At 65.5% G+C, this 57,671-nt stretch carries 44 protein-coding genes, 1 tRNA gene and 1 pseudogene (1 of these 46 only partly in view); 24 read left to right on the top strand and 22 right to left on the bottom strand.

What is annotated here, in order from left to right:
* From L21SP4_RS11665 to L21SP4_RS11650, 5 genes and pseudogenes are all read right to left on the bottom strand, one after another.
* Positions 1-819, bottom strand: the 5' portion of a protein-coding gene (locus L21SP4_RS11665; RefSeq protein WP_052882816.1) for an FAD-dependent oxidoreductase. 882 nt of this gene lie to the left of the window's left edge; 819 of the gene's 1,701 nt are visible here — the first part of the coding sequence; it begins with the start codon at positions 817-819; its stop codon lies off the left edge, out of view.
* 25 nt (positions 820-844) lie between these two features.
* Positions 845-1,144, bottom strand: coding sequence for an ArsR/SmtB family transcription factor (locus L21SP4_RS11660; RefSeq protein WP_052882815.1), 300 nt, complete (start codon positions 1,142-1,144; stop codon positions 845-847).
* Between the two features lie 804 nt (positions 1,145-1,948).
* Positions 1,949-2,674, bottom strand: a pseudogene (locus tag L21SP4_RS11655) (IS30 family transposase); the annotation flags it as partial.
* Complete coding sequence (locus tag L21SP4_RS13570; RefSeq protein WP_074041489.1) at positions 2,641-2,916, bottom strand: helix-turn-helix domain-containing protein; 276 nt, start codon at positions 2,914-2,916, stop codon at positions 2,641-2,643. The gene L21SP4_RS13570 and the pseudogene L21SP4_RS11655, both read right to left, overlap by 34 nt.
* Positions 2,917-3,008: 92 nt before the next feature.
* Positions 3,009-3,096: transfer RNA gene (locus L21SP4_RS11650), tRNA-Ser, on the bottom strand.
* A gap of 210 nt (positions 3,097-3,306) precedes the next feature.
* Between L21SP4_RS11650 and L21SP4_RS11645 the strand changes: the two genes are divergently transcribed.
* From L21SP4_RS11645 to L21SP4_RS11635, 3 genes are all read left to right on the top strand, one after another.
* Positions 3,307-4,554 (top strand): hypothetical protein, encoded by a 1,248-nt coding sequence (locus tag L21SP4_RS11645; protein ID WP_052882813.1) that lies wholly within the window; start codon positions 3,307-3,309, stop codon positions 4,552-4,554.
* 151 nt (positions 4,555-4,705) lie between these two features.
* Positions 4,706-6,298, top strand: a complete 1,593-nt coding sequence (locus L21SP4_RS11640; RefSeq protein ID WP_074041594.1) for an arylsulfatase — start codon at positions 4,706-4,708, stop codon at positions 6,296-6,298.
* 7 nt (positions 6,299-6,305) lie between these two features.
* Complete coding sequence (locus tag L21SP4_RS11635) at positions 6,306-8,213, top strand: sulfatase family protein (RefSeq protein ID WP_052882811.1); 1,908 nt, start codon at positions 6,306-6,308, stop codon at positions 8,211-8,213.
* Between the two features lie 356 nt (positions 8,214-8,569).
* Here L21SP4_RS11635 and L21SP4_RS12780 read toward each other — a convergent pair whose 3' ends face one another.
* Positions 8,570-9,421 carry a helix-turn-helix domain-containing protein gene (locus L21SP4_RS12780; protein WP_160300825.1) on the bottom strand — a complete coding sequence of 284 codons (852 nt, stop codon included), beginning with the start codon at positions 9,419-9,421 and terminating at the stop codon, positions 8,570-8,572.
* Positions 9,422-9,528: 107 nt separating this feature from the next.
* Between L21SP4_RS12780 and L21SP4_RS11625 the strand changes: the two genes are divergently transcribed.
* The 3 genes from L21SP4_RS11625 to L21SP4_RS11615 all read left to right on the top strand — a co-directional run bounded on the left by L21SP4_RS11625 (position 9,529) and on the right by L21SP4_RS11615 (position 15,008).
* Positions 9,529-11,517, top strand: a complete 1,989-nt coding sequence (locus tag L21SP4_RS11625; protein ID WP_052882810.1) for a beta-L-arabinofuranosidase domain-containing protein — start codon at positions 9,529-9,531, stop codon at positions 11,515-11,517.
* A 549-nt stretch (positions 11,518-12,066) separates the two neighbouring features.
* Entirely contained in the window at positions 12,067-14,259 is a 2,193-nt protein-coding gene (locus L21SP4_RS11620) for a glycosyl hydrolase family 65 domain-containing protein (RefSeq protein ID WP_160300824.1), read from the top strand.
* Positions 14,256-15,008 carry a hypothetical protein gene (locus L21SP4_RS11615; RefSeq protein WP_144413858.1) on the top strand — a complete coding sequence of 251 codons (753 nt, stop codon included), beginning with the start codon at positions 14,256-14,258 and terminating at the stop codon, positions 15,006-15,008. The genes L21SP4_RS11620 and L21SP4_RS11615 overlap by 4 nt, the downstream gene beginning before the upstream one ends.
* On the opposite strand, the gene mutY is transcribed toward L21SP4_RS11615, so the two are convergent.
* Positions 14,986-16,116 carry an A/G-specific adenine glycosylase gene (gene mutY, locus L21SP4_RS11610; protein ID WP_052882807.1) on the bottom strand — a complete coding sequence of 377 codons (1,131 nt, stop codon included), beginning with the start codon at positions 16,114-16,116 and terminating at the stop codon, positions 14,986-14,988. The two genes, L21SP4_RS11615 and mutY, sit on opposite strands and share 23 nt — an antisense overlap.
* A gap of 416 nt (positions 16,117-16,532) precedes the next feature.
* Between mutY and L21SP4_RS11600 the strand changes: the two genes are divergently transcribed.
* The 3 genes from L21SP4_RS11600 to L21SP4_RS11590 are packed head-to-tail and all read left to right on the top strand — an operon-like array spanning position 16,533 to position 18,286.
* Positions 16,533-17,033: a ferritin gene (locus L21SP4_RS11600; protein ID WP_052882805.1), complete on the top strand. Its 501-nt coding sequence runs from the start codon at positions 16,533-16,535 to the stop codon at positions 17,031-17,033.
* Between the two features lie 52 nt (positions 17,034-17,085).
* Complete coding sequence (locus L21SP4_RS11595) at positions 17,086-17,892, top strand: hypothetical protein (protein WP_052882804.1); 807 nt, start codon at positions 17,086-17,088, stop codon at positions 17,890-17,892.
* Positions 17,879-18,286 (top strand): hypothetical protein, encoded by a 408-nt coding sequence (locus tag L21SP4_RS11590; RefSeq protein WP_144413857.1) that lies wholly within the window; start codon positions 17,879-17,881, stop codon positions 18,284-18,286. Before L21SP4_RS11595 ends, L21SP4_RS11590 begins: the two co-directional genes overlap by 14 nt.
* A gap of 11 nt (positions 18,287-18,297) precedes the next feature.
* Here L21SP4_RS11590 and L21SP4_RS11585 read toward each other — a convergent pair whose 3' ends face one another.
* Positions 18,298-19,677, bottom strand: a complete 1,380-nt coding sequence (locus L21SP4_RS11585; RefSeq protein ID WP_052882802.1) for a tetratricopeptide repeat protein — start codon at positions 19,675-19,677, stop codon at positions 18,298-18,300.
* Positions 19,678-19,837: 160 nt separating this feature from the next.
* On the opposite strand from L21SP4_RS11585, the gene L21SP4_RS11580 reads away from it, so the two are divergent.
* Together L21SP4_RS11580 and L21SP4_RS11575 are read left to right on the top strand one after the other, a co-directional pair.
* Positions 19,838-20,821 (top strand): N-acetylmuramoyl-L-alanine amidase family protein, encoded by a 984-nt coding sequence (locus tag L21SP4_RS11580; RefSeq protein ID WP_052882801.1) that lies wholly within the window; start codon positions 19,838-19,840, stop codon positions 20,819-20,821.
* A 1-nt stretch (position 20,822) separates the two neighbouring features.
* A complete protein-coding gene (locus tag L21SP4_RS11575; RefSeq protein WP_074041593.1) occupies positions 20,823-22,388 on the top strand; it encodes an N-acyl-D-amino-acid deacylase family protein in 1,566 nt (521 codons plus the stop codon).
* 147 nt (positions 22,389-22,535) lie between these two features.
* Here the strand turns inward: L21SP4_RS11575 and L21SP4_RS11570 are convergent, their stop codons facing one another.
* The 8 genes from L21SP4_RS11570 to L21SP4_RS11535 all read right to left on the bottom strand — a co-directional run bounded on the left by L21SP4_RS11570 (position 22,536) and on the right by L21SP4_RS11535 (position 35,154).
* Entirely contained in the window at positions 22,536-22,928 is a 393-nt protein-coding gene (locus L21SP4_RS11570) for a hypothetical protein (protein WP_052882799.1), read from the bottom strand.
* Between the two features lie 67 nt (positions 22,929-22,995).
* Entirely contained in the window at positions 22,996-24,390 is a 1,395-nt protein-coding gene (rseP, locus tag L21SP4_RS11565; RefSeq protein WP_052882798.1) for an RIP metalloprotease RseP, read from the bottom strand.
* 28 nt (positions 24,391-24,418) lie between these two features.
* Entirely contained in the window at positions 24,419-25,264 is an 846-nt protein-coding gene (locus L21SP4_RS11560) for a phosphatidate cytidylyltransferase (RefSeq protein WP_052882797.1), read from the bottom strand.
* A gap of 13 nt (positions 25,265-25,277) precedes the next feature.
* A complete protein-coding gene (gene uppS / locus L21SP4_RS11555) occupies positions 25,278-26,000 on the bottom strand; it encodes a polyprenyl diphosphate synthase (RefSeq protein WP_052882796.1) in 723 nt (240 codons plus the stop codon).
* A gap of 168 nt (positions 26,001-26,168) precedes the next feature.
* A complete protein-coding gene (locus L21SP4_RS11550; protein WP_052882795.1) occupies positions 26,169-27,455 on the bottom strand; it encodes an adenylosuccinate synthase in 1,287 nt (428 codons plus the stop codon).
* A 139-nt stretch (positions 27,456-27,594) separates the two neighbouring features.
* The gene (locus L21SP4_RS11545) at positions 27,595-29,025 is read right to left on the bottom strand and encodes a DUF4139 domain-containing protein (RefSeq protein ID WP_052882794.1); all 1,431 of its coding nucleotides are present in this window, start codon (positions 29,023-29,025) and stop codon (positions 27,595-27,597) included.
* A 22-nt stretch (positions 29,026-29,047) separates the two neighbouring features.
* Positions 29,048-32,266, bottom strand: coding sequence for a UvrD-helicase domain-containing protein (locus L21SP4_RS11540; RefSeq protein ID WP_052882793.1), 3,219 nt, complete (start codon positions 32,264-32,266; stop codon positions 29,048-29,050).
* Complete coding sequence (locus L21SP4_RS11535) at positions 32,263-35,154, bottom strand: PD-(D/E)XK nuclease family protein (protein ID WP_082116735.1); 2,892 nt, start codon at positions 35,152-35,154, stop codon at positions 32,263-32,265. The genes L21SP4_RS11540 and L21SP4_RS11535 overlap by 4 nt, the downstream gene beginning before the upstream one ends.
* A 142-nt stretch (positions 35,155-35,296) precedes the next feature.
* Between L21SP4_RS11535 and L21SP4_RS11530 the strand changes: the two genes are divergently transcribed.
* The 3 genes from L21SP4_RS11530 to L21SP4_RS11520 are packed head-to-tail and all read left to right on the top strand — an operon-like array spanning position 35,297 to position 38,959.
* Positions 35,297-36,250, top strand: coding sequence for an ABC transporter ATP-binding protein (locus L21SP4_RS11530; protein WP_201774637.1), 954 nt, complete (start codon positions 35,297-35,299; stop codon positions 36,248-36,250).
* A complete protein-coding gene (locus L21SP4_RS11525; protein WP_052882790.1) occupies positions 36,247-37,593 on the top strand; it encodes a hypothetical protein in 1,347 nt (448 codons plus the stop codon). The genes L21SP4_RS11530 and L21SP4_RS11525 overlap by 4 nt, the downstream gene beginning before the upstream one ends.
* Before the next feature lie 7 nt (positions 37,594-37,600).
* A complete protein-coding gene (locus L21SP4_RS11520; protein ID WP_144413856.1) occupies positions 37,601-38,959 on the top strand; it encodes a hypothetical protein in 1,359 nt (452 codons plus the stop codon).
* A 360-nt stretch (positions 38,960-39,319) separates the two neighbouring features.
* Here L21SP4_RS11520 and L21SP4_RS11515 read toward each other — a convergent pair whose 3' ends face one another.
* A complete protein-coding gene (locus tag L21SP4_RS11515) occupies positions 39,320-40,378 on the bottom strand; it encodes an IS30 family transposase (RefSeq protein WP_052880849.1) in 1,059 nt (352 codons plus the stop codon).
* 231 nt (positions 40,379-40,609) lie between these two features.
* On the opposite strand from L21SP4_RS11515, the gene rpoD reads away from it, so the two are divergent.
* Positions 40,610-42,550: an RNA polymerase sigma factor RpoD gene (gene rpoD, locus L21SP4_RS13420; RefSeq protein ID WP_052882788.1), complete on the top strand. Its 1,941-nt coding sequence runs from the start codon at positions 40,610-40,612 to the stop codon at positions 42,548-42,550.
* 135 nt (positions 42,551-42,685) lie between these two features.
* The gene (locus L21SP4_RS11505; protein ID WP_052882787.1) at positions 42,686-44,011 is read left to right on the top strand and encodes a hypothetical protein; all 1,326 of its coding nucleotides are present in this window, start codon (positions 42,686-42,688) and stop codon (positions 44,009-44,011) included.
* Between the two features lie 121 nt (positions 44,012-44,132).
* Here the strand turns inward: L21SP4_RS11505 and L21SP4_RS11500 are convergent, their stop codons facing one another.
* Genes L21SP4_RS11500 through L21SP4_RS11490 form a run of 3 tightly spaced genes read right to left on the bottom strand, consistent with a single transcriptional unit; the run spans position 44,133 to position 46,347 of the window.
* Positions 44,133-44,660 (bottom strand): DUF456 family protein, encoded by a 528-nt coding sequence (locus tag L21SP4_RS11500; RefSeq protein ID WP_052882786.1) that lies wholly within the window; start codon positions 44,658-44,660, stop codon positions 44,133-44,135.
* A 28-nt stretch (positions 44,661-44,688) separates the two neighbouring features.
* Positions 44,689-45,651: an NAD-dependent epimerase/dehydratase family protein gene (locus tag L21SP4_RS11495; protein WP_052882785.1), complete on the bottom strand. Its 963-nt coding sequence runs from the start codon at positions 45,649-45,651 to the stop codon at positions 44,689-44,691.
* A 42-nt stretch (positions 45,652-45,693) separates the two neighbouring features.
* Positions 45,694-46,347: a class II aldolase/adducin family protein gene (locus L21SP4_RS11490; RefSeq protein ID WP_052882784.1), complete on the bottom strand. Its 654-nt coding sequence runs from the start codon at positions 46,345-46,347 to the stop codon at positions 45,694-45,696.
* 50 nt (positions 46,348-46,397) lie between these two features.
* Here L21SP4_RS11490 and mtnA point away from each other — a divergent pair, with 50 nt between their 5' ends.
* Both mtnA and der read left to right on the top strand, forming a co-directional pair.
* Positions 46,398-47,498, top strand: coding sequence for an S-methyl-5-thioribose-1-phosphate isomerase (gene mtnA / locus L21SP4_RS11485; protein WP_082116734.1), 1,101 nt, complete (start codon positions 46,398-46,400; stop codon positions 47,496-47,498).
* A complete protein-coding gene (gene der, locus L21SP4_RS11480; protein WP_052882783.1) occupies positions 47,491-48,870 on the top strand; it encodes a ribosome biogenesis GTPase Der in 1,380 nt (459 codons plus the stop codon). The genes mtnA and der overlap by 8 nt, the downstream gene beginning before the upstream one ends.
* A gap of 12 nt (positions 48,871-48,882) precedes the next feature.
* On the opposite strand, the gene coaD is transcribed toward der, so the two are convergent.
* Both coaD and rsmD read right to left on the bottom strand, forming a co-directional pair.
* Positions 48,883-49,371: a pantetheine-phosphate adenylyltransferase gene (gene coaD / locus L21SP4_RS11475; RefSeq protein WP_052882782.1), complete on the bottom strand. Its 489-nt coding sequence runs from the start codon at positions 49,369-49,371 to the stop codon at positions 48,883-48,885.
* Positions 49,368-49,925, bottom strand: a complete 558-nt coding sequence (rsmD, locus tag L21SP4_RS11470; RefSeq protein WP_052882781.1) for a 16S rRNA (guanine(966)-N(2))-methyltransferase RsmD — start codon at positions 49,923-49,925, stop codon at positions 49,368-49,370. Before rsmD ends, coaD begins: the two co-directional genes overlap by 4 nt.
* Before the next feature lie 162 nt (positions 49,926-50,087).
* On the opposite strand from rsmD, the gene uvrA reads away from it, so the two are divergent.
* Genes uvrA through L21SP4_RS11440 form a run of 6 tightly spaced genes read left to right on the top strand, consistent with a single transcriptional unit; the run spans position 50,088 to position 57,559 of the window.
* Positions 50,088-52,928 (top strand): excinuclease ABC subunit UvrA, encoded by a 2,841-nt coding sequence (gene uvrA / locus L21SP4_RS11465; protein ID WP_052882780.1) that lies wholly within the window; start codon positions 50,088-50,090, stop codon positions 52,926-52,928.
* Positions 52,925-55,417: a tetratricopeptide repeat protein gene (locus L21SP4_RS11460; protein ID WP_052882779.1), complete on the top strand. Its 2,493-nt coding sequence runs from the start codon at positions 52,925-52,927 to the stop codon at positions 55,415-55,417. Before uvrA ends, L21SP4_RS11460 begins: the two co-directional genes overlap by 4 nt.
* 38 nt (positions 55,418-55,455) lie before the next feature.
* Positions 55,456-56,094 carry a MotA/TolQ/ExbB proton channel family protein gene (locus tag L21SP4_RS11455; RefSeq protein ID WP_052882778.1) on the top strand — a complete coding sequence of 213 codons (639 nt, stop codon included), beginning with the start codon at positions 55,456-55,458 and terminating at the stop codon, positions 56,092-56,094.
* A gap of 30 nt (positions 56,095-56,124) precedes the next feature.
* Positions 56,125-56,577, top strand: coding sequence for an ExbD/TolR family protein (locus L21SP4_RS11450; protein ID WP_052882777.1), 453 nt, complete (start codon positions 56,125-56,127; stop codon positions 56,575-56,577).
* Positions 56,574-57,332, top strand: coding sequence for a hypothetical protein (locus L21SP4_RS11445; protein WP_144413855.1), 759 nt, complete (start codon positions 56,574-56,576; stop codon positions 57,330-57,332). The genes L21SP4_RS11450 and L21SP4_RS11445 overlap by 4 nt, the downstream gene beginning before the upstream one ends.
* Positions 57,329-57,559 carry a hypothetical protein gene (locus tag L21SP4_RS11440; protein WP_052882775.1) on the top strand — a complete coding sequence of 77 codons (231 nt, stop codon included), beginning with the start codon at positions 57,329-57,331 and terminating at the stop codon, positions 57,557-57,559. The genes L21SP4_RS11445 and L21SP4_RS11440 overlap by 4 nt, the downstream gene beginning before the upstream one ends.
* Positions 57,560-57,671: the final 112 nt, after the last annotated feature.

Below are 57,671 nucleotides of genomic sequence, written 5' to 3'. Positions count from 1 at the left end.
CTCCCCGATATCGAGCCCTGCGGCCCGTGCGAGATCCACATTCGGACGCACCCCGGCGGCGACCACGGCCAGCTCGCACGGTAGTTCCGTCCCGTTGGCGAGCTTCACTCCGGTAAGCGTGCCGTTCTCTCCGAGAAAAGCGGAGACCGGGTTTTCGGTGATCACGTGCGCGCCCTTCGCCTTCATGTGATTCTCGAGCAGTTTCGCCAACTCCCAGTCGAGGAACATCAGGATCTGCGGAAGCATTTCGACGACCGTGATATGGATGCCGGCGAGTTCCAGGGCCTCACAGGTTTCGACACCGATCAGCCCCCCTCCGACGACGACGGCGTTGCGGATCGTGCCTTCATCCCGAACGCGGCGCAAATAATCGGCGTCCTCCATGGACTGCAGCGTCGTGATGCCTTTGAGCTCGGTGCCCGGAACCGGGGGCATGACGGGGCGTGCGCCCGTCGCCAGCACCAGCTTGTCGTAGGGCACCTCGCTGTCCGTGCCCTGTTCCAGATCGCGGCACAACACGACCTTGCGTTCGCGGTCGATTTCCAGGGCCTCGGTCCGCGTCCTCGCCTCGATCCCTTTCGTGTTCATAAAGAACCGGGGGTCGCGCACCACCCCCGTCGGCGTACACAAAAACTGATTGCGATCGTCGAATACCCCGCCCACATAGTAGGGATAGCCGCACGAGGCCATCGAGAGATCCGGCGACTTCTGGATGATGGTTACCTCGGCGCGGGGGTCCATCCGTCGCGCGCGCGCCGCCGCCTTGGGTCCGGCCGCGGATCCCCCGATCACGAGAATGCGTTTCGGTCGATCACTCATCGTCTTCTCTCCTCTCCACGGGGCCTTACCCCCGATTCAGCTCATCCAGGTGACGGTTGAGACATTCGAACAATTTGAGAATCTTCGGATCCCGCAACGAACAGTGCTTCGTGTTTCCTTCCCGGCGCACCTCGATCAGACGATGCGTGCGGAGAATGGAAATCTGCTGCGACATCACCGGCTGACTGCAACCCAGTCTCGTGTACAACTCGGTCACCGTCGCCTCACCGCGGCCAAGCTGCTCGATCACCCCCAGGCGCACCGGATGAGCCAACGCCCGCAACAACTCCGCCGCCCGCTCCCGATCTCCCTGCTCCATCTCCATGAACCCAGCCTCCTCTTGCCCCGGCCTTGCACATTCATACATCGCTATATTGCAATCTCTTTATAAGATGAACCCATGGAGGGTCGGCTTCCACGCCGACCGCAAAGAGGACGGGGCGGAACCCGTCCCTCCAGAGAGGGGGTGATCTCCCCATGGAGGGTCGGCTTCCACGCCGACCGCAAAGAGGACGGGGTGGAACCCGTCCCTCCAACGCCGACCGCAAAGAGGACGGGGCGGAACCCGTCCCTCCAGAGAGGGGGTGATCTCCCCATGGAGGGTCGGCTTCCACGCCGACCGCAAAGAGGACGGGGCGGAACCCGTCCCTCCAACGCCGACCACAAAGAGGACGGGGTGGAACCCGTCCCTCCAGAGAGGGGGTGATCTCCCCATGGAGGGTCGGCTTCCACGCCGACCGCAAAGAGGACGGGGTGGAACCCGTCCCTCCAGAGAGGGGGTGATCTCCCCATGGAGGGTCGGCTTCCACGCCGACCGCAAAAGAGGACGGGGTGGAACCCGTCCCTCCAACGCCGACCGCAAAAGAGGACGGGGTGGAACCCGTCCCTCCAACGCCGACCGCAAAAGAGGACGGGGTGGAACCCGTCCCTCCAGGGCGGCGTCATTCACGGATCCCCCCGACAGCCAGTAGCCAACGCAACAGTAGGGGCTGGTCAGCGCACAAGGCGTCTTCGTGTTGCTGGTTGAGTGGGAGGTTGCCGTGTTGGGAGCCTGAAGGCAAGCGGAAGCGTTGGGTGGGGGCAGAGAACCGCGCCCCACGGCGGAAGAGTTTTGATCAAGCCCCGCTCTTCACGGGGCGGAAGCAAGGAAGGCGGCCATCTTCTCCCTTGGCGTCATCCATCCCAGACACTTTCGAGGACGGTCGTTGAGGAATGTGTCGATGCGCTTCAGTGCCGCTGTACCGATTCCCCGGAAAGAGACCTTCTTGGGGTGCAGCCTGCGAATCAGGCCGTTGGTGTTCTCATTGGTTCCTCGTTCCCAGGAGTGATAGGGATGTGCGAAGAAGATGTCCATGCCGGTCTTCGTCGCCATGCGTTCATGCCTGGCGAACTCTTTACCGTTGTCGAGCGTTAAAGTCAGTCGCGACGCTTCCGAGGTCGTGTTGAACATCCTGCATATCGTTCTGGTGACCTCACGCGCTTCCTTCGACATCGTCCGATCCACCAGCGTAAAACGCGTACGGCGTTCGACCAGGGTAACGAGATAGCCGCTCTTGCTCGCCCCTTGGATCAGGTCGCCTTCCCAGTGGCCCACTGTGGATCGCGTCTCCACTTCAGGCGGTCTCGTGTCGATCATTCGCTGGTTCGGAATCCGCCCACGGACTCGACCATCTTCGCGAGGACAACGGCGTCGGCGCTTACGGTGCGCACGCGGAAGGTGGCGCCACAGATCCCCGCCCGCCTTCGCATCCGCGTAGACGTGCTTGTAGATCGTCTCCTTACACACCCACGGACGCCCTTCAAGGCGAGCGCGCCCACCGATCATCTCAGGCGTCCAGCCCTCCCGCAAACGGGCCTCAGCTCCTCGGTGAACCGTCGCACTCCGGGCCGTCTGGACCGCTCCTGGGCCATCCTGTGCGCCTGACGCGGCTGGTAGCCGTTGCCCCCCGTGTTCCTGGCGATCTCTCGACTGATCGTGCTCGCCGCTCGCCCCAACCGTCGAGCAATCTCTCGCTGCCCGTACCCGTCTTGACGCCACATGCGGATCAGATTACGTTCTGTCCTGGTCACGCGTTCGTAAGCCACTGCGTCCTCCATGTATTGCTAGTACACGAAGAACGTAACTTACCGCGTGACCTTCTTCATCCCTCAAGTGTTGCGCTGGCTACTCGCGCGCGCGTATAAATTGTTGGCGGAGAGGGAGGGATTCGAACCCCCGGGACCTTGCGGCCCGCCGGTTTTCAAGACCGGTGCATTCGACCACTCTGCCACCTCTCCGCAGTGATCACCGGCCGTGAGTGCAATCGCAGCATAACTTCCATACGTTCACGGGCTCAAGCAGATCCGCCCGGGAACCGATCCCCTGTCGGGCATGATTCGAAGATCGGGCGGCTTCCGTCGTTTTTCTCCAGAAGGTTGTCCGAAAACCAGAGGAAAGCGCCCCTGCTGCCCCGTTAGGGTGCGGGCGGAAAACGAGAGGGAGGTCTCATGTCCGACAAGCACGATATTCAGGCGTTGCGCGAGACGGTGAAGCGTTATCTCGAGGTCGCGTACGACCCGATCCAGGAGGAACGCCGCAGGTTGTGGAGCGCGCATCATGCGTTTAAACCGACGCCGCCGCCGATCTTTGTGATGGTCGGTATGTTCAACGCCTTCTGCAAAGAGATGTTCGGCGATGCGCAGATGAAATGCGCAGACCCGCTTTTCCGCGAACATGAGCGCTGGCTTAAGATGCGGCTGTTCGTGTCCGAAATCGGCGATGACCAGATCATCGAGCCGTGGCTCACACAGGGCGCGGCTATCGAGACCTACGGCGGGCGGCCCTGGGGACTGGCGCAGGATTTCGAGCCCAGCGCCATGGAGGGCGGGGCGATGAAGATGCATTCCTCGCTCGACGATTGGTCGCTGATGAATCAGATGCATTTCCCGCATCACTGCGTCGACGAAAATCTCACCCGCGCCGCAGTCGAAAAGATAGGCGACGCGGTGGGCGACCTGATCCCGATCGATGTCAACCGCGGCCCTCTGTGCCAGGGAACCCGGATGGATATCTCCACGGACCTCGCGCAGCTCCGGGGGCTCGAGACGATCATGACGGACATGTACGAGTACCCGGACGAACTGCACAAACTACTGGCCTATATGCGCGACGGCATCCTCGCCAACCACCGCGAGGCCGAGGACGCCGGCCACTGGACGCTCACCTCGCAGATCAATCAGACGGAACTCTACAGCGACGACCTCGAACGGCCGAAGCCCAACTCCGGTCCGCGCCGCCGCAGAGATCTCTGGGCCTGCTGCATGGCGCAGGAACTCACCCTCGTCTCCCCGGAGTTTCACGACATATTCATGCTGCAATACCAGATTCCGATCATGAAGGAGTTCGGTGCGATCTCCTACGGATGCTGCGAGAACCTCACGGAAAAAATCGATATCCTCCGACAAATCCCCAACCTGCGCATTATCGCCGTCACGCCCTCCGCCGACCCGAAACGATGCGCGGAACAGATCGGGTCGGACTACATCATCTCCTATCGCCCCAACCCCACCGACATGATCTGCGGCGAGTTCAACGAGGATCGCATCCGCCGGATTCTGCGCCGCGACCTGGCCGCTATGCGCGGCGGCCACGTCCAGATCAACCTCAAGGATATCGAAACCGTCGAACGCGATCCCGACCGCCTCCGCCGCTGGACCCGGATCGCGCGCGAGGTGATCGACGAGGTGTGGGAGTGAGTGGGAATTCGGAGTCAGGGAGGACAAGGTGGCGGACGTGGAGATATTATTTGAGCTTCAGGATTAACCCGGGATATGCTCTATATCTTATAGGAGCTTTTTTAGCCCCTTGAGTCTTTTTGAAAGCGAACCCGAAGCGATGGAGCACACCATGAAAAGACGAGCCTTCATAGGTGCCGCGAGCGCTTGCAGCCTGGCGACCCTGACCGGTGCGGCGGGACAGAAACGTACGCGCCCCAACATTTTGTTGATCATGGGCGACGACATCGGGTTCTCGGACATCGGCTGCTACGGAAGCGAGATCGATACTCCGAACCTCGATGCGATGGCGCGCAGCGGACTTCGCTTCCGCCAGTTCTACAATATGGCCAAATGCGCCCCGACGCGCTCGGTGCTGCTCACGGGGCTCTACGGCGGCTATAAAAACTGCGCGCCCTTCAGCCGACTGCTGCAGGCGAACGGCTACGCGACCGCCATGTTCGGCAAGAACCACCTCGTGCCCACCATCCCGGATTACAGGGAGTTCGGCGCCAGGAATTTCGAACGCTCGCTTACGTTCTGGGGGTGCACGGACTTCTTTTTCCGCGACGACGAGGGCAGTCCGTTCGAACTCGACGGCCAGAAGGTCCCGATCGCCGACCTCAAGCGGAGCCGCGATCCGTTCTTCAAGACCGACGTGATGACCGATTACGCGCTCGAGTTCCTCGACAGGACCGCGGAAGAGAACAAGCCGTTCTTCCTCTACATGCCTTACCACACGGCCCATTTCCCGCTCCAGGCGCGGCCGGAGGATATCGCGAAGTACCGCGACGTCTATCGGGAGGGCTGGGACAAGCTGCGCGAAAAGAGGTTTGCGAAGATGAAGCGCGAGGGCGTCGTCCCCGAAGACTGCCGGCTGAGTCCGCCCGAGGACCTCCTCCACCGCGGCAAGGGCCAATTCAACTCGAAAGACGACTGGCCGGAGCGGCGCAAAAACGTGTGGCGCTACCGTGAATGGGACTCCCTCTCCGCCTCCGAGCAGGAGCGGATGTCGCTCGAGATGGCCGTTTACGCGGGGATGATCGACCGGATGGACCAAGACATCGGCCGGCTCCTGAAGAAGCTCCGGGAGCAGGGCCGCCTGGAAAACACGCTGGTGCTCTACCTGTCCGATAACGGGGCCTGCGCGCAGGACTACAACATCCATTATACCAAGCCGCCGGGGCATCCCGAATCCTACCGCAGTCCCTCCGTGCCCTGGTCGAACCTCTCGAACACGCCGTTCCGCCAGTACAAGTGGTTCGGCCTGGGCGGGGGCTGCAACACGCAGTTCATTGTCATGGGCCCCGGCGTCGAGGGCCGCAACCGCATCACTGATCAGATCGGCCACGTGGTGGATCTCGCGCCGACCTTTCTCGAGCTTACCGGCACAAACTATCCGGAGACCTTTCAAGGCCGCCCCGCCGAACCGCTGCACGGGCGCTCGCTCCTGCCGGCTTTTCAGGGCGGCCGCCGCCCGGACGACGACGCCTTTATTTCCGGGATGCCCAGTTTCCGCATGATGCGCCGGGGCGAATGGAAGATCACCAAAATCAACAACAGCGAATGGCAGCTCTACAATCTCGAGAAGGACTACATCGAGATGGAGGATGTCGCCGCCGAACACCCCGAGGTGCGCCGGCGGATGGCGCAGCAGTTCGAGGCGCTGGAGGAAGAGTACGACCTGTTCCACATCTGGCGGTGGCGGAACGAGCAGAACAAGTAGCCGCTTCATGAAACGAAGAACCTTTCTCGGCGCGGCGGGGGCCGCCTGTGTCGCGCCCCGGGCACAAGCCGCGGATCGGCACCCGAATATCCTCTTCCTGCTGACCGATGATCAGCGCGCCGATGCCGTCGGCTACGCGGGTAACCGGACCGTCCGCACGCCGGCGCTCGATACCCTCGCGGAGACGGGCACGGTCTTCGAAAATGCCTTCGTCACCACCTCGATCTGTGTCAGCAGCCGAGCCTCGATCCTCACCGGCCGGTACATGCGCACCCACGGCATCCGCGATTTCGTGACGCCGGTCGATGCGGAATGGATGCGCGATACCTATCCTCAGCGGATGCGCGAGGCGGGCTATTACACGGGGATGATCGGAAAGTTCGGAATCGGCGCCATCCATCAGGCGCAGATGGAAGAGGCGGGGCGGTCCTTCGACTATTTCAAGCCGTTCCTCGAGCAGGGCGAATACTTCCCCGAAGGACCCGGCGGGCCGCACGTCACGGACCTCCTCACCGGCCAGGCGCTCGAGTGTATCCGCCTCAGCCGCGCCGCGGGCCGCCCGTTCTGCCTCTCGATCAGCTACAAGGCCCCGCACGGACCCTGGCATGAATTCGATCCGGAGTACGCCATGCTCTACCGCGGCGAGCGCATGCCGGTCCCGCCCACCTTCACCCAGGAGGCCTTCGACGGGCTCCCCGTAAGCGTGCGCCGCTCCCGCGCCGCGAAAGACAGCGCCATGACCGCGCGCGAATTCCGCTGGGGCGCGAGGATGGACCGGGAACACCACCACCGCATCGTCCGTCAGTACTACCGGCTGATCACGGGCGTGGACGAGTCACTCGCACGCCTGCGCCGCGAGCTCGAACGCCTCGGCATCGCCGACAATACGATCATCGTCTTCACCAGCGACAACGGTCACTTCATCCACGACTACGGACTCTACGGCAAGTGGTTCATCTACGAGCCCTCCATTCGCGTACCGCTCGTCGTCTACGATCCGCGTACGCCGGTCGATTTACGCGGCCGCCGCCGCGGGGAGATCGCCCTCAATATCGATCTCGCGCCGACCCTGCTGGCCCTGGCGGGAATCGAGGTTCCGGATACGATGCAGGGTCGCAGCCTGACCCCGCTGCTGCGCGGTGCGGACTGCGGCTGGCGCAAGGACTTCTTCTACGAGGCCACCTACGGCCAGTACGCGGGCGACATCCCGAAGACGATCGGGGTGCGCGACCTGCGCTGGACCTACGGGCGGCTGATCAGCGAGCCGGCTAAGCCCGAACTGCTCTTCGACCGCCGCCGCGACCCTCATCAGCTTCATAATCTCGCCGGAGACCCCGCGCACCACGAAACGCTCGAGCGGCTGAGGGCGCGCTGCGAGGAGTACCGTCATGCGCTTCCGGACGTGAACCCGGACTATGACGAGTACCCGGAGCTGGAGGTGGTCGATCTACACCGCGGCGAACAGCACCACAAACCCGTCGATTTCCACGGGGTTCGTTCACTGGGCCAGACCTTCCGCGCCGAGACGGGGCGGATGCACGCGGCGGAGTTCCGTGTGCCGACCTGGGGCAGGCTCGGCGCCCCGTGCGACCTGATCGTTGAGCTTCATCAGCACGGGAGGCGTCTCGCCTCGCAGCGGTTTTCCGGGGCGGAGATGTACAACCAGTACAGAGTGCGCGCCGTTTTCGACACACCCGTCGCCGCGGGAGAGACCCTGTACCTCCGGGTCCGCGCCGAACCCGGGCCGCCGTCGGCGCACCTCGCGTGGTGGGCCTACAACCGCGACACCTTTCCCGGCGGCGCGGCCTATGTGGACGATCGGCCGCAGACCTATGACATGGAATTACGCGTGGTCTTCCGCCGCCTGAGTTCCACATGGGGACACCCGCGGGAATATCGTACTCGAATTCCTTGAATCGGGGGATGGAGTCGCGCCCTACCCAAGAGGCGCTAGCCGAACCCGTGCGTGAGGGTGGGGACGGACCTCCGGGCCGTCCGCAAGAGCGGCGCGCTTAGCCTGTCCGCCGAAGGCATAAAGGGCCGAAGGCGGAGAGATCGCGCCCTACCCGGGAGATGCAGGCCGAACCCATGCGTGAAGGTAGGGACGGGCCTCCGGGCCGTCCGCAAGACCGGTGCGCTCGAAGAGCACGCCCTGCCCGGGAGACGCAGGTCGAACCCATGCGTGAAGGTAGGGATTCTGTTTTACAGCAGAAGGCCGTGAATTACGCGTGGTCTTCCGCCGCTGATCCGGCCGGCCCAGCGCCGCGGGATTCAAACGGCCCCGTGGTTCGCGCGATACCCGGAGGGTGACGCCCCCCGCCAGGTTTTGAATTGTTCGCTGAATTTAAACGGATTGGCATAACCGATTTCCCCGGCAATGCGTGCAACCGTCCAGTTCGTTTCACGGAGCAGCATCTCCGCCTTCTCCATACGCGCACGCAGCAGATAGCGGCGCGGGGTTTCGCCGGCGTACGCCCTGAAACATTCGATGAAATGGCGGTGCGAAGAATGAAACCCGCGAACCATCGCGGCCACCGTCGGCGCGTTCGCCGGATCTCGCCGAATCCGCTCGCACAATCCGGAAAGCCTGTCCAGACGGTCATTGCGCCCGCCCGCCTCGTGCCGTTCGAGATCGAGCCCGTATAGCGTGAGCAGGGCCTTCATCCAGTGCGCGCTCTCCCGCGAATACCCGGCGTAGAAGAGGTTCCGCACCGTGCGGATCGCCCCGTGCCAGAAAGGCGGATCGTCGGTTCTGCGATAAACCGGAAAGCGGGTTTCAGGCAAACGGACATAACGCCCCCGCTCATCGCAAACCTCGAACTGCAGCGCATGACGCTCCAGTGACTCACCCTCATCCACCTCAAATCGCAGGAAATCTTCCGCTCGAATCAACACCATCTCTCCGCCAGCGACCGGATAGGTGCGCCCGCCCGTCCACACCCGTCCTTGCCCCCGGTGAAAATATGTCAATTCATGGTGTTGTCTTCGGCCGGTCAGAGGAATCCCGGTGTAGTCCCGGGTACACACGAGATCATCGCGAAAAGACTTGGTGACAAGCGCATCCCAGCGCAACGCCTCGCACGCTTTCTCTTCGAGCACCGGAAGGCTTTGAACTCTTTTCATGCGCACAGGGTAAAATAAGGATAGCCATAGGTCAACTCGCGCGATGGACGCTGCCGGGAGATGAAGCCCATGATGCCACCGCATAAACACAACAGGGAGACGATCCGATGAATACGAGACGATGGGTGGCGGCGGGCCTGCTGGCGGTGCTGTGGAGCGGGCCGGTTACGGCGTTCGAAGGGGAGCTTCATCCGCTGCCGTACGGCGATATCGAGCCGGCGGGGTGGGTCGCGGCGCAGCTCGAGCGCGATGTGAAGGAGGGGTTGTTCGCGCGCTTTCACAATTCGTGGATGGTGAAAAACGAAGCCTTCACGCTGCGCGGCGACAATCCGGACAAGAAGGACGACTATCCGCACATCTGGGATGGTGCGGCGGAGGGCTACTGGGGATACGCGCTGCTGATCAACGCCGCCATGGTGGATGACCCGGCTGCGCGCCAGCGGGCGGAGGCCTTCATCGATAAGATCCTGGCGTCGCAGGACGAGGACGGCTACATCGGGATCTGGCCGCCCGAGACACGATACACGCCGAGAACGATCGACCGCGATGTACACCGCGGATTTCTGTTCCTGGGCATGCTCGCCTGGGCCCAGACGTTCGACCGGCCGGACATTCTGGAGGCCGTCGAACGCGCGGTTCAGTGTGACATGAAACACTTCAACCGCGAGACGCCCAATCTGTGGATGAAGCACTTCCAGGTGATGAGTTATCCGCAGTTTCTCGATCGTCTGGCCGGGCTGACCGGGAAGCGCGAATACGCCGACTACGCGGCGTTCGTGATCGAAAACTTCAACCGGTCCCCCGGCGGCGCGGCGATCTTTCGAGACTGCGTTCCGGACAATCTGCTCGATCCGGACCGGAGGTTCGTCGGACACGCCTGCAACACCACGGGCACCCTGTGCCTGCCCTATTTGTTGTGGTCGGTCACCGGCGAGTCGCGCATTCGCGAGGCCGGGGAGGTAGCCTTCCGCAAACTGGAGCGCCAGCTCAGCCCGAGCGGATCGCTGATCGGTGACGAAGATGCGGGAGGGCGGCTCCCGTTCCCGGACATTGCCATCGAGTACTGCACGACCACCTACCTGGCGGAGAACGCGCTCTGGGCGGCGGAGAAGAGCGGAGATCTCCAGCTCGCGGACTTGGCGGAGCGCGCCGCCTTCAACGCCGGCATGGGCGCGCGCCTGCCCGACGGGGCGGCCCACGCCTACCTCAAGCGCGACAACCAGTACCGCCTTCCAGGCAGTGAGTTTCATCGTTTCCTGTACAGCCCGGCACATGAGCCGTTCTGCTGTACCACGCGCATGTTACACCTGTTCCCGATGTACGTGAGTGAACAGTTCAAGCGCCTTGGAGACGAACGCGGGCTCGCGGCCCTCGCCTACGGACCCTGTCGCGTCGATACGCAGCTCGGCGGGGTGCGAGTGCGCATCGAAGAGCGCACGAACTACCCGTTCGAGGACCGGATCGAATTTGTGATCACTCCCGAAAAAGCCACGGCTTTCGATCTCGTCCTCCGCCGTCCGCGCTGGTCGGAGCACGCCACCGTAGAGGCCTCGGGGGCAGAGCTTGAGAAGGCGCAGGACGCCTTTATCCTGCGCAAGACCTGGCGGCCCGGCGACCGCGTCGTGCTGACGTTTGATCCTGATATCGAGGCGCGCCGCGCGGCGAACCGCGAGTTCTACTTAAAGCGCGGACCGCTGGTGTTCGCCGCGGAGATCGATGCGGAGCGGCACGAACACTACGGCGAGTTCCCAAGCGGGCAGCAGACCGTGGAGGAACTTAACGGCGGGACGCAGCCAATCCTTTCATTCACGCCGGGCCGTAACAAGAACCTGTGGCGGTGCGCGCTGGATGCCCAGGCGGGACCGGGATTCGGATTCACCGCGGAGCGTGACAAAGGGGCCGATCCGCTCGATCCCTGGACCCGTTCGCCGCTGGTGCTCAAGGGCGAACTGCACCGCGGGCGCGGGTTGATGGACGTGCGCCTGACGCCGATGGGCTGCACCATCCTGCGCCGCGTCACCTTTCCCGCGAGCCGGATGTATGAAGACGAAGGACGCTCGCAGGAGCTGAAGTTCGACGACGATACTTCGCTTTAGCCTGATCTGTGCATGACGGTTGGGCGCGAGGGTTGTCGGAGCCTCGAAGCACAGGAGATTCAACCGACCCCGAATATCCGTGCGGGGAAACCCTTTATTGGGACACTCAGGGATATATCGTACTCGTGCCCGAGTTCTTAAACCGGGAATAAGATCGCGCCTGCGGCGCTCCGAGTACGAGTACGAATTATGATCTCTGTGAATCCCGATTTCGACTTCGATTCGGCTTTCGAGACCCCATCCGTGCCATCGGTATAATCCGTGGTCGCCTCCCGTCCCGAACCCGGTATCCTCTGTGGTCTGCGGTCTGTGGTGAATCCCGATCCCGATTTTGCCCCCCCTCTCAACCCACCTTCATGTGTCCATGGTCTATCCCTATACTCCTCTCCCCCTGATCTCCCGCGCCCCACCTTTTTCCCGGGCGACTTTCCACAAAAAATCCACGAAGAACCCGCTTGCACCGATTTCAGCATACTTTCGCATTGACAAACATAAGGATAACTATAAGGAATGCCCCTTATCATAATATACGCTTTTCGGAGGATGCGGATGGCCTGTTCGGGGTTTATGAAAACGGGCGTGTGGGGAGCGGTGGCTCTGCTGCTGGTGGCGGCCGGCGGCACGTGCGGCGCCGAGTTCGCCGTGCGGCACGATCATGGCGGCGAGTACCACTATTATATTTTTGATTTCGGCGACGGGACCGAGACGCCCACGACCCTGGTCGAGGAGAGCTACACCGGCTACGCGGCGCATGAGTTCGCCGCGCCGGGGTCCTACGCCGTCCGCGCCCGATCGATCAGCATGAGCGGTTCGCGGAGCGGATGGAAGACGGTCTCCAATCACACGGCCAGGAGCGTCTCCGCGCCTCCGCCGGTGCTTCATCCGGCCTCGTCCGTATCGGGAAACGGCGGACGTATCGAAACCCTGCGCACGCTCCGATTCCGTTCCGGGGAAGCGTATCCCTTCGCTCACGCGGGCGTTCTTTTCCCGGGAACGCGGCGGATCGATGAACTTCGTCTCCTGCCCGTGGAGGGTGCGTCTTTCCCGTCCGAATTGCGCGTCCAGTACTGCATGGATCGCGGGCGCACGTGGCACACCGTGCCCCGCTACGACCTCGGTCCTTATCCCGACCCGGAGGGTCGCACGGTGATCCTGCCGATGCACGGCCTCGCTGCGCAGGGTGTGCGCATCCTCTGTCCGCGCCTGCCCGGTGGACGGGCCGCGCTGGAGCTGGAAGTCCGCGGAGGGTCCCGACTGCCGTTCGAGTGCGACGGGGGCGAGGCGTTTAACGCCGCGCTGAACAATCTCTGGCTCGTGTACGGATCGTCCGCAAACGAGATCCATCTCAAGGGGGATCCCTGGTGGGAGAGCCGACGACCGCTCGCCGGCGGCGTGCTCGCCTTTCCCGTCGCCGAATGGAGCGAATGGGCCGCGCTGCAGGTCAGCTGGACCGGTCTGCATAAAGAGCGCGAACGCCTGGGGCGCGTGCTGCGCGATACGAAGATGGACCCCGACGGATTTGTCTGGGCCTCCGAAGCCGACCCCCGCCACCTGTTTCACACGCGCCATGCGGTGAACAACCCCACGTACATCCTGGCCCTCCACCGGTATCATTCGTGGACCGCGGAGCCGGATTTCTGGGGGCGGGAGGACGCGAATACCGGCGAGACCATCCTGCACAAGGCGCGGCGTGCGATGCGCCACTGTCTCGAAGACCTGCGCGGGGAGGAGGGCCTGCTGGTCATCACCTATCCCGGGAACGACGGCACGGCCGAAGGACACGCGAGCAACTACTGGGACGGGTGGCGGTTCGGATGGAAATCGGCCTACGCCAATATCTTTTTTCATGCCTCCCTGCGCGCGATGGCCGACATCGAGCGCTGGAACGGAAATGACGAGGCGGCAGCACGCTGCGAGGCCCTGGCCGCCACGGTCCGGAAGCGCGCAGGCGAGTTGTTCTGGGATGATGAAAAGGGGCGTTTTATCGGCTGGATCGACAAGGACGGACGGCGACATGACTACGGTTTCACGTTCGTCAACATCCCCGCCATCGCCTACGGACTGGCGACCCCGGAGCAGTCCAAGCGCATCATGAGCTGGCTGACCGGCGAACGCATCATCGAAGGCGATACGGCGAAGGGCGCAGACCTCTATCACTGGCGTTTTGCGGCCGTGCCGAACACGGTCGATGCAGGCGCGGGAGATCCGCCTTATTACTGGGAGGACTGGGGGGGACAGCTCACCGTCGGACCGGGCGGGTCCGTTCCCTACGGCGGCAACGTCCAGAACGGCGGCGCCATCTTTTATCTCAGTTATTACGATCTGATGGCCCGGCTGCACCAGCGCGGGCCCGACGCGGCCCTGCGCTTTTTCAAGCAGATCCTCGCCGAATTCGAGAAGGATGAGCTGCGCCGCGACCCCGCGAGTCTGAAGAACGGCATGGCCGGTATTCTCGGGGTCATCGGCCCCTTTCCCGAGTCGGGCAACGTCCCCATGTTCTACCTGTACGGGCTGATGGGCCTCGATCCCTCGCCCGAAGCGCTGCGGGTAAGGCCCCGGCTTCCGTCCGGATGGGACCGGGCCGCGGCGGGCGGCATTCATTATGCGGGACGCCGCTGTCGCATCATATGCGATCGCGGGGCGGAGGAGGTTGAAATCCTCAGGCGGGATGACGGAAGCCTGCGGATCACCGTGCCCGCGGACCGCGTCACGAATATTCGCAGGGAGAAGATGCTGCCATGACAGACCGGACTCACCGCGTATCCACGCTTATGCTCCTGGCGGTTTGCCTGGCCCTCGCCGGCTGCGCGCCGGAATCCGGGGCCTCCTACGGGTCGGGGCCGGTGATCTACTTCGATCTCTTCCCCGAGCTCGGATTCTGGCAGCCCTCCGGTGCCGTGCACGACATGAAGATCCGGGACGCGTCCGGGGCGGCGGGCGGCACGGCGCTGGAGATCGAGCCGTATTTCGTCGAAGATTACCGGCGTTGTCTTCTTCTCCGCTACATCCCCTTCATACGCGCCCACCGGGTCCGGTTCCGTATCTGGAACAGTGTACCGCAGGACGAGGGCGAGGTTTTTGTCCGCGGCGAGATCACTGACGCCAACAACAAGGTCCACCTGCTCAAGATGTACGGCAACACCGCCGCCTTCAGGCCGGACTCGCGCAGAAGTATGCTCCCGGTGATCGGAGAAGAGGTGGCGGGAGCACCAGTGCCGTTCAGCGGAAACCGGGGACGCGAAGGGGCGGGCTGGGTCACCTATGAGGCGACACTGCCGCAGGATATTGAGACGACCCTGGGCGAGGGGATGGTCGATGTGGGGTATTTCTCGCCGGGGGACCGGTACAAGATCACGCCGGAGCGCATGATTCCGATCAAGCAGTTCAACATCAGCATCGACCTTCCCCCCGGCTCAACCAACCTGTACCACCGCGAAGATCTGCGCTTCTATATCGACAGGCTGGAGTTCATCGGCTACCCGCAGCCGTAGTTCCCTCCCCGGACACCGGCGCCTGCCGGCATTCCAGCGCCTCGATCACCTGCAGATCGGCGCGGGAGAAGGCGTACCCGCGCAGGCGATCCACCGGAACCCAGCGTGCGGCGGCGCACTGCAGCGGACGCGGCGGAGCGCGGTTCACCCGGGAGGCGAGGTGTACCTCCATTTCGATCGAGAAGTGCGAATACGCGTGGCGGACCGTGATGAGCAATCCTTCGGAGCATACTTCCATGCCCAGTTCCTCGCGCAGCTCCCGGGTCAGCGCCTCGGCCGCAGTCTCCCCGGATTCGATGCATCCGCCGGGGAATTCCCACAGTCCGCCGAGCATATCGTCGGGATTCCGCTGTGCGATCAGCACCTCGCCGCGCCCGTTAAACACCACGCCCGCCGCGACCTTGCGATGCGGCTTTTTACCCCGCCTCGCTTTTTCCGGAAGCGTATGCGGATCGCCCGACCGGTACGCGGCACATGCGGAACGCATCGGGCATGCGTCACATGCGGGTGCCGCAGGGGTGCAGACCAGTGCGCCGAGTTCCATCACGGCCTCATTGTATTCACCCGCCCGGCCCCGGACCAGCAGCCGCTCGCTGGCGGCCTCCAGCTCGCGCGCCGTCAGCGTACGCCCCAGCAGGCGACAGACCACGCGGCGGACATTCCCGTCGACCACCGCGGCGTCGAGGTTGAACGCCAGGCTCGCTACCGCGGCCGCGGTATACGCTCCCACACCGGGCAGCGCGCGAATGCCCTCAAGCGTATCCGGAAAACGACCGCCCGGCCGTTCCCGCACCATCCGGGCGGCCCTGTGCAGGTTCCGGGCGCGGCGGTAGTATCCGAGACCCTCCCACATCTTGAGCACGTCATCGAGCGGAGCCACGGCGAGCGATTTCATGGACGGAAAGCGGCGCAGGAAGCGGCGGTAGTAGGGAAGCGCCTGGTCGGCGCGGGTCTGCTGGAGCATGATCTCGGCGACCCAGACGCGGTAGGGCGTGCGCCGGCGCCGCCAGGGCAGGTCCCGGGCGTTTTCCGCGAACCACGGGAGCAGCCTCCGCCGCACCGCGCGACGGACGGGGTCGGGGACTTTTACTGCGGGGGCTCGATCCATGACGGCCCAGCATAACGGCCGCCGTCCCGGATCGCAATCACGCCGCATGCAGGTCCCGCACGGAGTGTTGAGGACACGAAGAGGCGCGGCGGGAGAGCATGGGATTCACCATGAAGGCCATGAAGAGCATGAAGGTTGACTCGGGGGCAAGGGTGAACATGATTCGTACTCGTACTCGTACTCGTAATCGTACGCGTACTCGGAGCGCCGAAGGCGCGATCCCGCAAAAGAGCGTCGCGCCCGGAGAGCACGCCCTGCCCGGGAGACGCAAGCTGCCGGGGGTGAGGGCAGGACTTCTGCTTTGCAACAGAAGTCCGTACGCCGTTTTCCCGTCGCTCACTCCCCGTCCCTTCGCATTCTACATTGACTCGATTCAGTTCCTTTACATAGACTGACGCGGAACAGGAGGGACCGTAATGATTTCAGACAGACTGCAGGAAGCGATCAACGAACAGGTAAAGCGCGAGCTCTACTCCGCTTACCTCTACCTCGCCATGTCCGGGTACAGTGCCGGGCAGGGATGGAACGGCACGGCGGGCTGGTTCCGCGCCCAGTACAACGAGGAAGTCGAGCACGCCATGAAAATGTTCGACTACATCCTTCAGCAGGGAGGCGAGGTTCACCTTCGCCAGCTCGATGAACCGCCGAAGGAATTCGGCCAGCCGCGCGATCTCTTCAAAAAGGCCTTGGAACACGAGCAGTTCGTGACCTCCTGCATCGACGAGCTGATGAACCTGGCGGTGGAGGAGAAATCGCACGCCACGCAGGTATTTCTCCAGTGGTACGTCACGGAACAGGTGGAGGAAGAGGCCAGCGTTCAGGAAGTACTCGACTATCTCGATATGGCGGGCGACCACCGCGGGGCCTTCCTGATGCTCGACAATAAGCTCGGTCAGCGGCTCGCCGCCCGGTCTTAACCGGTCCGCCGCGGATTCTTGTTGGATCGCCTACATGCGAAAAGGGGGAGTTATGGCTCGTTGGACAAAGACACTGTCGTTCGCGCTGCTGGTGCTGGGCATGCTCATGCCCCGCGGCAGTGAAGCGGCCGAAAAGAACCGGATCACGATGATGGTGCTCCCGCGTCGGGAGACCGCGGTTCAGATCGGCTTCGATCTCGCGCGCAAGTATCCCGTAATGCTCCTCACCTACCAGAGCGAAGAAGCGCCGGACGGACCGGTGTTTCACGCATGGGACGGATCGACGTGGGTCTTCGTCTCGGGCGAGGATTACCGCTCCGGATCGTTCGTCTCCCACGCACCGGATCGCGCGATCGTGGTCGGGCAGAACGGAGAGAAGCCCGCTTCGGACCTGATCCCGCAGCCCGGTTTCTGCGCGCACGTGCTTCTCACGGACAGCGCCGAACCGCGCAAACTGCTCAACTTCACCGGACGGGCCTTCAACTTTTCGTATCCGCGGTGGGAATGGTTCGCGCGGCGATACGGATTCACGATTGAGGACATTAACCCCAAGCGGCTCCGCGACCGCTGGTACTACCATCCGCTGGAAGAAAATCTGAAGCGACGCCGCGCGGCCAGGCCCGCTGCACCGAAAGACAAAAAGGGCAGCGCGCGGGAAGAATCCGGCGAGCTGGAGCCCGTCGCCCCCGTGGCCCCCGTCGAACCGGTTGAGCCGCTGGAACCGATCGAACCCGAATCCGACGGCGGTTCCGACGAGGAGTTCGAGGAATGGATTATCGAGTCGCCGGTGAACGATCCCGACAACCCGATTCAGTCCGACCCCGTCGCGCCCGCGGAAGTCATCCGTGATGCCGAGTGAAAAAGCGGGTCACCCGTCGCTCCTGCGCCATCGGCCCGTCCGCATACTCCTGGGCGGGCTGCTCGCACTGAGCACCGTGTCCTGCACCACGACCGGCCCGTCTTCAGGCCGGGGCAGGGGGCCCGGCGAAGAACCCGATCTGTCCGAGATGCTGATTCCGACGCGCCAGGTGACCCGCTACGTGGTCACCCGTTCGGGCGACCGCACCATCATCAACTGGGACACCCAACAGGGACTGGTTTACTCCGTGTACTACAGCACCGGGGGCAAACGCTGGTCGGCGCTTCCCGGAGCGCAGCGGATACGGGGTACGGGCGGTCAAGTCCGCGTGCACGACACGGCCGACGAGGGGTCACGGCAGTACCGGATTATGCGGGCCCGCGAAGATCGGTAAACGACCGCGGCTCAGGCGTTCTTGTAGGTGTTCTCGATCTTCTCGGCCACATCGCGGTATCCGATGTCGACCGAATAGATCGCCTTGAAGTTTTCCGCCGCCTTGTCCTTGTCCCCCATGAGTTCGCAGACGTTCCCGAGTTCGTAGAGGATGTCCTTTTTGGTCTCGTCCATCGTCGGCGTCTCTGATGCGGCTTTCTCGAACTGCTGGCGGGCGATGTCGTACTGCTCCTTGGCCCTGAAGCACATGCCCATGTAGTAGAGGGCGCGAAGACGGCGCTGGGGATTGCGCTGCGCCTGCTGGAACTGCTGGATCGCGTCGTTGAACTCGCCGCGCTCGAAGAGCAGTGTGCCGAGTTCGTACTTGAACTGGAGATCGTTCGGATAACGTCGAACCCGTTCCCGCGCATTGGTGATCCGGAATTCGGCCTTCTCCTGCTTCTTCTGCTCGACGCCCTCGCGGTCGCCGTTCGCCTCGCGCTGCTCGATCTCGCTGTCGAACTTCTTCAGCATCGTGTCGGCGTAGATCCGGTCGAGCTGCGGATCGGCGCCGCCTGACAGACGCTGGGCCTCCTTGATGGTGTCGAGCGCCTCGTCGAAACGCTGGGCACGGACGAGCAGGTCGGCCAGACCGCGCCGGTAGTTGATGTTTTCGGGCTCTTTGCGGATCTTCTCCTGGTTCGACTGGATCAGCGCATCGAGGCTCTTCTCCGATTTTACGGCGGCGCCTTCCTGCTCCAGCTCCTTGGCCTCGTCCTGATCCTTCATCACGTCGCGATACGATCCGGCGCCCTCCCATCCGCCGCGACTCATCGTTTCGAGCGCGGAGACGTCCTTGAGCATCTTGATCGCCTTCCCGTCGTTCGGCTTCAGCTGCACCAGCTTCTGCGCGTACTCGCGGGCCTTCTCCGTGTTGTTCACGTCCCGGTAAAGCTCGGTCAGCTGTTCGACGACGGCGGGCTGGTCGGCGCGGTGTTCCTGGATCACTTCCAGGAGCTGAATGGCCGCTTCAGGCAGGTCGGCCGCCCTCGAGGCGCGAATCGTAAGGTTCACGAACATCATGTTGAAAGGCGCCCTCGCCAGCAGCTTTTCCGAGCGCTTCAGGGATTCCTGCGGATCCTTTTTCATCTTGAGCAGGGCGACCGCAATATCCGGAAGACCCTTGATCACCTCCACCGCCTGAAGGATGGGGCTTTCGGATGCGTCTTCGTTTTTGCGGATTACGGCCGCCCTGAGATAGCGGCGCGCCGTGAGCAGCCGGGGCTCCATGTCGAGTGCCATCATGAACATGTCGATGGCGTAGTCGTAGTTGCCGCGCTCGGCGGCGACCATCCCCTTGTCCACCATATCCCGCACCCGTTTCGGCGCGTCTTCCATCTTAACTTCCGCCATGATGCTCTCCTTTAGATAGCGCGCGGGTAAAGCCCTCGATCCTATCGTGAACCCCGCTGTCTAAACCATTAACACTACATTCCCGCAGCGGCAGAAAGCAAGAACGAGAATTCTTGACTCCTGACTTCATCGCGCCCGCGAATCCGATATATTGGCGTCCATGCGCAGCTACGCACTCAACATCGCATTCGGCCTGCTGGCCATGCTGGCGGGCGGCGCGGACGCATCCGCCGGTTCCAGCCTTCATACCGTGAACAGGGGCGGGGTAGACTATGTGCCGCTGCCGGGGATCGGCTCGCTCTACACCATGCAGCAGGGGGCCAGGGGCGAGGAGATCATCCTGCGCAACCAGTGGAGACGGATCGCCGTGGAAACGGACAGCCGCCGGGCCCGGCTCGACGGCCTGTCGGTCTGGCTGCACCGGCCGGTCCGTTCGGTTCGGGGATCCTGGGCGGTGAGCCGTGAAGACTTTCAGACGATCATCGATCCCGTCATGCGCCCGGACCGTCACCTGCAGGGCCGCCGGTGCCGCACCGTGGTCCTCGACCCGGGACACGGCGGGAAGGACAAGGGCGCCGTAGGCCGCCGCAACGTATGGGAAAAACTGGTGGTTATGGACGTAGCCAGGCGTGCGGAGCGCCACCTCCGGCGCGAGGGGCTCCGGGTAGTGAAAACCCGGAACGACGATACCTACGTCTCGCTCTCCGACCGCGTGGAAACGGCAAGGCAGTGCGACGCCGACCTCTTCGTGAGTATTCACATGAACGCGGCCCACGATAAAAGCGTGACCGGCACCGAGACCTATGTGCTCACCGCGGGCGGCGAAAGCTCCACGGGAAGCTACGGCCATTTCGGGGGCACCCACGGCGGCAATCGCTACGATGCCCCCAGCGCGATTCTCGGATTCCAGCTCCACCGCAGCTTGGTCGAACGCATCCGGCGGCCCGATCGCGGCCTGAAACGGGCGCGCTTCGCCATCCTGCGGGATGCCCCCTGTCCCGCCGCCCTGGTCGAAGGCGCCTTCGTCAGCAACGCCACGGAGGAAGACCTGATGATCGACGCCTCGTTCCGCGAAGCCATGGCGCGCGGCATCGCGGACGGCATTCTCCGGTATGCGGGCCTGGTACGCCGGGCAGGGAAGTGAGATGGACTTCGACCTGCTGATCGCGGGAGGACGCGTGATCGACGGTACCGGCGGCGCGTCTTTCAGAGGGGATGTCGGGATTCGCGGCGACCGCATCACGTCCATCGCTCCCGACCTGTCCGCGGCGAACGCCGCGCAGAAAATCGATGCCTCCGGACGGCAGATCTGCCCCGGACTGATCGACGCCCATTCCCACTCCGACACCTACCTGCTTCTGGATCCGCGTGCGGCCAGCAAGGTGTTCCAGGGCGTCACCACAGAGGTCACCGGCAACTGCGGCGCCTCCGCCGCCCCGCTCGGTCCGCGCGCGGAACTCCCCTCCGACTGGGCTTCGCACGAGTACCCCGGCCGCTGGTCGACCGTCGCGGAGTACCGCACGCTGCTGGAGTCGGTCCGACCGGCCGTCAACGCGGTGCTCCTGGTCGGCCACAATACGCTGCGCAAGGGCATCTGCGGCCCCGAGCCTGCGGAGGCGTCACCGGAACAGCTCGCCGCGCTGCGCGACGCGCTGGTTCAGGCTATGGACGAGGGTGCACACGGGATGAGCACCGGGCTGATCTACCCGCCCGGATCAGGCGTCCCGGCGGAGGAAATCGTCGAACTGGCCCGCGAGGCGGGAAAGCACGGCGGCGTGTATGCCTCGCACATGCGCAACGAGGGCGCCGGGGTGGCGGAATCAGTGGCCGAGACGATTGCGGTGGGGCGCGAAAGCGGCGCCCGCATCCAGATCTCGCACCTGAAAGCCTCCGGTCGCGCAAACTGGGACCGGCTTGAACCCGTGATTGAAGCGGTGCGCGCCGCCCGCGAAGAAGGACTGGTGGTCTGCGCCGACCGCTACCCCTACCTCGCGGGACAGACCGACCTCGATGTCGTCCTGCCCGCCTGGGCCGGCTATGGTGGCCGTGAAGCCGTGCTGGCGCGGATTCGTGATGCGGCGACCCGGAACAGAATCCTCGAGGAACTCGAGTCATCGCGTGCGCCGGAGGACTGGGCGTGCGTGGCGGTGGGCAGTACGGTCGTCCCGGAATTCGAGTCCTTCCGCGGCCGGCCGCTGCCCGAGGTCGCGGAGCAGTTGAACATGACGCCGGCCGGGGCCGCGCTGCACCTGATCGACCGCGAGGAGCTGCGCACCGGGGCCCTCTTTTTCGGGCTCTCTGCGGAGAATCTCACCCGGGTCTACCGGGAGCCGTGGGTGATGATCGGCAGCGACGCCTCCATCCGCGCACCGGACGGGCCGCTCAGCGGAGACCACCCGCATCCGCGCGCCTACGGGTCGTTCACCCGGGTGCTGAAAAACGCCCGCGACGGCACGTGGTTCACGCCGGAGGAGGCGGTGCGGCGGATGACGTCGCTGCCCGCGGAACAGTTCGGGCTCCGGGGCCGCGGCGTGCTGCGCGAGGGGGCCTTCGCCGATATCGCCGTGTTCAGTCCCGCGGAACTGGACGATCCGGCCGACTACGCCCGCCCGCACCGGCTCGCCCGCGGCACCGCCGCGGTCGTCGTCAATGGCGTCCTCACGCTCATTGACGGACAGTGGACCGGGAATCGCGCGGGCCGGGTCCTCTGATCCGCAGCTTTATCCACTACCTGATCAATCCGGCCCATCCGGATTTCGGAAACCTGGACATCGGGGCCCCGGAACCCTTCGATTTCGATCCGCGCATTTCAGCTCTTTATTGACCCGCACCCCGGTCCGCGGCAGGCGGCGCGTCGGCTATGGCCGGGAAGGAGAGAGGATCCGCGCACCGGTCGCGGCGTCATACCCCCAGATCCGCGCACCGCCCGCTCTGAGGTACAGACGCCGCGAATCATCGGACCACTCCAGTTCGGGTTCCGGTGGAAGTGCATTGGTTCCCGTGTCCAGGTAGTAGACGGTGCGCCACGGACCCCGCCCGCGGAGTTCGACCTTCAGGGCCGGCTGCGCGTCGTAGAACACCTCCCGCAGGCGGGCGCGCCGTCCCCCGTCCGGCGACGCGGCGGCGTCCAGGGTCTTCTCCGGCGGGGTCATGATCCTGAGCCCGATAAAGATGACGAACGCCGCGGCCGCGGCGACCGCGGCGGTGCGCAGAAACGGGATCAGCCTGAACGTTTTGCGATAACGTCTCATCAAACCCGTGTCTCCCGTGTGCGGAGCACATTCCCGCTATAAAAAAGCCGTACTCCGCAAACGGACGCTATTCGCCCGCCGGGGCGGATGGCGGATCGGCCGGCGCTTCGACCTGCGGCTGTTCCTTTTCGGGGGAGGATTTTCCCCAGCCGATCAGCCGCTGAATATCGCGCATCGAAATCAGGATCATCGCCCCGATCAGGAGGACGGCGAAGAGGTTGACGAGGAAGTTGATCACGCGCGCGGGAACCGGGCGCCGGGTGAGGCCTTCCCACAGCGAAAAGATAATGTGCCCCCCGTCGAGCACCGGCAATGGAAGCAGGTTGAGGACCGCCAGGTTGATATTGAGAAAGCGGATCAGGCCCAGCGTGTTCAGCAGTCCCGTTTTCAGAGAGGTGAAGATCATGGCGAAGATCATGACGGGGCCACCGAGGCTTTTCGCCGCCTGTTTCGATTCCGAGGGTGTGACCAGGGCTTTGAGCACCCGGAAGATCGCCGTGGCGTCGTAGCGGAGCTGCGCCCCCGGACGTCGGTGACGCATCCACGGCACAGCAGAGCCGCCCAGCTTGATCCCGACCACGGCGCGTTCCAGTTCCGGGTCGTAAGCAGGTTTCACAGCCGTGGTCACCGTATCTCCGTCACGCTCCAGCGTGACGGGAACCTCCTCATCCGCGTGTTGCCTGACCCTCTCCGTGAACTGGATCCAGTCGACCACTTTTTCGCCGGCGAAGCGTCGGATGACATCGCCCCGCTGCAGTCCCGCCGCCTCCGCCGGGCTGTTCGGGCTGACGGCCCCCACCACGCAGGGCACCGCCTGGCGTACGCCGGGGATTACCGCTTCGCCGCCCGTGGGGTCGCGCACGGGCAGCGTCAGCGCCTCCTCTTCCCGCGCTCCTCCGGCAACCGTGAACGTGGCCTCGTTCCGTGTGTCCTCGAGCAGGACTTCCACACTGATGTCGTACCAGCTCCCCACTTCGGTTCCGTCGACGGCGACGATCCGGTCGCCGCGGCGCAGACCTTTTTCATAGGCGGCGCTGTCTTCCTCGACTGCGCCGACCACGGCGCCCTCGCCGCCCTGTCCGAGCGTATCGGCGCCGAAGAAGATCACCCAGGCGAGGAGCAGCGCGAAGACGACATTGCCCAGCGGGCCGCAGACGGAGACCAGAATTTTCTTCCAGGGGGAGACCGGGGGGAGGTTTTTTTCGCCGGGTTCGCCGCCCTGCACTTTTTCCATGCCGGAGGGGTCGAGCTGCGGAAGCGCCACGTATCCTCCGAACGGGAACGCGCCGATCTTGTAGACGATTCCCTTGCGCGTCGTTTTGAAGATGGCGGGGCCGAAGCCGATCGAAAAGGTCTCCACCACCAGTCCGCACCAGCGGGCCATCAGGAAGTGGCCCAGTTCGTGGACGAAGACGGTGAGGCCGAACAGGATCAGGATCGCGAGAATGGTCAGCATCCACATGAGGGTGTTCTCCGGAGGTCAGTTCTGTTCACGGGGTGAGGAACCAGTGAATGTACACGTAGAAGACGGGCGCCGCAAACAACAGGCTGTCGACCATATCGAGCACCCCGCCCATGCCGTAAATCGCATCGGCCGAATCCTTGGCGCTGACTTCGCGCTTGAAGCGCGACTCGACGAGATCTCCCGCCACACCGGCGGAGGGGAGGATCAGACCGAGGATCAGCGCGTGGTGGAGCGGGAGCGGGATCGATCCGATCCACCCCCCGGTCACGACGCTCCAGGCCAGGGCGGCGATGCAGGCCACCAGGACCGCACCGCCGACCCCTTCCCAGCTTTTGCGCGGCGAAACCAGCGGGAAGAGTTTGTGGCGTCCGATTCTCGACCCCACCAAGTAGGCGCCGGCATCGGCCCCCTTGACCATCATCAACAGGAACAGTCCCGGCCAGAGCGCCTGTCCGGGGTCGCCGGAGACGAACACGCGCAGTACGAAACTCCAGAGCACGATCACGTAGATCTGCCCCGTCAAGCGGTGACCGATCGTCCGGCTCCACGAGGCGCGATCGGTGCGGAGCAGCGCCTCGATAAGCACCGTGGCGCACACGAAGAACAGGGCGCCCCACGTGGTCGCCTCCGTCCACCCGTAGCGCTCCACGCCCCAGGCGGCGAGCAGAAATACCATGCCGCGGCCGAGGTCCCAGCGGTCGGATCCCCGCTCGGACCGCGGTGCGAGCAGGGCGTTGAACTCGAAGAGCGCCCGCGCCCCGACGGGGATGAGCACGACGGCGACGAGCGGATGGCCGGCGGGGACGAGGCTGCAGGCCAGCACGAGCAGTGCAGCGATTCCGATCCCGATCATGATGCGCTTGTGATCCATGGAAGACCCGGTCTTAAGCTGTTTTCTCTCGACGCCCGTACCTGCGTTCGCGACGGCCGTAGGCCTCCAGGGCATCGCTGAACTCTTTTTCCCTGAAGTCCGGCCACAGCGTATCCGTAACATAGATCTCGGCATACGAAAGCTGCCAGAGCATAAAATTACTGAGGCGCAGCTCGCCGCTTGTGCGTATGAGCAGGTCGGGGTCCGGCACGTCGGGGAGGTCGAGATGCCGCGCGAATTCCGTTTCATCAATCTGCGAAGTATTGAGCTTCGCGGCCGCCACTTCCTCAGCGATCCGGAGCGAGGCCCGGGCGATCTCCGCCCGACCGCCGTAATTGAGGGCCAGGATGAGGTGGCCGCGTCCGTACCCGGAGGTGGCCTCCATGACGCGCTCCAGCTCGCTCCGCGCCGGCTCCAGCAGTCCCCCCGTATCGCCCATCGCCCTCAACCGGATCTCCTGCTTGTGCAGCTCCTCTTTGCGCTCGCGCAGAAAACGCGCCAGCAGCTGCATCAACCCCTCCACCTCATCCCGCGGCCGATTCCAGTTCTCGGTGCTGAACGCGAAGAGCGTGAGGTAGTCGACCCCCCGCTGCTCGCACACCCGCAGCACGGCGGGGATCGACTGCGCGCCCTCTTCGTGTCCTTTAAGACGCGACAGGTTGCGCTCCGCCGCCCAGCGGCCGTTGCCGTCCATGATGATGGCGACATGCCGGGGTGTTTTCTGCTCGGTATTCATGGGTTCCGCAGGCCGGGTGCCGGGGAGTGCGGACGCTCTGAGCGCTGACCCGCCTCCCTCCAACTCTAACTCTAAATCTGGCTCTGACTCTGACTCTGACTCTGATTCTGACTCTGATTCTGATTCTAACTCTGACTCTGATTCCGACTCAGGTCTCAGGTTTCTCACTCAATCAAAATCCCCGTCTTCGACGCTCAGCGTCTGGTCCCGTCTCGGACCGAGCGAGAGCAGTCCGGCTTTCACGCCGGTGAAGTCTTCAAGATAGTGCACAAAGGCGCGCGCCTTTTCCGGGAGTTCCTCCACCGAACGGCATCCCGCGGTCGAGCATTGCCACCCCTCGAGGTCCTCGTATACGGGACGACAGCGGCTGAACGTCTCCAGGTCGGCGGGTACGGTCTCAAGGCGTTTGCCGTCGCATTCGTAGGCGGTGCAGACACGGATGGTCTCCACGTCGTCGAGCACATCCATTTTCGTGATCGCCCAGTCGCTGACCCCGCAGACCGTGGCCGCATAGCGGGCGATCACGCCATCGAACCACCCGCAGCGGCGCGGCCGGCCGGTCGTGGCGCCGTATTCGCCGCCGCGTTCCCGGAGCCGCTCGCCGGTCGCGTCGCTCAGTTCCGTGGGGAACGGCCCTTCCCCGACGCGCGTGGTATAGGCCTTGATCACGCCGACCACGCGTTGAATCGACTGCGGGGGCAGTCCCGTGCCGGAGGCGACGCCGCTGGCGCCGGTGTTGGAGGACGTGACGTAGGGATAGGTTCCGAAGTCGATGTCCAGCATGATCCCCTGCGCGCCTTCGCAGAGAATCGAATCGCCTTTCGAGCGCGCCCCGTTCAGGAGCGGGATCGTATCGCAGATGTATGGGCGGAGGTATTGCGCCGCCTCGACGGCGCGACCGACCGTCTCGTTTACGCGCAGGGTTTCCGCGCCCAGGGCCGCGAGCCGGGTATTGGCCCGCCGCACCGCGTCCGCCACCCGGTCGGGGAGTTCCGGCGAGAGCAGGTCGACCATCCGCAGCCCCGTCCGCGACGACTTTTCGGCGTAGGCGGGTCCGATGCCCCGGCGGGTGGTGCCGATCGTACGCCCCGTCTTTTCCGCCTCCAGGGCGCCGTCCAGGGCCTTGTGATAATCCAGCACCACGTGGGCGCGGTCGCTGACGAACAGCCGGCCGCGGGTCTCGTGCCCGCGTGCATGAAGGTCCTCCAGTTCCTGGCGCAACCCGGCCGGATCCACGACCAGGCCGTTGCCGATCACGCAGCGGGTCCCGGGGCGGAGGATGCCGGAGGGGATGAGATGGAGCACGTATTTCTCGTCGCCGATCTCCACCGTATGCCCGGCGTTGTTGCCGCCCTGGTAACGCACCACCCAGTCGACGCGCTCGGTGAGCACGTCGATAACCTTGCCTTTCCCTTCATCGCCCCACTGGGCGCCGATCAGTACTGTAACAGCCATGTCTCTTCCCGGGTAATATTCCTCGTTTCACACGGGAGACAGGGTCTCCCGCAGCGTGCTCGATCCGCGAGCCGACAGGGTACGCGCGCGGGCGAGAGGGGGTCAATGCCGAAAGACCCTCTCCCCCTGTCGCGTTCGCCTACCACGTGTACCGCACGGTGTAGGTGACGGTTTTCTCCTCGTCCGGTTTGACCGATACGTCAAAGAGCAGCAGGCGGTCTTCGGGCCGGCGATGCTCGTGCGAGGCGGAGAGGATCTCGGCGTCGGGCCAGCGGACGAGGTGTTCGCGTATCCGGATGGTGACGGGCGTCTCCTTGCGGTTGCGCAGGGTGATCACGTACGTTTCGTCCAGGCGGCGTGCGCGGCTGTCGAGATCGAATCCGGTCCGCTTGCGTTCGCCCACCAGATCGAAGGCCCGGCCGGTGTAGAGGCGCATCGTCTCGCCCTGCGGGATGTGCGGGATCGTGTTCTCGCCGACCAGCACCGGCGCGGCGTCGCCGGCGTCCCTGCGGTAGAACTGCACGCGCCCGGTGGGCAGCGGGATTCCGAGCCCGTTGCTCTCTTCATTGAGAATCTCCCGCACCACACCCACCTGTTCAGGCGCCTCGGTCCCGAAGCTCTCGTTGTTGTGCACGTAATAGCGGTGCCCCGCGCCGGGGCCTTCATAGACGTAGCGCCGTTTCGCTCCCACCGACGCGGCGCGGATCCACGGGACGCGCCTTTCGGTGTCCTCCTCCAGCGTCAGCGGCGTGTCGATCCGGTAGAGGTGGTACTCGTCGACCGACCGCTCCTCGACCTTCGGCGCGGCGGCGGCCGCCCTGGCCAGGGAAAAGCCGACCCTCTCTGTTCTCCGGCCCCGTGTTTCCCGGTCCGCGCTCCGGTGGACCTCGCCGGCCAGCAGGCGCACCTGCGCGTCCTCGAACCGGCTCCCGGTCTGATTGCGGACGAGGACCCATCCGCTGAAATCGCCGCGCTCGGAATCCTCCGCCGACTCGAACCGGTAGAGGGCCGACCAGCTCATGCCGCGGGTCAGGTAGGCGAGTTCGGCCTCGGCCGCGCCGGACTTCGCGGCGTGCAGCGTCCAGCGCATGGCGGGCCGCAGCAGCCCGTCGGAGGGCGCGGGGGGGAAGAGCGGTGTGCCCGGCAGGCCGAATCGGTAGCGGTTGTCCGTCTCGACCACCGGTTCGCCTTCCGCACCGGCACGGACGAGCCGTCCCTTAACCGTACGTACGCCCTCGGAGAAACGCTGTTCGAATTCGAGCTGTTCGCCGACGAAGTGCGGGAGCAGGTCGTTGCCGTTCCGCGCCGCCGGGCGGAAGACCATCCCGTGTACCTCGAAGCGCTCCGGCTCGAGTGGTGAGAGCAGGACGGAGCCGGTCTCGACCCCGCGGGGCAGGTCGCCCGTTAAGACATCCTCATTGAGCCCGCGGTCGAGGTGCAGCGAACGCACCTCGCGGACCGCCGCATAATCATCGCTGTACACCGTGATCGCCGTCTCCGGCGCGGCGGCCGCCGCTGTCACGCCCGCGGCCGCGAACATCCATCCCCGTGTCATGATCCATCTGTTCATCTCCGACTCCTCACCTTTGCTGTCATTCCTGTTCCGACTCCGGTCCCCCCACCCGCACGCCTTGGCCGCGGTCCGCCAGCAGCAGGGCGCGGTCGATCCGTCCCACGGGCAGCCCGGTCAGCCGCGCAAGAACTTCCGCATAGAGTTCGAGCTGGCGGCCGTACCGGGCGGCGGCCTCTTCCGGCGGAGTGGCGCCGGTCTTGATGTCCACCAGCAGGACGCGCGCAATCGCCCCTGCGCCGTCACGGCGGACCACCACGCGGTCGAAGCGTCCCGAAACCCATTCGCCGCCGTGCACGATCTCGAAGGGGTATTCCCTCCAGACCTCGGCCGTGCCGCCGGGATGAGCGAGCAGGGCGCGGGCGGAGGCGTTCTCCGCGCACCGCCGGAGCGCGGCTTCGGCCCGGCCGGCCGGACCGGACGCCTCACCCGCCCCCGCCCGCGCGGCGACCGCGGCCGGATCGAGATCATCGATCCATTCCACCGCCTCGAACATCCGGTGGACGAGCGTTCCGTACGCCGCGGCTTCGCGCCGCCCGCGGTCGAAAAGCCTCCCGGCGTCGCCCGCCGTCTCGTCTTCTGCGGAAGGCGTCCGCCTGCGCAGCCGGTGCGCGCGCCGCTCCGGGAGCGAACTATCGATGAGACGCTCGACGAATTCAGGCGACGGCGACCCGGCGTCCTCCTCAACATCGCCCCACCACTCCGGATCCCCGTCCCGGTAGAGGGCCTGCTCGTCCCCGCCGCCGTCCGCGGCTCCGAGCGCGGCACGCAGCACATCCGCAAAGACGACCGTGCTCGAACTTCGCGGCGGAGGCTCCACGGCCATGTACAGGGCGCGGGCGGCCCTGGTCATGGCCACGTAGAGCACACACAACTGCTCAAAGGCCCCCTCCCGATCGCGCCGCTGCTGCCATGCACCGACGGTCGGGTCGGCTTCGACGAAGAGACGCCTGGGAAGGTCGAGCACCCACCGGGGGCTGCGTTCGAGATCGTCGTCGCACTCCACGGCCAGCCCTCCGTCCCGATCCTTCAGCATGTCGCGGTCGTTGAGATCGGGGAGAAACACGGCGTCGAATTCCAGGCCCTTGGCGCGATGGATGGTCATGACGCGCACCGCGGAGGGGTCGGCCGCCTCGGAGGCGCGGTACGCCTCCGCGAAGCGCCGGAAATCGTGCACGCCCCCCCCGCCGCCGGCGTCGAATCGCCGGGCGGCCTCCAGCAGCTCCCCGACGCGACGGTTCGTGAACGGGTCTCGATGGCAGCGGCCCTCCTCGAGCAGCGCTCCCGCCCACTCGCGGAGTACATGCTCGAATCCGCGCGTGCTCAATCCCGCCCGTACCTCGCGCGCCGCGCCCCGGGGCGATCCGCTGCGCGTCACGCACGCAGCCGCCAGCGGGGTCATCCGGACGTGCTCGAGCGCAAAACGGTCGCCCGGGTGTTCGGCGAGCTGGAGCAGCGAGAGGAGGGCGGTGACGGCGGGGCAGTCCGTGATACGGCGTTCTCCCTCCCAGACGGCTTCTATACCTTCCGCCCGCAGGGTTTCGACGACCTCGGCACCCGCGGCGTTGCGGGTCACCAGCACCGCGCGCGTCGCCTGCGGGGGAATGTGCCGCAGACGCTGCGCGACCCAGGCCGCGCGCTTCCTCAGGCGCTCCGGCTTGGACTCGCCCGCCCGGATCTCCGTCAGTTCCACCCATCCGGCCATCGAACGGCGCGGCCCGGCGGAGCTGTGCGGCTGCCAGTGCCGCGCCCAGCGTTCACGGACGCGAGCCGGAAGCCCGGGCACACGGTCGAGCGCGCCGAACACGCCGTTCACGGCGTCCATGATGCGGGGCGAGGAGCGCCACGACTCGGAGAGTGCACGGACCTCAATCCGATCGCGGTAGTGGTCGAGCACTTCGTCGAACAGCCGTGCGTCACCCCCGCGCCAGCCGTAGATGGCCTGTTTGACATCGCCGACATAGAAAAAGGTGCGTTCGCCCTCGTCCGCCTGAAAGACCTCGTCGGCGAGGTTGGCCAGCACCTTCCACTGGTCGATGGACGTGTCCTGGAATTCGTCGAGCAGCCAGTGCCGGTATCGGCCGTCCAGCCGGTAGTCGATATAGAGGCGCCGCCCGCCGTCGTCTCCCCTCGAGCTGAGCACCGGACGTCCCTCCCGCTCCAGCGGGTCGGGACCCGAGGCCAGCAGCAGGCGCAGGTCGTCGAAACTCAGCCGTCCGTGGCGGCGGAGCGAGCGCTGGTACTCCTTCTCGTACCGCCGCAGCAGGCCGTAGTGCCCGGCGGTCACTTTCAGGCGCAGCGCGAACTGACAGCGCATCACGTGCCGGACCACGGCGGCGAGCGCGGGACAGAGGTCCTGCCCCAGCTCCTGTTTTCTGTGATTCGTGATCTCCGCCGGCCCGCCCTGTTCCAGTTCGGGGTACAGGGCGAGCAGCTTGGCGAAAAAATCCTCCGTCTTCTTCTCGAAGCCCGCGGCCGGATGGTATCCCTCCGCGGCGTCGAGAAAACGCGTCCAGGCTTCCCTCTGCTTCGCGTTCATCTTCATCCCGGCGAGCGCTTCGTTCGCCTGCGCGCACGACTCCGCGATCTCGGGATCTCCGGGACGGAACCAGTCCGATCCCTGCGGCCAGATCGCGGGTGCGTTCCCCCACAACCGGGCGTCGGGCACGTCGAGCAGTACGCGGTGGCCGGCGTCGAACGACGCCGTGAGCTGCGCGAGGACATCCTTCTCCTCCCGTCCGAAAGTGGCGTCCCGGAAGTCCTCGTAGAGCGCTTCGATCCCGCCGCCCGCGGTCTCCGCCGCGAACAGGCGGCGCAGGAGCCGCTCGCGTTCCAGCACGCTGCGCTCGTCGTCGAGAATCTCCAGCGGGGCGGTCAGCCCGAATTCAAAGGGGAACGCGCCGAGCACGCTGACGAAGAAGCTGTCGAGCGTGCCGATCCGGAGCAGGGGGACGGAACGCAGGACTGCGCGCAGGAACCCGACCAGGTCGGCGCGGCCGAGGTCCCGTTCCCCGCCGAGTTCCCGGTTCAGCCCGGCGCGTTCCCCCTCATCCGCGGCGGCGCCGGCGATGCGCTGCACGATGCGGTCGAAGATCTCCCCGGCGGCCTTGCGGGAAAAGGTCAGGGCCACGATTTCGCGCGGGTCGGCGCCGGCGGCGAGCAGGGCGATGTAGCGCAGGGTCAGCTGATAGGTCTTGCCGGCGCCGGCGGAGGCGGAGATGACGCGATGACCCGGACTCATGACGAGGCCTCCCCGCCGCCCGGCGCCGCGCAGACCTCGGAGGGATCGCGGCGCACGAAGAGCGGATCCCAGTCCTCCCCGTGGGCGGGAGGTTTCAAAGGCGTGTACTCGCCCCGCCGGATGCGGCCGGCGATCGCCTCCGCGCAGGTTCGGGCCGAGGCGGCCAGGCCGGCGTCCAGATCCTCCCAGAGCAGGACCTCCGTCTCCGAGGTGGCCTTCGGAAGCACGAAGTATCCGCACTGCACCGGGGCCTCCTGCGCATCCGTCATCAGAAGGTAGAGCGGAAGCTGGAGGTCGAGCCAGCGGTACGACCGGGGTGAGCCGCGGTCCATGACCTCCACGTGCGCGCAGGCGGGTGCGTCGCCGCGCCACCGGGCCAGGTGCACCCTGGCCGGCGGCGTCACGCGGTCGGTGGTCTTGTAGTCCAGGACCCTCAGCGCGCCCGTGGTTTCGTGGCGGTCGATCCGGTCGATGCGTCCCCGCACGGAAAACCCGCCCAGTTCCAGCTCCGCGTCCCGCTCGACCTCCGCGATCCTCCAGCCCGCCCGGCGTTCGCGCGCCTGGACGCGGGCGGCCTGCCGCAGGCGGCGGCGCAGCGATTCCCACTGGACGGCGAGCGGCGCGGGCCAGCGTCGTCCGTACCGGTCCCGCATCAGCCGCCCGGCGGCGGACTCCAGAAACGCGGCCAGTTCGGATTCGTCCGTGGAATCGCACACGGAGCGGTCGCGTCCCATCTGCTCGAGCGCGCCGTGCGCGATGGAACCGAAGGCGCGGGCGTCCATCTGCATACGCGACTCGTCAAGCGGCTCCATGTCCAGCACGCGGCGAAAGTAGAAGCAGAGCGGCGACTCAAGATAGGCGCGGAAGTCGGTCACGTACAGGCACTCCAGAGGATGCCCGGCCGGATCGGGCGGCTGAAGGTGCCAGGGCACGGAGAACGGGGCGCCGGCGTGCATCGGCGGCGGCGCGGAAAAGAGCTGCCTCGTGCGGTCCGGGAGTGCTTCGTCGGTACAGTGAAACAGGAGGCGCGAGGGCTTCAGCGGCTCGCCCGAGGCGTCGCTGCGGCTGAGGAAGAAGGAGACGTGTGCCCCTTCCCGCGACCGCAGCAGGGACTCCAGCAGGTACACGTCGCGGGCGTAGCGAAACGCGTTGTCCCGGAACCCCGCCTCCTCGCGCAACCCGTCGGGCAGGAAGGGGTCGCCGATCACGCTCGCCGGGACGGCGCCCTCGTGCATACCGGACAGCCAGAGGCGCGCAGAGGGTTCCCAGGGCAGTTCGAGCCAGCCGAGCAGGTCGAGGGCCCGGGGGTCGCGCTCTTCGTAGACCGCCTCGTCACGGAGCCGGTGGAGCAGCAGCGTCCCGGCGCCGGCCGCCTCGCGCCAGCGTGCGCCGGGCGCGGCCCGCACTTCGTCGAGGGCCTCCAGCACGGCACGCGCGGCCTCGGCGAGCAGACGATCCTCCGCGCGCGACCGCGACCAGGCACGCGTACGGTACACCTCTTCCAGCCAGCCCGCGAGCGCGTCGGGGAAGTCGCCGCCCTCGAGCCGTCCGATCAGCGACTCGGTCTCCTCCACGGCGCGGCGCAGCAGCGAGCCGTCCTCCATCGCGCCGGCGCGCTCCCGGAGCGCCTCCCGGTCGGTCACGAGATGCCGGTCGCGGCAGTCATCGAGCTGGCGGAGAAAAGCCTCGTCATCGAAGCCCTCGATCCGCGACTCCAGCCACCCCAGCGTGCGGGGATGACGCAGGAACCGCGCCACGCTCCCGCAGGAACCGTCCCGCAGCAGACTCACGAGATGGTCGAGCAGGCGGTAGAGGGCGTGATGACGCAGCGGCCGGCCGGCCGGATCGTACGCCTCGACCCCTGCCGATTCGAGTTCGGCGGACAGCATCCGGCCCACCTCGCGGTCGGGAACGCCGATCAGCGGCGGCTCCGTATCCGGCTTCCGCCGCAGCAGGGCCTCGCGCAGCTCGGTCACCTGGTCGCCCGTATCGGCGGTGGCATGCACCGAAGTCCCGTCGAAAGGCAGCGTGCGCGTCGTCCAGAAGTCCGGGTCCGGCCGCCCCCACGCATCGAAGCCGGGGGCGAGGTCCTCGGGCGCGTGGACCCAGATCTCGACGGGCACCTTTTGCGCAAAGCGCTCGAGGACGGAGATCGCGGCGGGGAGCGGGTCCGGCACGCAGAGTACACAGATGCGTTCGACCCCTTCGGGCAGCGCCGGGTCGGCGCGGAAGGCGCGACGGGAATCGCAGGGGTCCGTGAAGCCGAGACCGGCGAGTCTTTCTCGGTAGAGTTCTTCCAGCCTGAGCAGGTCGCGCCAGCGCGGACCCTCGCCCGGCCGCTCCGCGAGCATCTCCGCGAGGTGCGCGATCGAGCTGTCCTCCTCGTCCAGCTCTTCGCGCAGGCGTTGGATGCGCTCGGCCAGCGCGAGATCCGAGGCCGGATCGGCCTCGCGGTCGTTTCCGCCGCGGGGGAAAAGCGCCTGCACCCCGTTGCCGCGCGTCTCGCGCAGGAGATCGGCCCACACCGCCGCCGTCACGCTGCGCGGGGCGGTCTGCGCGCTCTCCGGGGGGCGGCAGAGACCGCCGGGCGTCGTCAGCGGCCCGGGGATGACCGCGCTGCCGCGCGCCGCCGCGCGCCGCGCCAGTTCCTCCCGCAGGCGCCGGCCCGCGTGCCGCGTCGGCACGATCAGCAGCCGGTCGCGCAGGTCGAGCGGACCGGAACCGCACCCCGCCTCCAGCCGCTCCGCACAGAACTCCAGCGCGGAGGGGAGGGGGGAGGGGTGATCGCAGAGCCTCCTGGACACCCGGCAGGTCCCGGGGTTGCGGCAGCCGCTGTGACGGCCGCAGACACGGCCTGCGGCTTCGGTCTCTCGGTGTGGTCGGCTCATATGCGTCGTAAAGTCGGTTGCGCCCTCTGCCGTTTTGCTGCGTCTCCCGGCTCATTATTACACCCCCTTTGCGAACGCGGCCACCCTCAAAAAGTTCGTTTTTAATTAGAAGGGGTGCCGGGGTGCCATTATATTGGCGGGCATGAATAGCATGCAGAGCGAGTCCGTGGTCCGCGCAGCCGGCCTTACCAGGATTTTCCGCGATTTCTGGCGGCGTCCGAAGGTCCGTGCGGTGGACGACGTATCCTTCGAGGTGCGGCGCGGCGAGGTTTTCGGTCTGCTCGGCCCCAACGGTTCGGGCAAGACGACGGCCATCAAAATGATTCTCGGGCTGCTGCACCCCACGTCGGGATCGCTGGAGGTGCTGGGCCGCCCGCCGCGCGACGTGCGCGCGAAACACGAACTCGGCTACCTGCCCGAGGAGTCGGCGCTCTACCCCTACCTGAGTGCGGAGGAAACGCTCCACTTCTACGGCAAACTGTTCGATCTCCCCCGCGAAGAACGGCGGCGGCGCGTGGACCAGCTGGTCGACATGACCGGCCTCGCGGCGGCGCGGCACCGGCCGGTGGGCGAATTCTCCAAGGGCATGACCCGGCGCGTCGGCCTCGCCCAGGCACTGATCAACGATCCCGCGCTGATCCTCCTGGACGAACCCACCTCGGGACTCGATCCGCTCGGGCGGCGGCAGGTCAAGGATATCATCCGCACCCTGGCGTCGAGGGGCAAATCGGTGCTGGTCTCTTCCCACCTCCTCGCGGAGATCGAGGACGTCTGTGACCGGATCGCCATTCTCTACGACGGCCGCATCCGCGCCTCGGGCGCGCTGGACGAACTGCTGGAGGAGCGTCAGCGCTACCTCCTCGATCTGCCCGCCATGCCGCCCGCCGAACTCGAGGCCCTCCTGGAGGACCTCGCGGGTCGCCTGGGCGAAAGGCCGGGGCTGGCGCATCCGCGCATCGACCTGGAACGGTATTTCCTCGACGTCGTGGCCCGCGCCCGGGGCGGGGGCGGGGGCGAGGGCGCGATGGCGGCGTACCTCAGCCACAGCGCGGAAGACGGGGAAGGGCCGGGCGAGGCACGACCGGATAACGCATGAACTCGATCCGACGCATCTCAGTAATCGCCGCGATGACGGTCCGCGCGGCCGTGCGCTCCCGCGTGGTGCTCACCCTCCTCGGACTCATCTTCTTCGTCATCCTCTTCCTGCCGGCCAGTATCCGCGGCGACGGCACGGTCGAGGGGTATGTCAGAATTCTCCTCTCCTATACGCTCGGCGCGGCGGCGGCCCTGCTCTCGCTGACCTCGCTCTGGGCCGGGTGCGCCGCCGTCTCCGGCGAAATCCGGGCCCGGCGCATGCACGTACTCGTCACCCGGCCGGTCCGCCGCGCGGAAATCTGGCTGGGCACCTGGCTGGGGCTGGTCGCCGTCAATGCCGTCGTGCTGGCCGCGGCGGGGGCCGTCACCTGGGGGATCCTGCGCTGGAACATGCGGCCTTCGCAGCTCGACGCGGACGAAACCGGCCGGCTGCGCCGGGAGGTGCTGGTCGCCCGCCGCGCCCTTCCCCCGCGTCCGCTGATCGATGCCCGCGAAGTCCGCGGGCTGGCGGAGCGCTGGCGCCGGGAGGACCGGATTTCCGGGGAAGCGGACCGGAGCGCCGTCCTCGAAGCGGCCCGCCGGACGCTGCGCAACCGTGCGGGAGCGGTCGGGCCCGGGGAATCGGTGCGCTGGACGTTCGATCCTCCGCGTGCCTTTCCGCCCGGCCGCCCGCTCCACCTGCGTTACGAACTGGCGGCCAGCGAACTGGGACTGGTCCGGATCCGGGGAAGCTGGCGCACGGCGGACGGGAGCTTCGAACAGCAGGTCGAAATACGCCCCCGGGTGGAGGAGACCCTGACGATCCCGGCGGCGGCCGCAGGCGGGTCCGGGCCGATCGAACTGTCCTTCTTCAACGAGCACGACCGCGAGGTCACCCTGCTCTTCCCGCACGAATCGGACCCCGAGCTGATGATCTATGAGACGACTTTCGAGGTGAACTTCCTGCGCGCACTGCTCACGGTCTTCGCCCACCTGTGCCTGATGAGCGCGGTGGGCGTGGCGGCGGGCACGCTGTTCACGATGCCCGTCGCGGTCTTCACCTCCTCCTGGCTGCTCCTGCTCCTGTTGTGCGGCGGCTTCGTCAGCGATCTCGCGCGCGCCCCCGACCTGAAAGGCATTCCGCGCGCGGCCCGACCGGCGGCGAGGGTGTATTTCAAGGTCCTCGACGCGGCGCTCAGCCCGCTGCGCGGCGGCGATCCGCTGTCCGACCTCTCTTCCGGGGTCTCGGTGACGTGGACCGAGGTCGGCGGCCGGTGGAGTTCGAAGGTCCTGCTGGGAGGCGGCGCGGTGGCGCTGATCGGGATCGGCGCGCTGCGGCGCAAGGAGATTGCCGCACTGGGGTGAGATGTGTATGAAAAGACGTGCGGTCATAGGAACCCTGGTCCTGCTGCTTGCGGCGGGCGCGGCGTGGCGTTACGCCTTCGTGCGGCATGAGCCGCTGCGTGAGCGGCGGCGCGAACTCGGGATCGGCGCCGTCTATCCCGAAGAGGGCATGCCGCCGCTCATCTCCTTCACCACGGTCGCGCTGGGCGGGTTCCGCGGACTGCTGGTCGACCTGCTCTGGATGCGCGCGGCGGAACTCCAGTCGGAAGGACGCTACTTCGAGATCGTTCAGCTCGCCGACTGGATCACGAAACTGGAGCCGGAACTGCCCGAAGTCTGGGCCTATCACGCCTGGAATATGGCCTACAACATCAGCGTGATGTTCGAATCCCCGGAAGACCGCTGGCGGTGGGTGCGGCACGGAATACAGCTTTTGCGCGACCGCGGGCTGGAATACAACCCGGGCAATCCCAAGCTCTACTTTGAACTGGCGTGGCTGTTTCAGCACAAGATCGGCGGATCCCTCGACCGAGCCGGCCCCTATTACAGGCAGGCCTGGGCGGGACTCATGGACGACCTGCTCGGCGGGGGAAGTCCGGATTTCGCCGCGCTGAGGGAGGACGATCTCGCCGGATTCCGCCTCGACCCGCAGCGGATGGCCGCGGTCGACCGGCAGTACGGGCCGCTCGACTGGCGCCGTCCCGAGGCCCACGCCATCTACTGGATTGACCGCGGGCTGGAACACGCCCGCGAGCCGGGGCGAAAACTGATGCTGCAGCGCGTGCTCTACCAGAGCCTCATTCTCGCGTACCGCAACGGCTCCCTGATCGGAGAAACGCACGAAACCCTCTTCGCCACCGCTCCGAACTTCAACCTGTTCCCGCGCGCCGATGCGGTCCTGAAAGACACGATGCGCGCCCACCCTCAAAACCGGGGCACGCGCAACGCCTACGCGAACTTCCTGCGCGAAGCGGTCGTCTACTTCCACGCGGCCGGCCGGGAACAGCGGTCCCGCGAAATCTTCGAACGGCTCGGCCGCCTGGACCCCGAAGCGACGTCGTATACCGATCCCGCCCGATTCGCCGCCCGTTATGCCGCGGAGTACCTGCTCTCGATCCATCGTGAACCGGACGGGGTCGTGGAACACCTCTTTTATCAGGCCGCCGCCTACGCCCGGCTCGGACTCGAAGACCGCGCCCGGGCGCGACGCGCGTTCGCCGGCGAAGTCCATGCCGCCCTGAAAGCCGAATACCCCGGCCTTGCCGAGGCCGGAATATTGCGCCGCAGGGCGCGCGAGCGCATGGACCGCCGCCTGCGCGAAGCAACGCCCGATCACCCCGTCCATGTCTCGACGGGAGTCTTCTTGAGTGAGAGACCTGAGACCTGAAACCTTCCTGAGTGTGAGACCTGAAACCTGAGTAAGAATTGTTTAGTTTCACTCAGGTTTCACCCTCACCTTCTTCCACTCAGGTCTCAGGTTTCAGGTTTCACACTCAATAAGGTTTCACCCTCACCTTCTTCCACTCAGGTCTCAGGTTTCAGGTTTCACACTCAATAAGGTTTCACCCTCACCTTCTTCCACTCAGGTCTCAGGTTTCACACTCAAGAAGGTTTCACCCTCACCAACAGTCTTCCACTCAGGTCTCAGGTTTCAGGTCTCACACTCAAGAAGGTTTCAGGTTTCTCACTCAAGAATTTTCACGGTAGGTTGTAAACCCAAATGCCGCATGTAGTGGTCTTGTTTCATTTATGAGATCGTTTTGAGTTCGTTCGTGAAGAGTTCGTGAGGGGTCATGAAGTCGAGGATCCGGCGCGGGTAGTTATTGATCCATAGCTCGATGTCGCGGATTTTCTGCTTGGTAAAGCGCGCGATATCCCGGCCCTTGGCCACGAACCGTCTGATCATCCTGTTGCCGTTCTCGTTCGATCCGCGTTCCCAGGATGAGTATGGGTGGGCGTAGAAGATCTGGGTTCGCTGTTGCTTCGAGAAGGAAGAGGCTTCTAAGGCTTCGAAGTCCAGGAACTCGCTGCCGTTGTCGACCGTGATGGTCTTGAAAATCTGACGGAAGCAGCGGGAGCCATGTTCACGCTCGAGCCCTCTGAGAACTTTGAGCACGCTGGCTTGGCTCTTATCAGGCAGCTTGCGAATGATCGTGATCCGATGTCTGCGTTCCACCAGGGTCAATAGGGCGGCATTGGACCCGCGCGTGGGGCCGGTCACCAGGTCCATCTCCCAGTGTCCGAACTCCTCGCGCGTCTCGGCTCCTTCGGGACGCTGGTCGATGCTTTTGCCTTTGGAAATCCGCTTCGCCAACCGCCGAGCGCCGCGTTTGCGCCGCTTGGCTCGCTTACGCTTCTCCCACAGTGACTCGTTGCTGAGCCCGAAAATGACGCCTTTATCGATGTAGTTATAGATCGTCTTGGTGCACACCACCTCCTCCAGACCGGCCTGACGCATCCGAAAGGCGACTACATCGGGCGATTCCTTATGTTCCACAATGCGGCAACGGATGAATTCGGCCAGCGCATAGTTGCGGCCCAGCCTCAGACCGGGCCCCCTTGCGGTGGCGTGGTAATCATGGAGGTCCTGGCCGCGATCGCTGCTGTAGGTCCGGTATTCCCGCCACTCCGAGTCCCGGTGGGTCACCGTCCCGCGCTTGAGCTCACGCTGGATCGTACGCGGGTGACGCTCCAAGGCGGCCGCGATGTCCCGTGGGGGGATCCCCCCACGGGACATCCGCTCAATCACCATGCGCTCCACCCTCGTCAAGTGCTTGCCCTTCCTGCTATTCTGATTCTGTTCCATGCCGTCTCCTTCCTCTGTTGTCCTGTTGTAAGACCACAAAGGATAGCGAACCACGGCATGGAACGCTCTCTCCTATACCTGCGGCATTTCACATTACACTTCTCACTCAAGAATTTTCACCCTCAACCTTCTTGACTTCCCGACGTCTGCTTTCGTAGAAGTAAGGGTTCGCCCGTATTGCGGGCCTCTATTGTATAATGGAAGAAGTGTATCCAGACTCGGGGGAACAGCATGGCCAAGAAGAAAAAGAGCTCCGCCGCAAAAAAGACCTCCAGCCGCAAAAAGACCTCGTCGAGCCGCAAAACAAAAGCCAAAAAGTCCTCCGCTCAAAAGACTTCTGCAAAGTCCTCCAAGTCGAAGACGTCGAAACCGGCGGCCAAAAAGAAGTCCTCCTCCGGAAAGAAGTCGTCTTCCGCCGGGTCGAAGACGGCGCAGGCTGCGCGGGCCGTCGCCGACGGGGAACCGGCGGTCGAGGCCGACGAGCAGGTCAAGAAGCAGCTTGCGATCGCGATCACGGACGAGGACGCCCGCCCGGAGGAATCGCAGCTCGACCGCGAGGAGCGCAATCAGCGAATCAAGGAACTGATGACCCTCGCCTCCGAGCAGGGGTTCCTGACCTTTGAGGACATCAACGAGACCCTTCCGGAGGAGCAGGTCAGCGTCGAGGATATGGAGAAGACGCTCGCCCTGTTCCAGAGCATGGACATCGAGGTCATCCGGCAGGAGGAGGTCGACGAGTACCGCGCGCGGATGGAGCGCGAGGAACGCGAGCGCCAGATGCAGCAGAGCGATATCCTCGACGATCCGGTCCGCATGTACCTCAAGCAGATGGGCCAGGTCCCCCTGCTCACCCGCGAGCAGGAGGTGGAGATCTCCAAGCGGATCGAGGCGGCCGAGATTCACACCAACGATATCTTCAACCGCTTCGGCTTCGCGACCGAGGCCTACCTCTCGGTCATCGAGCGGCTGGAAAAGGGCGAGGAACGCTTCGACCGGATCATCAGCGACAAGCACGTGGACTGCCGGGAGGATTATTTCGCCGAGCTGCCGCGTGTGCTCAACGGGATCCGGCGCAACGACGAGCTGGCCGACCAGTATTTCCGCGAGATGACGAAGTCGAAGGCGACCAAGGCGGAAAAGAAACACGCCGGCAAACTGTTCGAGAAGGCCTGCGACCGCCTGGCGTCCTACTACGAAGAGCTGCACTTCAAACAGAAGACGGTCGAGGACATCGTCCCGGCGGCGGAGCCCTGGTACGACCAGACGCTCGGGCTGAAGTCGAAGATCGAAAAGCTGCAGAATGCCCGGAGCAGCAAGTCGCGGAAGTCTGAACTGCGCGAGAAGCAGCGCGAACTGCGCGAGTTCGAGCGGAGGATCCGCATGTCCGCCGACGAGTTCATCGAACGGTACCGGGAGCTGCAGACGTGGCTGCGCAAGGGCCAGCGCGCCAAGACCGAGATGGTCGAGGCCAACCTGCGGCTGGTGATCAGCATCGCCAAAAAGTACACCAACCGCGGCCTCTCGTTCCTGGACCTCATCCAGGAAGGCAATATGGGGCTGATGAAGGCCGTCGAGAAGTTCGAGTACCAGCGCGGGTACAAGTTCAGCACGTACGCCACGTGGTGGATCCGGCAGGCGATCACCCGTTCGATCGCGGACCAGGCGCGCACGATCCGCATCCCGGTGCACATGATCGAGACGATCAACAAGCTGATGCGGGTGCAGAAGCAGCTCATCCAGGAGTACGGTCGCGAACCCACGCCGGAGGAGCTGGCCGACGAGATGGAAATGCCTATCGAACGGGTGCGCGCGATCCTCAAGATCGCCCAGCAGCCGATCTCGCTGCAGAGTCCGATCGGCGAGGGCGAAGACACCAACTTCGGCGATTTCATCGAGGACAAGTCGGCCGAGAATCCCTCGGAAATGACCGCCTACAGCCTGCTGAAGGAAAAGATCCAGGACGTGCTCTACACGCTGACGGACCGCGAACAGGAGGTGCTCAACCTCCGCTTCGGGCTGAAGGACGGCTATCCGCGCACGCTGGAGGAAGTCGGCCGCCGGTTCAACGTGACCCGCGAGCGCATCCGGCAGATCGAGGCGAAGGCGCTGCGCAAAATGCGCCATCCCACGCGCATCCGCAAACTCGAGGGCTTCATCGAAACGCGCGATTGAGGCGCGGGGGCTTCAAAAGCGGGAGTCTGAACGGAGGCGGCCTCGTGCGGTCATCGAAGTTCAGGCGGGCGGAAATGCTGGACGCGAAGACCGGTATCCGCTTGAGTGACGCCGATGCCAAGAAAGGACCCGCTTATGATCACACGGATTGCGATGATCCTGCTGGCCGCGGCGGCGCTCTGCCGCGCGGAAACCGTAACGGAAAAGAAACCGGCTTTTGACTGGGGCGGCGATATCCGTCTGCGCCAGGTCTACTTCGACAACATCCCGACCGGACTCGCGCCCGAAACGCGCGGAGGCATCAACTCCTTCCGCCGCTATCGAACCAGGCTCTGGGGGGAATATACGGCGAACGATGAGTGGTATGTCTACGGGCGTCTGTGCAATGAGTTCTACGATTACGACGACGGCGTGAACAGCTGGAGCGCCCCGGACGAGCTGATCATCGACAATCTCTTTGTCGACTACACCCCGCCCGGCGACTGGGCGTTCCGCATCGGCCGGCAGGACCTCGTCTACGGTACGGGCAAGGTCATCCTCGACGGTACGCCCAAGGACGGCTCGCGCACGATCTATTTCAATGCCGCGAAGGCCACCTATAGCGGCCTGGCCGACACCACGGTCGACTTCCTGGGCATGTACACCCACGCGGAAGATCCGCTGGCGATCCATGATCAGGACCGCGATCTCACCGGCCCCACGGGCCTGCCCTCCGACGGGCACGAAGCCGGCGCCGGCTACTATCTCAGGAACACGCGCTTCGAGCGCATGCCGTTCGAGCAGTATTACCTCTGGAAGGACGAGAACCCGGGGCGGCAGTTTCGCGCGTGGGCGGGGGATCTCGACTTCGGGCGCGACGATTTCCACACGCTCGGGTTCCGCGTGATGCCGAGGTTTTCGGAGACGCTCGTCGGCAACCTCGAGGTGGCGGGTCAGGCCGGACAGGATCATCGCGGCTACATGATCGATTCCCGCCTCGGCTACGAAGGGCGCGGGTTCGGGAAGCCGCGCGCCGGTCTCGGCTGGTACGCCCTGTCCGGCAACGATCCCGCGACCGATGAAAACGAAGGATGGGACCCCGTCTTCTCGCGTTGGCCGCAGTACAGCGAACTGTATGTCTACGGCTTTGATTTCGACGGACCGGGGCGCTGGTCCAACGTCCAGATGCCCTACGTCGATTTCTCGATCGCGCCGGCGAAGTGTTACAGCGCCTCGCTGCTACTCGGCTACCTCTGGGCGATGGAGGAAGACGGCCCGGCGGGCGCCGGAACCGGCGACGAGCGCGGCCTGCTGGCCACGTGGCTCAACCGGTTCACGCTCGGAGAGAATATCGCGCGCGAAGGCGACCGGCTCGACGGCCACCTGCTCCTGGAACTCTTCGAACCCGGCGATTACTACACCGATCCGCAGCAGGACCACACCGCCGTCTTCGCGCGACTGGAACTCAGCTACCGGTTCTGACGCTCCTCCTGCTTCAGAGGGGGGCTCGAGCCCGAACAAGCGGAAAAATGCGGGGGCCTCCACGGAGTGCACGAATAACACGGATACGGGTTTAAAACCCGGGATCGAATGATCCTTCAGTTCATCGCAATACGATCCCCGTCACCAGTACGGCCGCCATGCCCGCCGCGAGGCCGAATTTCATGAAGAGGACGCCGATGCGGGCGAGCAGGGCTCCCAGGGCGATATCCGCCGCGCGTCCGTAATGACGCAGCCGCCGGTGCTCCACCAGAAACGCCAGCGCGAAACTGAGCCCGAACATCCCGATCAGACTTCCGATCACCGGAACCGGGATCAGGATCCCGCCGAGCACGGCGCCGAGCAGCCCTCCGCCGAGTGCCGCCCATCCCGCCGCCGCCGAGCCCCCGCGTCGCCGCACCCCCCACGTACCGGCCAGAAATTCCACCACCTCCGCCGCCGCGCACAGCAGTACGAACACGCCGCAGGTGAACAGCCCCGGAAACTCCGGCCAGCGCCACCAGCAGGCGATCCCCGCGGCCAGCGCCACCAGCCAGGTGCCGGACAGCGAGAACAGCGACGTGGCCACCCCGGCCAGGCAGAGCAGACCGATAAGGGTGTAGATCAGGATTTCAGGAATCAGTTCCGGCATAGCAAAGAGCAGCGGATTCGGCGGATAATCATACCCCCCCGTGATACTCCCGGTACCACTCCACGAACCGGGGGATGCCTTCGCGGATCGGCGTGTGCGGTGAGTACCCCAGTTTCTTCTGCGCGCGCTCGACATCCGCATACGTCACGGGCACGTCACCGGGCTGCATGGGGAGCATCTCCATTTCCGGCTCCATGCCGAGCGTTTCGGAGAGCATGCCGATCATGTCCATCAGGTTCTCCGACCGGTGGTTGCCGAGATTGAAGATCTCGTACGGCTCGAGACCCTCCGTGAAGAGCGAGGCCTTGACGCCGTCGACGATGTTGTCGATGTAGGTGAAATCGCGCTTCATGTCGCCATGATTGAACACCCGGATCGGTTCGCCCGCGAGCATTGCCTTCGTGAACAGCCACATCGCCATGTCCGGCCGTCCCCACGGTCCGTACACCGTGAAGAAGCGCAGCCCCACCGTCGGCAGACCGTACAGGTGGGTGTAGGTGTGCGCCATCAGTTCGTCGGCCTTTTTAGTGGCCGCGTACAGGCTTACCGGCGTGTCCACGGGATCACGCTCGCTGAAGGGAACCTTCGTGTTACCTCCGTAGACGCTCGAGCTCGAGGCGTACACCAGCCGCGGTGTCTCCGCATGACGGCAGGCCTCCAGGATTCGCAGCGTGCCTTCGACGTTGGTTCGCTGGTAGACGAAGGGGTGCGTCAGCGAGTAGCGCACCCCCGCCTGCGCCGCCAGGTGGCAGACGCGGTCGAACCGGTGTTCGCCGAACAGGCGCTCGATCCCCCCCGCATCGCAGAGGTCACACTCGACCCCCCTATAGTGTTCGCGCTCCTCCAGCCGCGCGTGGCGGTCCCGCTTGAGCTGTACGCGGTAATAATCGTTGAAGTTGTCGAGTCCGACGACCTCATGGCCGTCGTCGAGCAGCGATTCGGCCACATGCATTCCGATAAACCCGGCCGCGCCGGTCACGAGTATCTTCATGGGGGTACTCCTCATGGAAGGCTTTTGAGTTTTCCGAGAACTTCATTCGCGGTCTTTCAGCGGGATGCGCCCCATAAGCGCATCGAGCGCGGCGAGTCTTTCGTCGTCGAGTTTCCGCGCGCCGCCGAGCAGGGCGGCGTAGAGGTTGATGCGCGCCGTATGTTCGAGCACCTCCACGCGGTTGAAGGCCTCCGTCAGGTCGCGCCCCAGCGCCAGCGCGCCGTGCTGTTCCATCAAAATGCAGGCGGCCTGTTCCGCGCAGGCGGCAACCTGCTCCGCGAGTTCGGGCGAACCCATAATCGCATACGGCGCGAAGGCCGGCCGGCCCAGGATCGCGTACGACTCCGCGATCAGCGTGGTATCCAGCTCGCGGTCGATCGCAGTGAAGACCGAGGCGTACGGCGGATGGGCGTGGACGATCGCGCCGGTCTCCGGAGCGCGGCGATAAATGGCCAGGTGCATCCCGGTTTCAATGCTCGATTTGAGTCCCCCGCCGCGCATATCGCCGTCCATGCCGAGTTCGCCGATCTGCGCCGCGTCCAGCGCGCCTTTATCGACCGCCGAGGGGGTGATGGCGATCCGGTCCGCATCGATCCGCATCGAGACGTTTCCCCCGGAAACGGTGATCAGGCCCTCTTCGTAGAGCCGCTTCGTGAAGCGCGCCACCTCCGCTTTAGCTTGTCCCGCCTCGTCCATCTTATCTATCCTCTCCTTTTCGCCATCACGGAACAACAAGGCCGAACTATATGCTCGATCCGGTGCGATGGAAAACACGGAGCGGGGAAATTCTCGCCGCGCGGCCCGCCGCCGGCGGCGAGGTCCCTCCCGGCGTACTGCGGATTATCGATCAGACCCTGCTGCCGGGTCGGCTCGTCTATCTCGACCTCGAGCGCGCGGAAGACATCGCGGACGCCATCCGCCGCCTGGCGGTGCGCGGCGCGCCGGCGATCGGCTGCGCCGCGGCCCTCGGTCTCGCGGCCGCGATGCAGACGGTCCGCAGCGGCGGCGCGGACTACCTGCGCAGTCTGCGTGAGCGGGCCGCGCGGCTCGAAGCAACCCGCCCCACCGCCGTGAATCTGGCCTGGGCGCTGCGGCGCTGCACCGCGGTGATCGGGGCGGCGATCGGCGACGCGCCGGATTCGAACGCGGAGGAACTCAATGCGAGGCTGCGCGCGGAGGCCCTGGATATACTGGAGGAGGACATCCGCATGTGCCGTGCGATCGGCGAACACGGTCTTCCGTTCCTGCACGCAGGGGCGCGGGTGCTGACGCACTGCAATGCCGGCGCACTGGCGACCGGCGATTACGGTACGGCCACGGCGCCGCTCTATCGGGCTCACGAAAAGGGATGGAAGCTCAGCGTCTATGCCGGCGAGACCCGCCCGCTGCTGCAGGGCGCGCGGCTCACGGCGTGGGAACTCGGACGCGCGGGGCTCGACGTGACGGTGCTCTGCGACGGGGCCGCGCCGGCGCTGATGCGCGAACAGGGGGTCGATCTGGTGATCACCGGCGCCGACCGGATCGCCGCAGACGGGACCGTCGCCAATAAGATCGGCACCTACGGACTCGCCCTCGCCGCGCAGCACCACGGCATCCCGTTCTACGTCGCCGCACCGTATTCGACCTTCGACCCGGACCTCGAAGACGGAGAGGCCATCCCGATCGAGCAGCGCGGCGCGGAGGAGGTGACCCGCTGCGGCGGCTTTGCGGTCGCACCGGAAAACGCCGGCGTCTGGAATCCCGCCTTCGATCTCACTCCCGCCGGCCTGATCCGCGCGTGGATCACCGACCGCGGCACCGCCCGGAACCCAAAAGAACTCAAAACACTGTGTTCGGACCATGAATAATCAGACGACGGAACAGCAGCACGATGGCGCGGCCCCCGCGCGCAACACGGTCGCGATCGTGGGCCGCCCGAACGTCGGCAAGTCGGCGATCTTCAACCGGCTGGCCGGCCGCCGGATCGCGATCGTCCACGAGATGTCGGGGGTCACCCGCGACCGGCTGGCCTGCGAGATCTCCTGGGAGGGAAGGCGGTTCGAGCTGATCGACACCGGCGGGCTGGAGCGTGTCGACGCGGCGCGTAACCGCGATGAGATTGCCTCCGGCATCCATCACCAGGTGCAGGTGGCGATCGAGGACGCCGCCGTGATCGTGCTGGTCGTGGACCTGACCGTGGCGGTTGCGCCCCTGGATGAAGAAGTCGCGTCTCTGCTGCGCCGCAGCGGCCGACCCGTGGTCGTCGCCGCCAACAAGGCCGACGATCCGCGCCGCGATGACTGGGCGGCGGAATACGAGCGGCTGGGATTTCACGTGTACCCCGTCTCCGCCCTGCACGGCCGGGGGTTGTACGACCTGATGGAAGAGGTCACGGCGTCGCTGCCGGATATCCCGTCGCGCGAAGAGGAGGAGGCGCTGCGGGTTACGGTGGCGGGACGCCCGAATGCGGGCAAGTCCTCATACCTCAACCGGATCCTCGAAGACGAGCGGCTGATCGTGTCGGAGGTCCCCGGCACGACCCGGGACGCCATCGAGGTACCGTTCACGATCGGCGACGGCGCGGGGGCGCGGCGCTACCGGCTGATCGACACCGCCGGCGTGCGCAATCCGAAGCGGCGCCGCGATGCCGTCGAGATGTTCGGCTGGATGCGCACCGCCGAGAGCATCCGGCGCGCCGATGTCGTAGTGCTGCTGATGGACGCCACGGAGGGACCGCGCAAGCAGGACAAGCGGATCGCCGCCGAGGCGATCGAAGCGCGTAAGGGCATCCTGGTCCTCGTCAATAAATGGGATCTGGCCGAGGGCACGGAGGTGACCCGCGAGAGCTACGCCGCCGAGGTGAAGAAGGCGGTGCCCTTCCTGGATTTCGCGCCGCTTCTGTTCGTCTCCGCGCTCACCGGCGCAGAGGTGAGGGAAAGCCTTGACGCCATCGACTACGTCGCCGCGCAGGTTGAGACGCAGATCACGACCGGCGTGCTGAACCGGGTCATTCGCGACGCCGTCGAGCGCAACGCCCCGCCCGCGTCGGGGAATCGTCGGCTCAAGATCTTCTACGCCGTCCAGACGGGGACGCGCCCCGTGCGCATCCGCTTCTTCGTGAACGACCCGAAGCTCGTCGGTCACGGCTACCGCCAGTATCTCACGAACCGCCTCCGCGCCGCCTTCGGTCTCGAAGGCGCGCCGGTCGTCCTCCAGTTCTCCGCCCGTACCCGGGAATAGGCGTATAACTGTTCACTCCGCCGCGCGGAACTTGGCTTCCAGCGCGCGGGCGACGGGGTCGGGCACGAAGCGCCGGGTGCAGCCGCCCATCGAGGCGATCTGGCGGATGTTGCTCGAGGTGACGTAGCTGTACTCCGGCGAGGGCATCAGGAAGAGGGTCTCGATATCCGGCGCCATCTTGCGGTTGGTCAGCGCCATCTGGAATTCGTACTCGAAATCGGAGAACGCGCGCAGCCCCCGCACCAGCACGCGGCATCCCTTTTCGCGGGCGTACTCCACCAGCAGCCCGTCGAAGGCGTCCACCTCCACCCGCTCAATGCCCGCGACCGCCTCGCGGACGATCCCGGTCCGTTCTTCGATAGAGAACAGCGGATCCTTGCCCGCGTTGCGGGCCACGGCGACCACGAGGCGCTCGAAGATATCCGCGGCGCGGAGGACGACATCGATATGGCCCTCGGTGATCGGATCGAAGGTTCCGGCATAGATGGCGCATCTCTTCACGCTATTTCCTCCGTTCGGCGGATGACCGTGATCCGGGCGTCGCCGTAGGTCCTCTCCATGACCGCCCGCCAGGGCGCCTCCACCCGCACCGGATCGTCCGCCGCCGTTTCGAGCACCACCAGGCCACCCGCGGCGACCATAGGCGTCCGGGAGAGTGCGGACAAGGTCTTTTGCGCGAGTGCTTTCCGGTAAGGCGGATCGGCGAGGACCAGGTCGAAGGCCGCGCCCTGCCACGTCTCCAGGAACCGCTCCGCGGAGCATCGGTGCGCTTTTACCGCCGGCCGCGCCTCTGCGGGAATCAGCGCATCCAGATTGGAGTTCAGGGACTGAAATACGCGCCCGTTTTTCTCCACGAAACGGACTTCCTTCGCGCCGCGGCTCCACGCCTCGAGTCCGAATGCGCCGGAACCGGCGAACAGGTCGAGTACGCGCGCGTCTTCGACCCGGTCGCCCAGCGACGAAAACAGCGCCTCCCGGACCCGCTCCTGGGTGGGCCGGATACCCTCCGGCGCGCCGAAGCGCCGCCCCCCGAGTTTTCCGCTCACAATGCGCATGCCGCCACCCTAACGCATTTCTCCGCGCGGCGCACGCCGGCATAAACTTCCGGTCTCTTTCCGTTCACCTCCGGGCCGACGCCGTCTTTGCGCGAGGGTCTTCGCTTCCGGTGCCGGAGCGCGATATGATACAATACCGCACCTTTTCGAGGAGAATATGAGATGCCGCCGCAGGACATCGCCGTGCATGGGGCACGGGAACACAACCTGAAGAACATCACCGTTCGCCTTCCACGAAACAAGCTGACCGTGGTCACGGGACTGAGCGGATCGGGCAAGTCGTCGCTGGCCTTCGACACCGTGTACGCCGAGGGGCAGCGGAAATACGTCGAGAGCCTCTCCGCCTATGCGCGCCAGTTTCTCGAACAGATGCAGAAACCCGCGGTGGAGCGGATCGACGGTCTTTCGCCTGCGATCTCGATCGAGCAGCGCACCGCCGGCGGCAACCCGCGATCGATCGTGGCGACCACGACGGAGATTCACGATTACCTCCGGCTGCTCTTCGCCCACATCGGCACTCAGCACTGCTGGCAGTGCGGGCGGGCGGTGACCCGCCAGACCGCGGAGGACATCGTCGAACAACTGCTGGCGCTCGAAGACGGTACGCGCGCGGTTCTCCTCGCCCCGCTCGTCCAGGGGCGCAAGGGCGGGCATGAAGAGGTGTTCAGCGAAATCCGCCGGCAGGGCTACGTGCGCGTGCGGCTGGACGGGGAGATCGTGGAACTCGACGAGGTGCCGCGTCTCGACAAACGCCGCAAGCATTCCATCGAGACCGTCGTCGACCGGCTCGTGATCCGCGAGGGGATACGCGGCCGGCTCGCCGATTCCGTCGAGACGGCCCTCGCGCTCGGGGAGGGCCAGATGACCGCGCGGATCGGCGGGAAGCAGCGCGAACAGGAGGAGCGGCTCTTTTCGGAGAAAAACGCGTGCCTGCACTGCGGATTGAGTTTTCCGCCCGTCGCCGCGCGCAACTTCTCGTTCAACAGCCCCTACGGGGCCTGTCCGACCTGTCACGGGCTCGGGACGATGCTTACCTTCGACGAAGATCTCGTCGTTCCCGACAAGTCGGTGCCGCTGGAGAAGGCCATTCACCCCTGGCGGCGCGGGGGGCGGCGGATGATTATCTATTACAAGCGGCTGCTGCGCTGCCTGGCGGACCATTACGGGATCGACCTCGATACCCCGTACGAGGATCTCCCGGAACGTTTTCACGCCATCCTGCTCCACGGGTCGGGTGACGAAGAGATCGAATTCGCCATGTGGCGCCGCGGGCGGAACCACCGCTACGCCAAGCCCTTCGAAGGCGTGCTGCCCAACCTGCGGCGGCGCTACGAGGAGACCGAGAGCGACTATCAGCGCCAGCGGCTGCGCGGCTATATGACGCGCCAGCACTGCACGGACTGCGACGGCGCCAGGCTGCGGCCCGAGTCGCTGGCCGTCCGGGTGGGGGGAAGCAACATTCGTGAAGTCCTCGCGCTGCCGGTGCGTGATGCGGGGGCTTTTTTCGAGGGTCTGGAGCTGAGCGGGCACGAGGCGCGGATTGCCGGCGAGATTCTGAAGGAGATCCGCGAGCGGCTCCGGTTTCTGATCGATGTCGGCCTGGACTACCTCACGCTCGACCGCGAGAGCGGCACGCTCTCGGGCGGCGAGGCGCAGCGGATCCGACTCGCCACGCAGATCGGCTCCCGGCTCGCGGGGGTGCTCTACGTGCTGGACGAACCCTCGATCGGTCTGCACCAGCGCGACAACCTGCGGCTGATCGAGACCCTGCGCGAGCTGCGCGACGTCGGCAATACCGTCGTCGTGGTCGAACACGACGAGCAGACGATCCTTTCCGCCGACCACCTGATCGACCTGGGACCCGGGGCGGGCGAACACGGCGGCGAGGTCATGTACCAGGGCAACCCGGAGGGGCTCCGGGAGGTCGCGGCCTCCGCGACGGCCCAGTACCTCAACCGCGAACGCGAGATCGGGGTCCCGGAATTCCGCCACGAGCCGGAACGGGGGTATGTGACCGTGCGCGGGGCGAGCGAGAACAACCTCAAGGATGTCGATGTGGATATTCCGGTCGGACTGTTCACCTGCGTGACGGGGGTCTCGGGCAGCGGCAAGAGCACGCTGGTCGACGACATCCTGCGCCGCGCGCTGAACCGTCACTTCCACGGCTCGCGGGAGCGTCCCGGCGCGCACCGCGGCATCGAGGGGCTGGAGGCCATCGACAAACTGATCGTGATCGATCAGTCGCCGATCGGCCGCACGCCGCGCAGCAATCCGGTGACGTACACCGGCGCGTTCACGTTTATCCGCGGACTGTTCGCGAAGCTCCCCGCCTCGCAGATGCGCGGATACGGTCCGGGGCGATTCAGCTTCAACGTCAAGGGCGGACGCTGCGAGCGCTGCCGCGGCGACGGCATGCTCAAGATCGAAATGCACTTCCTGCCCGATATCTACGTCCCCTGCGAGCAGTGCGCCGGCCGGCGGTACAATAAAGAGACGCTGGACGTCCGCTACAAGGGCCGGAACATCAACGACGTGCTCGAGATGACCGTCGAAGAGGCGCTGGATTTCTTTTCCGCCGTGCCTTCGCTGGCGCGCAAACTCCGTACGCTCTCCGAGGTGGGTCTCGGCTACATCCGGCTGGGGCAGCCGGCGACCACGCTCTCCGGCGGCGAGGCGCAGCGGATCAAGCTGGCGACCGAGCTGAGCAAGCGATCGACCGGCAGGACGCTGTACCTGCTCGACGAGCCGACGACGGGGCTGCATTTCGCCGACGTGCACAAGTTGCTCGAGGTGCTCGAGCGGCTGCGGGACGAGGGCAACAGCGTGCTGGTGATCGAGCATCATCTCGACGTGATCAAGCGCGCCGATTATATTGTCGACCTGGGACCGGAGGGAGGCGAAGGCGGAGGACAGGTAGTGGCCGCGGGCCCGCCGGAGGAGGTCGCCGGATCGGCGGACTCATACACCGGCCGCTACCTGCGGGAGGTGTTACGGCGAACATGATCCGCACGGGCTTCAGGCTGTTTCTGTTGATCCTCGCGGCCGCGGCGGTCGCGCATGCTGAACCGTCGGCGCGCGAGGGGCGCATCCGCGCGGCGCTGGAGGACGGGCTCTACGACGTCGCCGCCCGGCAGTCGCGCGAAGCGATGCGCACCGCGGAGGACGCCGGAGACAGGCTTCGGTTCCGGATTCTGCACGCGCGGGCGATGCTGGGGCTTGGGGATGCGGCGCAGGCGTTCGAGAACCTGCCCGCGGTCGATGCGGCCGCGGAGGCGGGCGTGGCGCCGGAGGCCGCCTACTGGCGCGCCGCGGCGCTGCTGGAGGACGGGCGCCCCGGCGAGGCGCTTGAATGTCTGGACCGGCACGGCGGCGTGCTTGCGGATTCCGGCCGACTCCCGGACGCCCGGCGCCTCCGCTTCAGGGCCCTGCGGCGGGCGGGGCGGACGGAGCGGGCGGAGGCGACGCTGGCCGGATTCATTGACGACCGTTCCGGGGATGTGACGGCCGGAGACCGCCTCGCCCTTGCGGAAGTCCGCATCGAACTCGGGCGCTACGGGCCGGCGCGCGAGGTGCTGGAGCAGGTGCGGGAGCAGTACAGCGGCCGGGAGGAAGCGCGCGAGGCCCTGCTTCTGCTGGCGGAGCTCGAGTTGCGCCAGGAAGATGCGCGTCTGAACGACTCCACGAGGGCCTCGCTCTCAACCATGGCCGGCCGCGAGGACGGGCTGCCCCGCCGCAGAATCCGGGCGCTCTGTTTTCTCGCGGAGGATGACCGCCGCGCCGAACGTTACGAGGAGGCCCTGGGCCGGCTCGATCGGGCCGGCGGGCTGTTCGCCGATCCTGCGCAGCGGCTCCGGCTCAGGAAGCTGCGCGCGAAGATTCTTGCGGACTCGGGGCGGGCGCCCGAGGCGCTGGACCTCCTGAAAGAGGCCATCGCCGGAGCCGCCGATAAGAACATCGCCGCCGAGCTGCAGACCGTGCGCGGCGATCTGCTCTATGCGCGGGAGGAGTACGCCGAAGCGCTGGACGCCTACCAGGCGGTGCTGGACGTGACCTCCGCGCCCGCGGGCCGGCTCTATTACAACAAGGCCTGGTGTCTATGGTATCTGCAGCGTTACGCTCAGGCCACCCCGGCGTTCGAAGAGGCCGCCCGCGCCCTGGAGGGCGCCGAAATGCGCGCCCGTGCCTGGTTCAAGGCCGGCGATGCCCTCTTCCGGCGCGGGCAGTACGAAGAAGCCCGGACGCGCTACCTCAAAGCCGCCGAGGCGGTTCAGGGAGGGCCGCGCGTCCCGCAGGCCCTCTATCAGGCCCATCTGTCCGCGGCTCGCGCCGGCGCGCGGGAAGAGGCGCTGGAGGGGTTCAGGGAGCTGGCGGCACGCTATCCCGACCACCCTCTGGCCGGACGTGCGCGTCTGCGCATCGGGGATATTCAGTCGGAAAAAAACGACTGGGAAAAGGCCCTGGAGACCTACACCGCACTCGCGGAGTCGGCAAAAGACGCCTCGGTGGCGGCGGAGGCCATGAAACAGCGCGGCCTGCTTCTGTACCGGCACAACCGATTCGAGGAGGCCCTGGAGGTCTTCGATGCGGTGCGCGATGAGCATCCCGGAAGCGAGGCTGCCGAGCGGGCCTTTTTCATGCGCGGATTCTGTCACCTGCTGCTGGGGAACCCGGAGCGGGCCCTGGAGATATGCCGCGAGTTCGCCCGGCGTTTCCCGGAGTCGGCATGGGCGCCGGAGGTCACCTTCTGGATCGGCGAGTACTACTTCAACCACCAGGATTACGCCGCCGCCCGGGAGTCGTTCGAAAAGCTCGCCGATCAGGCGGAGGGGCACGAACTGGTCGATGACGCCTTATACTGGTCCGGCCGTGCCGCCGCGGCCCGCGGCGAATTCCGCGCCGCCGTGAAACTGTTCAGCCGGCTGGCCGGGCAGTTCCCCGAAAGCGAGCAGCTGCCCGGGGCGCGATTTGCGCAGGGCGACGCCCTGACCGAACTCGGAGAATTTCCGCGGGCCATCCTCGCGTTCGAAGAGGTGATCCGCGAGTATCCGGACCACTACCTCGCCGACGCGGCCTGGGGCCGCAAGGGCGATTGTCAGTTCACGCTGGGGGCGGACGATCCCGCCCGCTATCGCGAGGCACGCGATTCGTACCGGATGATTCTGAAGAGTGCCTCCGCATCATCCGTGCTCCGCCTCCAGGCCGAGTACAAGATCGGGCGTTGCGAAGAGAAACTCGGTCACCGGACGGAAGCCGTGTCGCACTACATGAACGCGGTCTACAGCTATCTCTCCGACGAGGTTCCGCCCACTCCCGACGCCGTGCTCTGGTTTACGCGGGCGGCCTTCAACGCCGCGACGGTGAAGGAGCGACAGGAGGAGTGGCGACAGGCCGTGAAGGTTTATGAGCGCGTGGTCGAGGCGGGCGTGCCCGCCGCCGAGGAGGCGGCGAAGAGGATTGGCCGCATCCGCCTCGAACACGTATGGTTGTTCTGAATTCAGTCCGCAGGAGTCACCGGAAAGGCGGAGTTAAAATGGAATTCTTCATCGGACATGCCGGCGCGCTGGGGTGGCTGATCGCGACCGCCGCCGTGGCGGCGCTCGCCCTGTTTTTCGAGCGCCTCTTCCACCTTCATCGCGCCGAGATCAAGACGGAAGATTTTCTGAGCGGCATCAAGACGATCGTGCAGCGCGACAATCTTCCGGAGGCCGTGAAGATGTGCGACCAGACCCCGGGTCCCGTGGCGTACGTGACCCGCACCGCTCTGCTCCACCACAACAGCGAGCGGGACGCGCTCGTTCGCGCGGTGGAGGACGCCGGGCTTGAAGAGGTTCCCCGCCTGGAACGGAGGCTGAGGACCCTCATGACCCTCGCGCAGATCAGCCCGCTGCTCGGCCTGCTCGGGACGGTGGTCGGGCTGGCCCAGTCTCTGATGATCATGGAGCAGAATGCGCCCCTGGTGCACATGGGGGATGTGACCGGCGGAATCTGGCGCGCGCTGCTCACGACCGCGGCCGGCCTCCTCGTGGCCATCCCGGCCTACGCCGGCCATAACCTGCTGCTCTCGCGCATCGAACGCCTGGTGATGGATATGGAACAGGCGGCGGCGGAGATGATCCGCTTTCTCGAAGAGCGCAAGAAGAACCGGGGGGATGGTCAGGGCGAGCGTTAGAGGCGAAAGCGGAATCAGGCCGGAAATCTCATGGAAATCCCGACCTACAATCTGAGACATGAACTCAGGCGCCATTTCCTCCGGCGGCGGCGGACGCAGGGCTGGAGTATTTTCGCCACGGCGGTGTTCGACGCCGCGCTGCTGCTCGTGGCGTTCCAGTTTCTTACCGCTCCGTACGTGCTTCAGCCCGGGATGCGGATCAGTCTTCCCGAAGCGCCCTTCGCGGACGGCGCAAAATTCGATGCCGCGGTGCTGACGGTCACCCGCGAAGGATGGATTTTCTTCGACGATGAGCGGGTTACGCTCGAAGGGCTCTCCGATGCGTTCGCGCGACGCGTGCAGGCCGATCCCGAAACGGAACTGATCGTCGAGGCGGACCGGAATACGCGGCACGCGCGGCTGACCGAGGTGTTCAACCGCGCGCGCGCCGCAGGCATCCGGGATATCGTCATCGCCACCCGCCAGCCTTCGGAAGTGAGATGAACATGGAGGCCGGGAAAAGCCGTCGCAGCGGGCGAGGATGGGTGCTCCCCGCCGCAGCCGGGCTCGCCCTGCTGATCCATCTGGCCCTCGGCATGGCCTTTGACATCCGGATGCGTCGATCGGTACGCCCGGTCTATCGCAGGCTGCACATAGTCCACGCGCCGCGGAACGGAACCCCTGATGCACACAGCCCCGTGGCCGCCGCACGCACCCTGGGGTCGCCGGTGCTCTTTTCGCTCCCATCGCGCTACGGATTCAGCCGGCGATTCCTTGAAAGCGGGCAGGAGGGCGCCCGTCTGGGCGAGGAGCGCAAGGCCGAGGCGACGGCGTTCCTCGAGGCGGCGGCGGGGCCCGCGTCGTACTTGTTCCTCCATGACTTCCAAAGGAGGCCGGCGGGGGCTTACCTTCCGGAACCCGCATCCGCGTCTGACCTGATCCATCTCCCGCGCCGTAAGGATCGCATCGACAGGATTCTGCCCCCGGCCGAGGCGGCGGCACTGCGGCACAGCCCTGCTCTTGAGCCCTTCCGGCGAATCCCCGGCCCGTGGGAATTCACCGTCCGGCTGCGGTTGGATGCGAGCGGGCGTGTAAGCAACGTATTTCTCGATTCCCCGGAAAAGCGATCTGGAGAACTGGCGACCCTGGCGATGTCGGTTCTGCGCCGGATGCGGTTCGATCCTGCGGCGGGTATGCGAACCGCGCACATGAGGCTCTACCGAACGGGTGCGGGGAGCGGAAACGGGGAAGATTCATGATCGAGTGCACCCTCGGTCAATTCTGTGCCCTTGTGCTGGGCACCGCACTCGTCAGTCTCGTGCTGGTCGCCCTGTTCTACGAATGGCGTGACGGTCGCCGCGAAAAAACCGCCCACCAGCACGTCTATCGCTGTGAGCGCTGCGCCCGGGTTTACGTCGGTTCCCGTACCCGCACCGTCGCCAAGTGTCCCCGTTGCGGCGCCATGAACGAAGCCATCCGGACCTGAGCGGGATCGTGATGCACTTCGGCTCTACTGAAATTTTTGGTTATTCGTGGATTTTTATGGACGGGTTCCCGGGAAAGGTGGGATGCGGGAGATCGTAAGGGGAGAGAGAATG

It is taken from the genome of Kiritimatiella glycovorans (assembly GCF_001017655.1).
In the GTDB taxonomy this organism is placed as follows: domain Bacteria; phylum Verrucomicrobiota; class Kiritimatiellia; order Kiritimatiellales; family Kiritimatiellaceae; genus Kiritimatiella; species Kiritimatiella glycovorans.
This window is presented reverse-complemented; position numbering and strand designations above follow the sequence as displayed.

Bases quoted from the DNA above. Each gene is read 5' to 3' on its own strand.
- L21SP4_RS11660 (WP_052882815.1), bottom strand. From the start codon at position 1,144: ATGGAGATGGAGCAGGGAGATCGGGAGCGGGCGGCGGAGTTGTTGCGG.
- L21SP4_RS13570 (WP_074041489.1), bottom strand. From the start codon at position 2,916: ATGGAGGACGCAGTGGCTTACGAACGCGTGACCAGGACAGAACGTAAT.
- L21SP4_RS11645 (WP_052882813.1), top strand. From the start codon at position 3,307: ATGTCCGACAAGCACGATATTCAGGCGTTGCGCGAGACGGTGAAGCGT.
- L21SP4_RS11640 (WP_074041594.1), top strand. From the start codon at position 4,706: ATGAAAAGACGAGCCTTCATAGGTGCCGCGAGCGCTTGCAGCCTGGCG.
- L21SP4_RS11635 (WP_052882811.1), top strand. From the start codon at position 6,306: ATGAAACGAAGAACCTTTCTCGGCGCGGCGGGGGCCGCCTGTGTCGCG.
- L21SP4_RS12780 (WP_160300825.1), bottom strand. From the start codon at position 9,421: ATGAAAAGAGTTCAAAGCCTTCCGGTGCTCGAAGAGAAAGCGTGCGAG.
- L21SP4_RS11625 (WP_052882810.1), top strand. From the start codon at position 9,529: ATGAATACGAGACGATGGGTGGCGGCGGGCCTGCTGGCGGTGCTGTGG.
- L21SP4_RS11620 (WP_160300824.1), top strand. From the start codon at position 12,067: ATGGCCTGTTCGGGGTTTATGAAAACGGGCGTGTGGGGAGCGGTGGCT.
- L21SP4_RS11615 (WP_144413858.1), top strand. From the start codon at position 14,256: ATGACAGACCGGACTCACCGCGTATCCACGCTTATGCTCCTGGCGGTT.
- mutY (WP_052882807.1), bottom strand. From the start codon at position 16,116: ATGGATCGAGCCCCCGCAGTAAAAGTCCCCGACCCCGTCCGTCGCGCG.
- L21SP4_RS11600 (WP_052882805.1), top strand. From the start codon at position 16,533: ATGATTTCAGACAGACTGCAGGAAGCGATCAACGAACAGGTAAAGCGC.
- L21SP4_RS11595 (WP_052882804.1), top strand. From the start codon at position 17,086: ATGGCTCGTTGGACAAAGACACTGTCGTTCGCGCTGCTGGTGCTGGGC.
- L21SP4_RS11585 (WP_052882802.1), bottom strand. From the start codon at position 19,677: ATGGCGGAAGTTAAGATGGAAGACGCGCCGAAACGGGTGCGGGATATG.
- L21SP4_RS11580 (WP_052882801.1), top strand. From the start codon at position 19,838: ATGCGCAGCTACGCACTCAACATCGCATTCGGCCTGCTGGCCATGCTG.
- L21SP4_RS11575 (WP_074041593.1), top strand. From the start codon at position 20,823: ATGGACTTCGACCTGCTGATCGCGGGAGGACGCGTGATCGACGGTACC.
- L21SP4_RS11570 (WP_052882799.1), bottom strand. From the start codon at position 22,928: ATGAGACGTTATCGCAAAACGTTCAGGCTGATCCCGTTTCTGCGCACC.
- rseP (WP_052882798.1), bottom strand. From the start codon at position 24,390: ATGTGGATGCTGACCATTCTCGCGATCCTGATCCTGTTCGGCCTCACC.
- L21SP4_RS11560 (WP_052882797.1), bottom strand. From the start codon at position 25,264: ATGGATCACAAGCGCATCATGATCGGGATCGGAATCGCTGCACTGCTC.
- uppS (WP_052882796.1), bottom strand. From the start codon at position 26,000: ATGAATACCGAGCAGAAAACACCCCGGCATGTCGCCATCATCATGGAC.
- L21SP4_RS11550 (WP_052882795.1), bottom strand. From the start codon at position 27,455: ATGGCTGTTACAGTACTGATCGGCGCCCAGTGGGGCGATGAAGGGAAA.
- L21SP4_RS11545 (WP_052882794.1), bottom strand. From the start codon at position 29,025: ATGAACAGATGGATCATGACACGGGGATGGATGTTCGCGGCCGCGGGC.
- L21SP4_RS11540 (WP_052882793.1), bottom strand. From the start codon at position 32,266: ATGAGTCCGGGTCATCGCGTCATCTCCGCCTCCGCCGGCGCCGGCAAG.
- L21SP4_RS11535 (WP_082116735.1), bottom strand. From the start codon at position 35,154: ATGAGCCGACCACACCGAGAGACCGAAGCCGCAGGCCGTGTCTGCGGC.
- L21SP4_RS11530 (WP_201774637.1), top strand. From the start codon at position 35,297: ATGAATAGCATGCAGAGCGAGTCCGTGGTCCGCGCAGCCGGCCTTACC.
- L21SP4_RS11525 (WP_052882790.1), top strand. From the start codon at position 36,247: ATGAACTCGATCCGACGCATCTCAGTAATCGCCGCGATGACGGTCCGC.
- L21SP4_RS11520 (WP_144413856.1), top strand. From the start codon at position 37,601: ATGAAAAGACGTGCGGTCATAGGAACCCTGGTCCTGCTGCTTGCGGCG.
- L21SP4_RS11515 (WP_052880849.1), bottom strand. From the start codon at position 40,378: ATGGAACAGAATCAGAATAGCAGGAAGGGCAAGCACTTGACGAGGGTG.
- rpoD (WP_052882788.1), top strand. From the start codon at position 40,610: ATGGCCAAGAAGAAAAAGAGCTCCGCCGCAAAAAAGACCTCCAGCCGC.
- L21SP4_RS11505 (WP_052882787.1), top strand. From the start codon at position 42,686: ATGATCACACGGATTGCGATGATCCTGCTGGCCGCGGCGGCGCTCTGC.
- L21SP4_RS11500 (WP_052882786.1), bottom strand. From the start codon at position 44,660: ATGCCGGAACTGATTCCTGAAATCCTGATCTACACCCTTATCGGTCTG.
- L21SP4_RS11495 (WP_052882785.1), bottom strand. From the start codon at position 45,651: ATGAAGATACTCGTGACCGGCGCGGCCGGGTTTATCGGAATGCATGTG.
- L21SP4_RS11490 (WP_052882784.1), bottom strand. From the start codon at position 46,347: ATGGACGAGGCGGGACAAGCTAAAGCGGAGGTGGCGCGCTTCACGAAG.
- mtnA (WP_082116734.1), top strand. From the start codon at position 46,398: ATGCTCGATCCGGTGCGATGGAAAACACGGAGCGGGGAAATTCTCGCC.
- der (WP_052882783.1), top strand. From the start codon at position 47,491: ATGAATAATCAGACGACGGAACAGCAGCACGATGGCGCGGCCCCCGCG.
- rsmD (WP_052882781.1), bottom strand. From the start codon at position 49,925: ATGCGCATTGTGAGCGGAAAACTCGGGGGGCGGCGCTTCGGCGCGCCG.
- uvrA (WP_052882780.1), top strand. From the start codon at position 50,088: ATGCCGCCGCAGGACATCGCCGTGCATGGGGCACGGGAACACAACCTG.
- L21SP4_RS11460 (WP_052882779.1), top strand. From the start codon at position 52,925: ATGATCCGCACGGGCTTCAGGCTGTTTCTGTTGATCCTCGCGGCCGCG.
- L21SP4_RS11455 (WP_052882778.1), top strand. From the start codon at position 55,456: ATGGAATTCTTCATCGGACATGCCGGCGCGCTGGGGTGGCTGATCGCG.
- L21SP4_RS11450 (WP_052882777.1), top strand. From the start codon at position 56,125: ATGGAAATCCCGACCTACAATCTGAGACATGAACTCAGGCGCCATTTC.
- L21SP4_RS11445 (WP_144413855.1), top strand. From the start codon at position 56,574: ATGAACATGGAGGCCGGGAAAAGCCGTCGCAGCGGGCGAGGATGGGTG.
- L21SP4_RS11440 (WP_052882775.1), top strand. From the start codon at position 57,329: ATGATCGAGTGCACCCTCGGTCAATTCTGTGCCCTTGTGCTGGGCACC.